General features: G+C 34.7%; 26 protein-coding genes, 1 tRNA gene and 1 rRNA gene. 3 read left to right on the top strand and 25 right to left on the bottom strand.

Annotation, left to right across the window (positions count from 1 at the left end):
• Positions 1–44 precede the first annotated feature (44 nt).
• Both rrf and AB674_RS20930 read left to right on the top strand, forming a co-directional pair.
• Positions 45–154, top strand: a 5S ribosomal RNA gene (gene rrf / locus AB674_RS20935).
• A gap of 61 nt (positions 155–215) precedes the next feature.
• Positions 216–301, top strand: a tRNA-Leu gene (locus AB674_RS20930).
• Between the two features lie 922 nt (positions 302–1,223).
• Here AB674_RS20930 and AB674_RS20925 read toward each other — a convergent pair.
• From AB674_RS20925 to AB674_RS23180, 22 genes are all read right to left on the bottom strand, one after another.
• Complete coding sequence (locus AB674_RS20925) at positions 1,224–3,236, bottom strand: leucine-rich repeat domain-containing protein (protein WP_047779239.1); 2,013 nt, start codon at positions 3,234–3,236, stop codon at positions 1,224–1,226.
• Between the two features lie 267 nt (positions 3,237–3,503).
• On the bottom strand, positions 3,504–5,951 hold the full coding sequence (locus tag AB674_RS20920) for a leucine-rich repeat domain-containing protein (protein ID WP_047779238.1): 2,448 nt from the start codon (positions 5,949–5,951) through the stop codon (positions 3,504–3,506).
• 313 nt (positions 5,952–6,264) lie between these two features.
• Entirely contained in the window at positions 6,265–7,545 is a 1,281-nt protein-coding gene (locus AB674_RS20915; RefSeq protein WP_047779237.1) for a leucine-rich repeat protein, read from the bottom strand.
• A 2-nt stretch (positions 7,546–7,547) separates the two neighbouring features.
• Positions 7,548–8,147: a hypothetical protein gene (locus AB674_RS20910; protein WP_047779236.1), complete on the bottom strand. Its 600-nt coding sequence runs from the start codon at positions 8,145–8,147 to the stop codon at positions 7,548–7,550.
• A 340-nt stretch (positions 8,148–8,487) separates the two neighbouring features.
• Positions 8,488–10,185, bottom strand: coding sequence for a hypothetical protein (locus AB674_RS20905; protein ID WP_047779235.1), 1,698 nt, complete (start codon positions 10,183–10,185; stop codon positions 8,488–8,490).
• Positions 10,186–10,514: 329 nt separating this feature from the next.
• Entirely contained in the window at positions 10,515–10,874 is a 360-nt protein-coding gene (locus AB674_RS20900) for a DUF5977 domain-containing protein (protein WP_047779234.1), read from the bottom strand.
• Positions 10,875–10,883: 9 nt separating this feature from the next.
• Entirely contained in the window at positions 10,884–11,750 is an 867-nt protein-coding gene (locus AB674_RS20895) for a DUF5977 domain-containing protein (protein ID WP_047779233.1), read from the bottom strand.
• Positions 11,751–11,876: 126 nt separating this feature from the next.
• Positions 11,877–12,245 carry a tail fiber assembly protein gene (locus tag AB674_RS22460; protein ID WP_082210688.1) on the bottom strand — a complete coding sequence of 123 codons (369 nt, stop codon included), beginning with the start codon at positions 12,243–12,245 and terminating at the stop codon, positions 11,877–11,879.
• A gap of 26 nt (positions 12,246–12,271) precedes the next feature.
• Positions 12,272–13,417 (bottom strand): hypothetical protein, encoded by a 1,146-nt coding sequence (locus AB674_RS20885; RefSeq protein ID WP_047779232.1) that lies wholly within the window; start codon positions 13,415–13,417, stop codon positions 12,272–12,274.
• 92 nt (positions 13,418–13,509) lie between these two features.
• Positions 13,510–19,410 (bottom strand): vWA domain-containing protein, encoded by a 5,901-nt coding sequence (locus tag AB674_RS23120; RefSeq protein WP_047779231.1) that lies wholly within the window; start codon positions 19,408–19,410, stop codon positions 13,510–13,512.
• Between the two features lie 12 nt (positions 19,411–19,422).
• The gene (locus AB674_RS20875) at positions 19,423–26,850 is read right to left on the bottom strand and encodes a hypothetical protein (RefSeq protein ID WP_047779230.1); all 7,428 of its coding nucleotides are present in this window, start codon (positions 26,848–26,850) and stop codon (positions 19,423–19,425) included.
• A gap of 1,302 nt (positions 26,851–28,152) precedes the next feature.
• Positions 28,153–28,644, bottom strand: a complete 492-nt coding sequence (locus AB674_RS20870; protein ID WP_047779229.1) for a hypothetical protein — start codon at positions 28,642–28,644, stop codon at positions 28,153–28,155.
• Positions 28,645–28,648: 4 nt separating this feature from the next.
• Complete coding sequence (locus tag AB674_RS20865) at positions 28,649–32,044, bottom strand: hypothetical protein (protein ID WP_047779228.1); 3,396 nt, start codon at positions 32,042–32,044, stop codon at positions 28,649–28,651.
• Positions 32,044–34,233 (bottom strand): hypothetical protein, encoded by a 2,190-nt coding sequence (locus AB674_RS20860; protein ID WP_047779227.1) that lies wholly within the window; start codon positions 34,231–34,233, stop codon positions 32,044–32,046. The genes AB674_RS20865 and AB674_RS20860 overlap by 1 nt, the downstream gene beginning before the upstream one ends.
• A gap of 28 nt (positions 34,234–34,261) precedes the next feature.
• Positions 34,262–34,762: a hypothetical protein gene (locus tag AB674_RS20855; protein ID WP_047779226.1), complete on the bottom strand. Its 501-nt coding sequence runs from the start codon at positions 34,760–34,762 to the stop codon at positions 34,262–34,264.
• A 28-nt stretch (positions 34,763–34,790) separates the two neighbouring features.
• Positions 34,791–35,243: a CHAP domain-containing protein gene (locus tag AB674_RS20850; RefSeq protein WP_047779225.1), complete on the bottom strand. Its 453-nt coding sequence runs from the start codon at positions 35,241–35,243 to the stop codon at positions 34,791–34,793.
• The gene (locus AB674_RS20845) at positions 35,240–35,527 is read right to left on the bottom strand and encodes a methyl-accepting chemotaxis protein (RefSeq protein ID WP_047779224.1); all 288 of its coding nucleotides are present in this window, start codon (positions 35,525–35,527) and stop codon (positions 35,240–35,242) included. Before AB674_RS20845 ends, AB674_RS20850 begins: the two co-directional genes overlap by 4 nt.
• A gap of 664 nt (positions 35,528–36,191) precedes the next feature.
• Positions 36,192–36,437 carry a hypothetical protein gene (locus AB674_RS20840; RefSeq protein ID WP_047779223.1) on the bottom strand — a complete coding sequence of 82 codons (246 nt, stop codon included), beginning with the start codon at positions 36,435–36,437 and terminating at the stop codon, positions 36,192–36,194.
• Between the two features lie 398 nt (positions 36,438–36,835).
• A complete protein-coding gene (locus AB674_RS20835; RefSeq protein ID WP_047779222.1) occupies positions 36,836–37,036 on the bottom strand; it encodes a hypothetical protein in 201 nt (66 codons plus the stop codon).
• A gap of 122 nt (positions 37,037–37,158) precedes the next feature.
• Positions 37,159–37,872, bottom strand: coding sequence for a DUF3164 family protein (locus tag AB674_RS20830; protein WP_047779221.1), 714 nt, complete (start codon positions 37,870–37,872; stop codon positions 37,159–37,161).
• A 22-nt stretch (positions 37,873–37,894) separates the two neighbouring features.
• Complete coding sequence (locus AB674_RS20825) at positions 37,895–38,173, bottom strand: hypothetical protein (protein ID WP_047779220.1); 279 nt, start codon at positions 38,171–38,173, stop codon at positions 37,895–37,897.
• The gene (locus AB674_RS23180; RefSeq protein ID WP_262487216.1) at positions 38,170–38,304 is read right to left on the bottom strand and encodes a hypothetical protein; all 135 of its coding nucleotides are present in this window, start codon (positions 38,302–38,304) and stop codon (positions 38,170–38,172) included. The genes AB674_RS20825 and AB674_RS23180 overlap by 4 nt, the downstream gene beginning before the upstream one ends.
• 258 nt (positions 38,305–38,562) lie before the next feature.
• Here AB674_RS23180 and AB674_RS20820 point away from each other — a divergent pair, with 258 nt between their 5' ends.
• Positions 38,563–39,228, top strand: coding sequence for a helix-turn-helix transcriptional regulator (locus tag AB674_RS20820; protein WP_053004348.1), 666 nt, complete (start codon positions 38,563–38,565; stop codon positions 39,226–39,228).
• A 945-nt stretch (positions 39,229–40,173) separates the two neighbouring features.
• Here the strand turns inward: AB674_RS20820 and AB674_RS20815 are convergent.
• The 3 genes from AB674_RS20815 to AB674_RS20805 all read right to left on the bottom strand — a co-directional run.
• Complete coding sequence (locus AB674_RS20815) at positions 40,174–41,193, bottom strand: proline-specific peptidase family protein (protein WP_047779218.1); 1,020 nt, start codon at positions 41,191–41,193, stop codon at positions 40,174–40,176.
• 116 nt (positions 41,194–41,309) lie between these two features.
• On the bottom strand, positions 41,310–41,729 hold the full coding sequence (locus AB674_RS20810; RefSeq protein ID WP_047779217.1) for an acyl-CoA thioesterase: 420 nt from the start codon (positions 41,727–41,729) through the stop codon (positions 41,310–41,312).
• 509 nt (positions 41,730–42,238) lie between these two features.
• Positions 42,239–43,468: PIG-L family deacetylase (locus tag AB674_RS20805; protein ID WP_047778814.1), on the bottom strand; the 1,230-nt coding region annotated here is incomplete at its 5' end.

Genomic DNA, 43,468 nt, shown 5'->3' with positions numbered 1-43,468 from the left:
TAAATTTTTAATTAATTGTACGTTACCTCAAGTAACAACGACCTTAAGGTGGTTATTGCGGCGGGGCTCACCTCTTCCCATCCCGAACAGAGTAGTTAAGCCCGCCTGCGCAGATGGTACTGCAGTTATGTGGGAGAGTATGTCGTCGCCTTTCTTTTGAAAAACCCTGTTCTGAAAAACAGGGTTTTTTATTCTTTTCAGAAAATATTATTAATGCTCGGATGGTGAAATTGGTAGACACGCTGGACTTAAAATCCAGTGAACAGCAATGTTCGTGCGGGTTCAAGTCCCGCTCTGAGTACTAAAACTTCAATTGGCTTTTGCTAATTGAAGTTTTTTTTTGGAAAAAATATAATTGATTTTACTTTTTATTAATATTCGTTAACCTAAAAAGGAAAAATAAAGGTGTTAGCTTTATATTTGGCCTTCTCAAAAAAGGATAATTTTGTAATAAGCTCCTTCTGGTTATACTTTCAACAGTAAAATACTGTTTGTAGTTTCTCTTTTTGTAAAAATAAAGATTTGTTTTTCGCAGTTGCTGAAGGAATCACAAACAAAATCTCGCAGAGTCGCAAAATCGCAAATTTTTGAGAAAAAAGAAGAAAAAAAACTTTGAGACTCCGTGACATTTCGTGAAACCCAAAGTGAGATAGGGGAAAATAGAGAAGTAAAGCTTGAAAATAAGAAGAATAAACTTAGGAGCTTGGCGTCTTTGCGAGATTGTAAAAGCGAGAAGTTGGGACTTAAAAAAACTGTGATGAAAAAGTATAAGACCTGCTAATTCTAACAAAAGGGAATTTCTAAAAATTGCTCAACAACTTTTGGAATTGATTCCAGTTTTCCCTAACCAAGAAGAAGGAATATTTTGGTCTGTACGCACTTAGATTTGATTTACGATATCCTATTTCCTGGCTCAGTTCTAAACGTGCTTTAGTTCCTTAATAGTTTAATGATTTCGGCAGCTATTGTTAAAAAATCACCGGTTATTTTTCTACTTTGTCAGTAATTAGAGAGCCAATTAGTTCTTTTTAGAATCTTACCTTGTACAGCGGTTAAGGCTTTTGGGATTCCGTTAGTAATTAGGTCTTAATCAATATTGCGTTAATACCACTAAATTTTAATTCTCCTGTAGTATTTGTAGTTAAAATTTTGTTTGGTCCATTTGTTTCTAAATTGGCTACTTTTATTCGGTTATGGTTTGTGTTCAATTTTTTATAGATTTTTTAAACATAAATTATATTAGCCCCTCTTGTGTTGGCAGCATAGATTAAATCTCCATCAGGTTCACCATTATTTGCTGTTTGGAGCGATGCAGCAACCGTTATAGTACAACCCATTTTTATATTATTAAAAATGCCATTGAGTAGAACAGAATTTCCTAATGTATTTAGTAATGGGGCGTGAAAGCTGATAATGGATGAGTTATTACTAAAGGTATTATTAAAAGTATTATTTCCTTTAAGAGAAGTTAGACTATTAAAGTTATAACCTGTTATTCCTGTGCAGCTATAAAAGGCATTATCTCCTATCGACTTTATTAAATTAGCAGTTATAGTATTTTTTAATCCAGAACATTGGGAAAATGCTGAACTACCAATAGAGGTGGCTGAATTCATATTTGTAATGTTAACTAATGATATACAATTGTGAAATGCAGCATAATCGATAGAAATTACAGAATTTATGTCTATGATATTGATTAATGATTCACATCCTTGGAAAGCGGTACGACCAATTGTGGTTGTTTCAGATAAATCAATAGATGTTATTTTGGTACAATTAAAAAATGTATTATCTCCTATACCCGCTGGTCTGTCTATTGTAAGAGTAGTTAGTTTATTGCAATTTGCAAAAACGTTTTTATTTAATGCGGTTAGTTTTAGCAATGGAGCATTAAAATTCACAAGAGATGTATTATTAACAAAAACATTATTTCCCGTAATAGAAGTTAGTGTATCAAAATAGTAACCCGTTACTCCTGTACAGCCATGAAAAGCACTATCATCGATAGACTTTATTATATTAGCTGTTATGGTGTTTTTTAATCCGTAGCATTGGTAAAATGCTAAACCACCAATAGAAGTCACCGAATTCATATTTGTAATGTCTGCTAATGATGTACAATTGTGAAATGCGGCGAAATCAATTGAAATTACAGAATTTATGTCTACAATATTAATTAATGATTCACATCCTTGGAAAGCGGTACGACCAATTGAGGTTGTTTCTGATAAATCAATCGAAGTTATTTTGGGACAATTGTTAAAAGCTCGCGCGCCTATACCTGTTGGTTTCCCTATTGTAAGGGTGGTTAATTTAATGCAATTTGCAAAAATACTTGCATTTAACGCGGTTAGTTTTAGTAATGGGGCATGAAAGTTTATGAGAGATGTATTATTGAGAAAAGTAGTATTTTCCATAATAGAAGTTAGCGTATCAAAATAATAACCTGTTATTCCTGTACAGGCATTAAAAGCATTACCACCAATCGATTTTACTAAATTAGCTGTTATGGTGTTTTTTAATCCGTAACATTGAGAAAATGCTGAACTACCAATAGAAATTGCGGAATTCATACTTGTAATGTTAGCCAATGATATGCAATTGTTAAATGCTGCATAATCAATTGAAATTACGGAATTTATGTCTACAATATTAACTAATGATTCACATCCCTGGAATGCGGTATTACCAATTGAGGTTGCTTCAGATAAATCAATTGAAGTTATTTTAGGACAATTGGCAAAAGCTTTGATGCCTATACCTGTTGGCTTTCCTATTGTAAGAGTAGTTAGTTTAATACAATTTTCAAAAACACTACTATTTGATGCAGTTAGTTTTAGTAGTGGTGCGTTAAAGTGCAAGAGAGATGAATTATTAGTAAAAACATTGTTTACTCTAATGGAGGTAAGATTACTGAAATTATATTCTGTACTTTCTGTACAGCCACTAAATGCACCATCTGCTATTGATATAACGAGTCCTGACAGATCATTGTAATAAGTCAACGAAGTATTGTTATAAAAAGCTCCCCATGGGATACTATAAGCGCCTCCCAATATTAAACACTCAATATTATTGTCTATAACCCGAAAAAATTTGATCCGATTAACATTGATTTCAAGTTTAGTAGCTAGTAGCGCAGGTGTGTTAATGATAGCCCCAACGCCCCCAATATAGGTGTTTGCGTTGTATTTTAATTTTCCGAAGATGGTGTTTAGTAGTAGACTTCCCATGATTGATTTTTAAATTAAAGATATTTCGTATTTATGCGTATGTATTGTGTTGATTGTTAAAAGTGAGCAGTTATACCCGTAATTGGATTTTATTTAAACATAACATTTAATTTAGTAGGAGTAGTAGCGATTGTATCGTTTGTAATGAATGAAGTAGTTCTTCATGTTAGTAATTTGAAGAAAAGTGATCTAGTGTTGTTTCAATTTCAAGAATAATATTTTGGTAGATAAGTGTTTTTAAATTAGTACAATGATTTTCTACTATCTTTATACGTAATTAACTATTGCACCTCTTGTGCCAGTTGCATAAACTAAGTCTCCATCAGGTTCACCATCATTTGCTGTACGTAAGGCTAACGGAACAGTAATTGTAATCCCTTCTTTTACAAATGCGAAGACCGAATTATTTGTTTTTGTCAAACCTAAAGTCAGTAAGTTAGGAGTGTTGAAAGAAGTCAAAGAAGCACAGTTTTGTAAACCATTATTAGAAATTGTAGTTAAACTAGGGAAATTTAAAGCTGTAAGGCTTTTGCAATTAATGAATGCTCCCGCGGCAATTGTTGATAATGAATTTGCCGAAAAATTTAATAATGAAATGCAATTATTAAAGGCACTTGCTCCTATTGAAGTAACCTGATCCATATTTGTAACATCGGAGAGTAAAGCGCAGTCCTGAAATGCACTTGTATCAATAGTTGTACAATTAGACAGATCTATAGACGTAATTTTTGTTCCTGTTAAAACATTTCTAGCTAAACCAGTAGGTTTTCCAAGGATTAAAGAAAGGTTTGTGCATCCAAAGAAGACTGATAGATTTGAAGATGTTAAAACTAAATTTGGGGCTGCAAATGAAATCAGAGAAGGTAATATGTAAAACTGTGAACTTCCGGTCATTGTTGTTAAACTAGGGAAACTACATGTGGTTAATGAAGTACAACCTTGAAATGCGCCATTATTAAAAATAGTAGTTAGACTAGGAAAACTTAAAGTACTAAGACTTTTACAATTCTGGAATGTTTCTGCAGCAATTGTTAATAATGAATTTGCAGAAAAATTCAATAATGAACTACAATTACTAAAAGCATTTGCTCCTATTGAAGTAACCTGATTCATGTTTACAACATTGGACAATAAGGTACAGTTTTGAAACGCGCTAGCCTCTATTATTGTACAATCAGATAAGTCTATTGATGTAATTTTAGTTCCTGTGAATGTACGATCTCCCAGACTGGTTGGTTTTCCAATTGTCAAAGAGGATAAATTATTGGAATTTAAAAAAGTACATTTATTAGAAGACGTCAAAATTAAATTAGGCGCATTAAATGAAGCTAAGGAAGTATTATTGTAAAATGTGTAATTGTTATTAAGATTTGTAAGATTTGGAAAATGATATGACACTATTGAGGAACACTCTTGAAATGTAAAATTGCCGGAAATAGTAGTCAAATTGGGAAAATTTAAAGCTGTGAGGCTTTTGCAATTTTGGAATGCTCCGGAAGCAATTGTTAGTAATGAATTTGCAGAGAAATTCAATAATGAAATGCAATTACTAAAAGTACCTTCACCTATTGAAATAGTTTTATTTATGTTTACAACATTGGACAATAAGGTACAGTTTTGAAATACATCTGCCTCTATTGTCGTACAATCAGATAAATCGATAGATATAATTTTAGTTCCTGTGAATGTACGATCACCCAGACTGGTTGGTTTTCCAATTGTCAAAGAGGATAAATTATTGGAGTTTAAAAAAGTACATTTATTAGAAGACGTCAAAATTAAATTAGGAGCACTAAATGAAGTTAAGGAGGTATTATTGTAGAATGTGTAATTGTTATTAAGAGTTGTAAGACTTGGAAAATGATATGAGACTATTGAGGTACATCCTTGAAATGTGTAATTACCTGAAATAGTAGTCAGATTAGGAAAACTTAATGCTGTAAAGCTTTTACAATTCTGGAATGCTCCGGTAGCAATTGTTAGTAATGAATTTGCTGAGAAACTCAATAGTGAACTACAAGTACTAAAAGCTCCTGCACCTATTGAAGTAACTTTATCCATGTTTACAACATTGGACAATAAGGTACAGTTTTGAAAGACATTTACCTCTATTGTCTCGCAATCAGATAAATCTATAGATGTAATTTTGGTTCCTAAAAATGTACTGTCTCCCAGACTGGTTGGTTTTCCAATTGTCAAAGAGGATAAATTATTGGAATTTAAAAAAGTACATTTATTAGAAGACGTCAAAATTAAATTAGGAGCGCTAAATGAAGTTAAGGAGGTATTCGTGTCAAATGTGTAACTGTTAGTAAGACTTGTAAGATTTGGAAAATTATATGTTGTTATTGATGTACATCCTTGAAATGTGAAAAAACCGGAAATCGTCGTTAAGTTCGGGAGATTAATGAAGGTAAGATTTGTGCAACCTTGAAATGAATTTCCTAAAATCGAAAGGATTAAACCGGAACGATCATCGTAATATGTCAAAGTAGAGTTAACAAAAGCTGATGCAGGGATTTCATAATTACCTCCTGTAATTAATAGTTGAATATCATTTCCAACAATGGAAAATAATTCAATCCTGTTTATATTTATTTTTAGTTTCGAGGCAATTAAAGCGGGTGTGTTAAGTGTAGCAGAAACCCCACCAATAAAAGTGTTAGCCTTATTTTTGGCACTTCCAAAAATAGTATTTTGAAGTAAATGTCCCATAGTAGTATTTGGTGATAAAATATTATTTATTCTCTCTTTTTTGTAATAGAAGTATTTACTGAGAGCATTTAGAGTATTGATATGAGTTATAATTGTCCGTTAAAAAAGGATACCACTCTATATCAATTAAAATATTCTTGATTAGAGTGGTATGACTTTTAGGGACTAAATTGATAATATGTTAAGAAAGAGTAATTTAATTTTTAGAATTTAAATTAATGATGTCTTATAAAAGATATACCTCTCAAAGACATTCACGAAATTAATAGTCAGGCGAAATGAATTCAAGTTGCAGAGTCAGTACTAAAAAGGATTAGGTATAATTAATTATCGCTCCTCTAACATTACCAGCATAAACTAAATCTCCATCCGGTGCTCCTGAATTTACGGTTTTAAGATAGGAAGAAACCGTGAGTGTAGAACCTGTTGCTATACCTGTTAGCACTCCGTCTTCTCCTGTAGTAGTACCAATTTGTGTACATACGGGTAAATTTAAGTTTGTGAGGGACGTATTAATAAGAGAAATGTTATTCGTTACTTTTTCGCACTTAGGATATGAAGCTATTTTAAATTTGGGGCAAGATCTCCCAAACCAATCGGCTGCCATTGTAGTCATATTGGGTAATTCGACATTATTAAGATTAGTGCAATTACTAATAGCCCTAAAACCTCCAAGTGTAATTATACCAAATAATTTAATCCATACTATATTCGTACATCCTTCAAAAGACAATACCCCTGTATTTATGGCTAAGCCGGCCATTGAATCATCAAAATAACTTATGCTCGTGTTTCCTCGAAATCCAAAATCACCGAGTACGTAGTTATTTAGAACCTTGACTCTTAGGTTGCCTCCGACATTCTGAACATTAACTAATCCGCCACTTCCAATACCTAAAGCTTTAGCTAATAGTCCTTTATTGGCGTAATAAGCTCCTAATCCTCCTAACTCCGTATTGTAAGAGGTATCGTCTATTCTACCAATATAATTAATAATAGAAGACCCAACTCCTGATGTGAGGTTAGCATCAGGCTTCCCTGAATTACTAGTCATAAGAGCTAAAGGAACATTGATTGTCACATTATTTGAATTTGCAAAACCAAAAACGTTGATACCAGTTAGAGTAGATAGCGAAGGAAAAGTAAAAGTAGTAGCTATATTTGTGGTTCCACCAACAAATGCAGCGTTACCAATGCTAGTTACAGAAGAAAAATCGCTATTGGTTCCTCTAATACCTGAATTCTGAAAACAAGATGGGCCAATAGTAGTATTGTTTTTCATCCTTACATACTCTAAATTAGAGGTATCCTTAAACGTATAAATAGATGTGATAGTAACTAATCCATCGGCATCATCATAATAAGTTATAGCAGTATTACCACCAAAATTATTTGACAATGTATAAGTACCACCTATTACAGCAAATTGAATATCATTTTCTACTATTCTAAAAGCTTTAATCCGGCTTACATTAATACCTAATTTACTTGCTATCAAAGCAGGAGTATTTATAGTAGCTGCAACCCCACCGATGAAGGTATTAGCCTTATACTTGGCTCTTCCAAAAACGGTATTTTGAGATAAGCTTCCCATGGTTATACGCCTAACAATAAAATACTGTTTGTAGTTCCTCTTTTTGTAAAAGTGAAGATTTGTTTTTCTGCAGTTGCGGAAGGAGTTCCAAACAACCAGGTATGTGGTGCCGTAATTACCCAGGTTACCGTTACTCCTGGTAGCGTAATTCCGTTAAAAATAAAACTTTCCGTTAGAGAAGCGGGAACTGTGATGGTACAACTAGTATTAAATACAACCGTTTTTCCTAACCAGGAAGAAGGAATAGTTTGGTTTGTATCTACTTCAATTTGATTAACGATATCCTGTTTTCCGCTAATGTCCTGATTCACTTCTGCACCAGATTGAATTCCTGATAGTTTAGTGATTTCGGCGGCAGTTATTAAACGATCACCGGCTATTTTATCTACTTTGTCAGTAACTAAAGAGTCAATTAGGTTTTTTAGAACTTTACCTTGCTCAGCTGTTAAGGCTTTTGAGATTCCGCCTGTAATTAGGTCATTAACCAATATCGAGTGAAGGTCACTAAATTTTAATTCTCCGGTAGTATTTGTAGTTAAAATTTTGTCCGGTCCATTTGTTTCTAAATCGGCTACTTTTATTCTGTTGTGGTTTGTGTTCATGTTAGTTTGTATTAATGATTTGAATGTTAGAGATCAGGGTTTATAATTTGTAATAGAAGTGTGAGATTTTAGGAATGATGCTAAGAAGAATGAAGTGACAGCAGAAAGAACAATTGAAAAATCAATACCGAGTTTAATAAGTGGCAGTTTGCGGATTTAACATTGTAATATTTCTTGCGTTTTCTTCGATTTCGATCAGGATGGCAAGCAATACTATTCATTCTGATTTTTGCTGCTCCATAAGTTTCAGTGTAGATTCCAATTGGTTTCGGAGCGTTGTTTGTATTTACTATTCCCTCACTAAAAATAGTTAGTGAAGGGAATAGGTTTTTGAATTTTACTAGTAGACTATTTTACGGTCTCCAGTTGCCGTTTTGTATTCACAACCAAGAGGAAGCCCGCCTGCAATGGCAGCAACGTTATCTGCATAAGTGGGCATATTAGCCCAAATCATGTAGCCATTCTCATCTATGTGAGCTCTAAGTGTTTCTGTTTGCATATCTGCGCCTGAAACTGTTTTTTGCCCTGTAAAAAATTGAACTTCAGAAGTTCCTGATCCTTTGCCAGTTCCCCCAATGAGTTTCAATGCGCCTCCATTTAAGTTTGGAGCCCCTGTTTGTGATAAATTCAGATGAAATATACCCTCAAAAGTAGCGGCGTAAATATCACCTAAAGAATTACAGGCGAGTGATCTCCACGATCTAGTTGTCTGGCCTAATGGTATAAAGTCGTTAGTTCCTGCTGTTTTTTTGTATACGTCGCCTTTACCGCCGCCAAAATTTCCATCCAAAGAAACACCGGCATAAACATCGCCATTTGGAGCACATTTTACCGAGAACCAATTTTTGGCTCCCTGATTTGTAGCGCCGAAAGAAGAAGCTCCGTAAGCCTTCTTGTATATATCGGTACCAAGGCCAGTAAGATACCCGTCGCCATTGCTAGCAAAATCAAGACTAATAATTATAAAACCGAAACCTTGTAGTAGAACAAAATTACCAATACCGGCAGTTTGTTTGTATATTGCGTTTGGAATAGCTGCACATACAGCATAAATATCTCCGTTAAGGTCTTGCGAAATAGAAGTCCAATTTCTAAATGATTGACCCAAAGGCATAAAATCTCCTGTGCCCGCTGTTTGTTTATAAATATCACCGTAACTAACGCAAGCATACACATCGCCGTTTTGCATGCATTTTATAGAAAACCATGTTCTGGCTACTTGACCCAATGGTATAAAATTGCTGCTTCCAGCTGTTTTTTTATAGATATCACCATTATAAACACAAGCATATATATCGCCATTTTTATGGATATCCATACAGGACCAAGCGAGTGTAGGATCGGATGTTTTTACAAAATTGGTTGAAGAAAAACTAGCATTAGAAGCTTTTCCTGCTGCTAGAATGAGCGATCTGCCCTCTATTAGGCTTTCTGAATTTTCAATATCTATTCGTCTGTTTTTTAACGCCCCAAAAGAAAAATCTGAAAGTATAGGCCATTGATTATCTATTCCTAGATTAGTTCCATCATCGGTGATTCTGCTATTTCCAATTGTCGATGTGGTTGAAAATTTCGGAATTTTATTTATAGCTCCTGATGGAACATTCATTTTTCCTGCCAGATCAGTTAAGTCGGCTACTGTTCCGCTTTTGTCTTGAAATGCGTAAGTTCTGGATGCTGTATTAGTATTTGAAAAAAAAGAGGTGAAAGTATTTGCCGTATTTCTTAAACCTAGTTTACCGGCAAGAAACGTCTTAATTCCGGATACATTTTGATTGTTTGAAATATCTAAGTAAAGCGTGTCAAAATAAGTTTTAAGCGTATCCTTACTATTGTCAATTAAATCTTTTAAAACTTTGCCTTGTCTGGCGTCCAGTACTTTGCCTTCCTGATTGTAATCTAATGCATTGTAACCATCAACTTTAATAGTATTGATGTTTGTAAACTCTAATTCGCCATTGGTGTTTGTTGTTAAGATCTTGCCGGACTCATTTTTTTCTAAGTCGGAGACTTTTATTCTGTTGTGGTTCGTGTCCATAATGTTGATTTATTAAAAATTGCATTCCAAATACACTTCTTCAGGTGTAGGAATCATAGATAGTACTGGTATGCTGTTTGTTGTAGAGGCGGAATTATTCCCATCACCATTAGATATAAGAAAAAAACATAGGGTTTATAAGAGTGTAATGAATCTATTTGATTAGTTGTTAATGGTATTTCATCATAGGAAGTCGAATCTATTAAAATGCCATTTTTGTATATCTCATGACCAACAATTCCAGCATTACCTGTAGATGAAGTCTATGATAATGTCAATGTATAAAGAGTATTCAAAGACGTGTTTAAAGATGGACTTGTTGGTTAGACTTATTGAGGTCTACAGACTCCTGAATTATTTGCATAAATTTGAGCATTATTTTCCAACCAGGTGGCGGCTTGATTATCTGCATCAGCTTGACTTATGTTTGAAACGAATTGGTTTGCGTAAACAATAAGTTCAACTCCTTCAGTAATTTCTCCTGGATTACAATTATCTTTAAAAACAGTCTTGGTTAATTGCGTGTTGTAATATCTTGCTCCCGAAGGACAGTTTGTTTGGTCTAAAACGGGTGCAATATAATCTGGATCTGTTGCCAAATTTGGTTTTAGAGCTTGTCCGGTTTTACTGAGATCATCTTGATAGTACTCTTCTAACCAAGCGAAAGATTTATATCCTGTATTTGCCATGTTTATAATTTAATAAGTTATTGCAATTTGTGCTTTTTTAGTATGTGTGGTGTAGGTAATGTATCCAATATGTGGTACGTTTTCGATATTATTTGACCATGTTGGTGGGCTTGGAATGTTTTTAGAAAAATTTAATTTTTGTACAATTGCACCTCCTGTATTAATAAAATCATTTCCGGAAGCGCTAATTTCTCCACCTGAATAAATAGCTATTTCGATATCAATATTTCCTGTTCCAATCTGTTTGTACCATGCAGCAGCCATTCTAATTTGTATCGTATTTAGGGATGCGTGGTCGCTAGCCATTTTAGTAAAATTGACAAAACAACTTTCAACCCCCACAGTTTCTTGATTATCTCCTGCCCACATTATATAGGAATCTTTAGCTTCAATAGTGGTAGAAGGCAGTTTGGTACGACCTTGGCCATGACCCAACCATTGTTTGTCATATTGTGTACCGGTATTTACAAATCCGGTAAATGTATCCAAATCCTGACCAGCTCCTAATACCCATTTATACCTGATAATCATATAATCAAAAGGCAATAGTAATCTTGATGGCTCAATAACACATGAATGATCCACTCCTCTCCAAGCAGTTTGCCTGATAAGGCAGGATCCTGAATTATTCGCATAGGCCTGAGCATTTGCCTTAAGCCATGATTCGGCTTGTTCATTTGCATCAGCAATACTTATTGTCGATACAAATTTATTTGCTTCAGCAGTTAATTCAACTGAATTCCCTGTTGTTCCTCCAATGTGACAGTCATTTTTTTGGGTTGCTAAAGTTTTTTTGGTATTATAATAAACTGTAGTTCCTTCAACAGGAGTATATTGCTCTATAAAAGCAAAAGGTTTATATGCTGTGTTTTCCATATATTGTGTTTTAGTCAGTACTACTGATTTACTCGATTAAAGTTGTTTTAAAAAGCAGAAATCAACTTATCGGGATTGCTTTCTGCTTTTTAAAACTGTTAAAGAGATTACATTGAATAATTGTTTTTATAATGGCTTTGTAGGCCAAATAACAGTTGCCAGGTTATCGAGAGTGGTTAAGTCTCTTAGTTCTTGTCTGTACTTTTGCCATTCTGCTTTTTTCTCTTCAGAAAGAGGAGAGTCGGGCACTTGTGACCAATCACTATCAGTCAATAATGTGTTTCTGGTTAATTTTACATTTTCGAGAATAGCATCATTACTTTTAATGAAAGCTGAGTAAGTGTGGACCCCGTCAACTACCTTATAATCTTTTGATAAAGCCTGTTGCCATTCTTCTTTAGTCAGTTCAATATTTGGTTTTGGAATATTTTCATGTACTCCTTCAACATAAAAACCAGTGTACTCTCCTTTTTTGTTGTATGTTCCTTTATACATTATTTTTTATTTTTAAATTTTTAGTATTAATATCCGATTGCAAACATGAACCCAAAATCTGAATCAATAATTGCGTTATATCCTGTTTTTGAAAGTCCATAAACGTGATTATAACCTTTATTTCCTGAGGATTCCCTATGAGTAGACACCACGATACTGCCTATTTTGGTCGGAAAACTGATAGGAAAGTTGTAATAAGTAGAGCCATAAGATAGAAATGCCCATTGTAATATTAAGCCATTGCTAAGTTTTTGATAACCACTTTCTGTCTCCAGAGTAAAAGGAGAATGCCCGGCATCATAATCAGAAGAAGTAGAGGAAGATACGGATCCGTCTGCCATAAGATATTGGTTGGCTGTTCCTCCGGTTTTAATAAAACTCTTACTTTCTGTAGCTGCGTCAAAAACTTTATTTCCTTTGATAGTTTGATTGGTCGTTAAATCAACATATTTGGTATTAAATTCGGGTTCTGCTATTGCAATTGAGCTTTTAAACCAATAATCTACCTCAATATTGCGACCACTTATCGGGGCAGAAAAGGTAAGTACAGAAGTATCATAATCTTGTACATAATCTTTACCTTCTCGGAGTAATTGACCATTTTTGTATACGATAACGCTTAGTTTAAGAGGAGGGTATTTTAGCGTGATGGTAGAATTGTTAAAGGTTTCTGCGCTAAAAGTCTCCTTGTAAGGGACTGATGAATTCCCAAAGATAGAATCAGAATTAGTTGCGGTAGGATCAAGATTTTGAAACCAATAGTTTATTTCAATATTTCGGTCCGTAATGGCTCCTCTAAAACTAATTAAAGCCGTTTTATAATTTAAATCATAATCTTGTTTTTCTTCTAATAATTGTCCGTTTTTAAAAACTTTGACACTGTTTTCAACAGGAGGAAACTCTAATTCTATAGTTGATCCGCTAAAGTTATCCTGATATTCTTTGTAAGGTGAATAACAATTACCGGAAATGATTCCTGAATTTTGAAACACTGTTCTTAAAAGTGCCGGAGTAATATAACTGTCATGATCTGTACCGGTTTCGACCATTTTAAAGTCGGCCTTGTCTTCGTCTTTATGAACGAAACTATTAAAGATTTCTGCGAAGTCTTTTTCTGACGGAACTTCTCCGTTTAGAAATTTGCTGCCAATGTCAATTCTGCTTGTTGCCATGTTGTTTGATTTTATTTCTTGCTATAACTATTTATTTGATAGGCCTGGTTTTAAATACCAATGACCTAAATCATTGGTATTTGTTGGATTTTTTAAAGGGTTAGGATTTTCTCTTCATAACTGTACATACCGGATGAGTTTTCAGAAAGCATTTTGAAATGATGGTAGATTCTTTCTCCATTTTCATTTTTAATACGTAACTCGTCCGTTGCCTGTTTGGTTTTCAGAGGCAGTGTAACAGTGGTATCGTTGGCTGCTTTCTCCTGAATTTTTTCCCAATTTCCCTGATTGTTCATTTTGTAGAGATGGTATTTCCCGTTATGAACGGTTTTCTCCCAGTTAAAAACAACAGATTTTAAGATTTCTCCATTTGCTCCTGTTGTATTTGCAGTGGCTTTTAATACCGGTGATTGAGGAGAAACATTGTCCGTAACCACTGTAGCCGTAATTTTTGATGGCTGAGATGGTGTATAATCAATGGTAATGATAGGACTTTCAATAGTTGAATTAGGCGCTTCGTAATCGATTTCTCGTGAAACCGTAATCCTGTAAAAAAGCCCGTCACCAAACGGAACAAATTCCAGATCTTCAAATTCATCATACACGGTCCAAACATTATCAAACGCATTAGATAAGGTGTTTTCATTAATTAAAACCTCTTTAGCAAGCTTCATTGTTCGTATCGATTGTGCTTCTTGCATTGAAGTTGCACGGTAGATATTAATTTTTCTGATCTTGTATTCCGGTTGGTATGCATTTAGTTCAATCTGAATGGCTGGTTTGATTCCTAAAATCGGATTCTCGAGAACCGGCATAATTCGCTTAATTTCTGGAGTTTGTGGAGGGTTTGAAGCAACTAATTTTACCGGACCAACAATATCACTAAATTTACTGAAGTTCATTTTAATGTCCATTTCACGAACCGCATAGAAATAAATATTTTGCGAATTTCCGTCCAGATTAAAGTCCGTAAACTGTGTTATATTATTAACCGGATCTACGATTTTCATCATTGGTGCAATGTCAAAAGCGGTATCAGTTGCTTTTAACGCATGACCGTTGTTGTCTTTAATCTTTTGCTTTTTGTTGGTTGGGACATAACTATTATCTTTAATATGTTCGTAAACAACAGGAACTTCAGTTAAAGGCACAAAAGTGGATTGAATAGCTTCTTCTATAAAATGAATCGCCAGCAAATCGTCTTTAAGTACTTGGTCTTTAGGAATTAGTATTTTGTTCAATGCTGTTAAACTCTCGATTGTTTCAGCTTTAATTACCGGCTTTTTTGTTTCATTATGCCATTTGATAAAATCGTTTATTAATTTTATAAATTCTTTATTGTCCGGTAGTGGGAATCGGTAGCTTATTTCAGATTCATTTTCCGCAGGGAATGATTCATAATTAGCTGCTAAAGCAAGAGCATTAAAATCTAAAAAGTTCTTCCATCTTTTATTAAAATTAATTTCTTCATTTCCGCCAAGTTTTTTTAATTCTTCACGGATCGTATCTATGGTTGTTCTTTCATACAAAACATCAAAAATGGCTTCTTCATTGGTTCTATAATGTAAGGCTGCATAAGGTTTACGGTCTTTAGTGTATTGTGTTGTAAAAGTAAAAGTCGAACGATTGTAAAAATCGGGTCTTGTCGCATACAAACTACCAGCTGTTACTTTTTCGGGTTTTATAGGTTCTTCAATTTTAACGGCATACATCGGACTAGGAATACTAATCTTTGATTTGTACTCAAAAGTAGGTCGAACGGCATGTGTACTAATTCCGAAAATAGAGTAACGTGTACTTTCGTCTTTTCTGGGCTGAATATTTGCTTTCGTAACACCATCTGAAGGACTGGCATAGAGATACACTTTATAACTTGGATAGTAGTTTACAAGCTGTGAAACGGGAGTTTTAAGACATTTTGCTTTACGATGTTCATCAGCCGTTACATTAGGATCTTTATTGATAATTTCATCTATTGCGCCAATAATTTCATCATATTTAGGATGCATATTTTGCGTAACATAATTTTCAAGTTTAAAATCAGTATCATTGATATAAAGAATTAAATCTCCGGTTGTACCAATATTTTCTGTTCGTACGACTTTAAATTCTTTTCTGGTTTTTACACGTACAGGATTTCCTTCTTCGATAGCATTTTTCGTAAATAAACGAACAATACCATTAGTCCATTCCACTGAGTTTTCGCCTTCGGTTTTAAATTGGGGGTGCTGAGGTAAATTAAAGTTACAGAAAGTAATTTTATATAATCCTAAGTGTTTTTTCTCCGACAATTTTTTTGGATTTTTGTTTTCATCCAATATATATATTCCTTTTTCATCCTTCTCATAGGCGTCTTCCACAAGTCGTTCTATTATTGCATTTTCCCAGATTCCCCTCGTTTTTTCTACTTGTAAATCCGTTGTTTTTTGGTTCTTTTGCTCAATAACTTCTCTGTGAATAAAATTAAAACGGGCCGGAATTTCAACTTTAAAATTAAGCGGATCGGGTTTATACCAGTTTGAAGCTGTCTGCATGTTTTGTACCAGGGCGCATAGTCTGTTCTCGGGCATTTTTATCGCTTTAATTTGTTCAGAATCTATAGTTGCCTCTCCACTAGCGTGAACACTTTCGCTGACTTCTTTTTTTAGCACTGTTATAGTAGCATGATCAAATTCGTCCGGATCCCCGGATACTTTTTTCGATTTATTAACAACAGTAATATTATTAACGATGTAGTTTTGATCTGCAATTGTTAGAATTCCTCCGATAAATCGGTTTTTGTTCCCTTCGGTCAGTGTAATTTTAATTTCTTCGCCGCTACTAAGAATTTTGTACTCTTTTATTTTAATAATTGAGGTAAGGTTATCCATTGGGCTATCCTCAATACTATCAATTTTTCCATACTCAGCTTCAGGTAGTCCGTCTTTGTAGTACAGTCTAAAATGATCGGCAAATACTTCATCACTATCAGGATAGATGGTTTCAGGATCTTTTGCTTCTTCAACAGACATTCCTTGAGGAGCGGTATAATTTACCAGTTCCTGAGAGGAATAATAATCAAACATAATTCGGACTAATGTATTATCAGAATCAGGAGTGCTTGGGAGTTTACCCAAACGTTCTTGTTCAGATTGTGATGTAAACATCAAAGGGCTTTCTTTTGTAATCAAAAGTGAATTAATACCCGTTGGAGGCATTAAGTTATTTGCCGCTTTAATGTGTGATCTAATATTTATTTCCCTTCCTGCTGAAGCTCTCGAAAAAATGTTAATACCATATCCCTGATAGATATATTTTTTGTCACCTACCATTTCCTGACGAATATTCAAAACAGATTTTCCGGATTCGGGGATAATAATCGGAACGGGTTCGAAAGAAGGTTCTTCCCGAATGGTATTGATATTGTAATATTCCAAGTCTGAAGATAATTCGGGTTTTATCCAAATCTTGTCTGACTCTGCCGCCTTTTTCGGGTCTACAATTTTATGATTAACTCCTAAATAAATAGGGAATGTAAAAGAACTTCCGTCGTATTCTAAAGAAGATTTAAAGAATTCAGTCTTAGTTTCATCAGTAGTATCAATAACAGCATCATAATCCGAAACATCATCCATAAAGATGCTGATGAATCTTTTCTTACCATCAAAGCTGTATCCCTCAGAGTCTGTAATTTTTGCAGTCTGTTTTTCATCGGAGCTTACATTTAAACCGGGTACAATTTTACTTAACTGAACCGGCAGAGGAAGACGTTCTGTAGTTACAGCTGTAGGAAGACTCATAGAAAGATGCTCAACTTCTCTTGCTCCTTTGCCGTCCTCCAGATCACCAAAAGTGGTGTATGCTGTAAGATAGACAAAGTCTCCCGAAAGAACTTCGTCATCAATATCGATACAACCTAAACCTAACATACGCGCAACGTGATAATCATTTGCAGCAATGTTTAATAAATCCAAATGGTGAACGTCAGTTAAATTTTCAGCATAGAGTTGTTCCTCGCCCTCTTTTGGGTCGTTTATCGGAACCTTATCTCCAAAAGGAATCGTTTCTTTTGCAGTTGGATTCTTTGGGTCCATACTTTTTAAAATATACGATTCGACAATTTGCAGGATGTTTCTGTCCTCTTTGTTAGCCGTTGGTTTATTCCATTTGTCTTTATAATTCGCAATATTTACACATTCACCATTATTGTATTTTAACCATTTTCCGTGTACAGCATTCAATTTTGGCTCTAATTGCTCAAAAACCTGCGTATCATTTTTACTTAATCCATATTTTCCTTTTAAGTACCATTTTCCGTTGTTATTGACGTGTGAGATGAAATCGGAATAAAATTCAAAAGTAACTTTACCCAAAAGACAATTATTCGCCTTAAATTGAATACTTCTTCCGTTTTCGGCAAGTAATCGAATTGGATTTAATTGTGCCGAAGAATACGTTTGACGATTGGAAACTCTCTTAGCAGCGGTAAAGGTATTTTCGGCAACAGATAAAGTCTCTAATCGCACTATACTTGAAGTAGTTACGGATGTAAAGTCTAATTCAGCAGCAAAAAACAATTCGGTTTTGTTTTCAATTTTAATCAGATTGTTTCCATAGGCCTTTATAAATGCTGCAGGATCTGTCAACGGATCTGCTGTACGTTTTACTAACGCATACTTTTCTATATTTTGAAAAGAAACATAAATGGATCTTGTAGCATTGTTTGTTTTATAAATCCATAATCCCTTCAGATTATCGACAACGCTTGGCGGTTCGTGTAAATTTAGTGTATGACTTACTTTGGTGTAAGGGGCTCTGTACACTTTTACGTAGTCATCCGGTTTATTATGACCCAATTTTTCACCGGTATATAAATCTCCTTTCGGAAGGTGTTTATCACCTAATTTACCGGCAAGCATCCAACGCAGGTGAATTCCTTTTGTACTGTCAACACCTCTTGAACCAGCGGCTGCAATTTGTAAATAAGTAGACTGAAGACTGGTTTTTTCAGGAGAAATATCAACTACAGCTGTCCCATTACCAATACTAAAATTAATGCTTAAGTCTAAAGGATTTTTAACACTGTTTAAAGCAATCGGAGCAGAAAAGCGCCCAATATTTACTGGTTTTCCTTCTACGCGAATGGCGGCTTCACTTACAGATGAACCGGGAATCGTAATGGTGTCTTGAATTGTAAAAATCAATCCGTTTAGATCGCTTTTACTATGAATTTTTGTCCCGGCGTTTAGCGTAAGAGCAACGCGGCTTTTGTTTCTAAAAACTAAAGTTCCGGCTGATTTTCTTATTCTTACCCCTTTTTTTAAAGCAGGGTAAACTAATTTATTTTCAATAATACGCACATTAGGAATACAACCGGTCTGAGCAGTAGATAAAGCGATAGTAAGTTGATTTAATTCATCTCTCAGAGTGCTAAAATCAGGAACTCTGATATAATCAGCATCTAATGCCGAAAGACTGCCGTTTTTTACTACCGGTGTGTTACCCAGAAAAGTAGTTAGTGGTGTGGTTAACTCGCTGACATTGTCTGCTTTACTGGTGACACCGTAAACAAAAACTCTTGACCTCTGATTTAAATCAGTGAATAAACCTTTTAATAATTCAGAGTTGTTTACCTGAATACCATCTGTTACAAGAAAAACAATATCTGGCGCTATTGCCAAAGCACTGGCAACATTTAAACCGGACGCCCAATAATCGGATTGGGTACTGACTCTGTTTGCACCAAATGAATTAATCCAATCGGAAAATTCTTGGTGATTGCCTGATACTTTTTTTTGAATAACATTATCGGTTCTAACAGCGTTATCGCTGTTAGACATTCCGATTAATGAAAGTGTAATGTTGCTTTGAGATTGAGAATTGATAAATGAAGTCAGCCCTTCTCTGATTTGCTGCGCTTCATTGGCGTTAATTGAACCTGATTCGTCAACAACGATTGCTATATATTTTTCGCAGCCTGAGAGTTGGCTTTCCTGAAGATTTATAGAACTCATTTTTCTTATTTTTTAAAGATTTATATTTTCTGATTTTAATGCTGAGCCTAAGTTTAACTGTAGGTCTTGTTTATCAGCAGATTTAGTCAAGGGTGTTCCGTCGGTATTCCAGATTCTGTAATCAAATGCAATATCCAGTGGCGTTTTTGGAATAACCTTACTAGCATGCATGATCAGTACCTGTGAATAATCTTTGGAGTACAGTACATGGTAATCCTTCTTTTTAGTATATACTTTCCCGCTACTGTTCTGTGTAATATCTACAACTGCGATGGTGTCTTTGATTTCTTCCAATGGCATTTTTGGAATATTGAACGGCTCCGGATTACGAATTAAAAGGGCTACAATCGTATTGGTAGTGCTATCAATAATTTTATTTACCTCAGTACTTTGAGCCGGATCAAGAGGAGACATTTTCAAGATCCCCTGGATTGCACGATCAAACGAATGCTGGTATTTTAAGATAAGAGGGTCACTCAAAGTCTCAGGACTATTCGAGATTACACCATATAAAGCGTTAATTTGATCCGGAACTAAAGCAAGATTGATGTCATATAATGCCTGGTGCGATGGATCATCATTTAAATAATAACTTTTTATCTGTTCTTTAAAATCTTTGAAACGAGAGGTCTGGAACCCGAATTGATGTACCAATACATTTTTACTCTTGCTGACATTTTCTTTTTTCGTGTCATCAAAGAAGTTATTTACTAAAACCGTATAAAGCTTAGAAGGTTTTAAATTAGTTAAGACGGCATTATAACCATAAGACTTCGGTTTTATAGCTTCTCCAATTGTAATTTGACATTGCATTACAGGATTTCCGACGGTAGGGATTTCATTGGCAGGACTTCCTTTGATAAGATTTCTCAGTAATTGAATGCCCAGGGGAATTCTCGGATCATTATCATCAACCCATTCTGTTTTAGCTTCATCTGGCATTGGGTAGGTTGTGATTTCATCTTTAAACGGATATTCAATAAGAACATCTGTAAGAGGATCTTTGATAACAAGATTTATTGCTCCGGCAATTGCATTATCGTTACTGCCATATTGCTCCCAATTTTTAAACAAATGATAGACATAAGGATTTGAGAAAAATAGCGATATCTTACATTGTTCATTTCCGTAGAAAACAGGTTTAGATTGTAATAAACTTCCATCAGCATAAGGGTAAGAACGGTTATAATCGATGTACTGTCTTAACGAAGTCAGCGGTGATTTGGACAATTCGGTCAGCTCATTTTTTACCGGTGCTTTTTCACCCTCAGCAAGTATCGGATCCGGAACAGGGTAGTGTCCAACTGGACCTAAGGTTTTAAAACCATAATAATAGTTAAAGTCTGTTGTTTTATCATTATTTACTGTATCTGTTAAGACAAAGTTTAAGTAATACGTTGTATTAGGTCTCCAGATTGGCTGAACAGTTTCTTGTATCGCTTTTTCCATGGCTTTGTTATCCTTTCTAATCTCTTCGATCTGTGGAATAGTGGTGTTGTGGAAATAACTTTCTTTACTCAGCCATTTCACACTATGGAGATATGTGGCATAATCTAACTCAGGATCCTCTACACCATTTCCTCCATTATTACAAATGGTATCATTGACCGTAATTATTTTAGAATTCCTGACTCCTCTGTTATAATCCAGCTGTTGTGCAGCTGCCAGTACTGTTGAAAGTGTCGTTTCAGTTGTTAAAACAGAAGCAGAAATAGTTACATCAACAGTTTCTTCAGGATACAAAGCGCAATTCTCAAACTGATCGGTAAACAAGGAGACATAAGCCCCTTTTTCATTCGGTTTAGAAGAGAGCATTATAATTTCGTTCGCAGTAGACGCTTTTTGAATATCAATAATCGATGTGTTATCTTTCTCATCTGTTTTATCTCTTCTTGAAATTAATCGGGTAAGCTTTAATTCTGAGTTGAATACAAACAAATGTTTTTCGCTATAGGCAAAAACAGAATTATTGTTGATGGCCTTGTCAGTTAAATAAACGGCAGAATCAAAAACGGTATCGTGTTGCACAATAGTTACTGAATTTTCTGCAATTTGTGCTAAACCAAATTTTTCGTTGGAGAATTTAACCGTAACAAAAGTTTTCCCGTTTACAAGTGCCGCATCAATAATTTCAGAAATGCCAGTATCCGAAAGTACTTTTGTGTCGGTTACAACAATTGAATATGGAGTAGTATCCAGGCGGAAACGGATAATTTTTTTATCTTTTGTAACCAAACTAAATTCAGTAGCATTATGCTGAAGAAGTTTAATTGCGGCTGCATTAATTTTTACACGTTGCACCAAGGTACGATCGTTTCCTTTTACCCAATTGATCTGAGTTTCGTTTTCTACAGTGTTGATCCAAAGCAATTCATCGTTAGCCAACGGTACTACTTTATTAAAACCTAGAGAATAATTGTTCAGATATTGTACACCGGAATGTAAATTCAAGTCTTCATCAAATTCAGCAAGTGCCATTGCCGCAATTGGCGATTGACAGCCTACAACAAAATCAAGATCAATAATGGCTTCCCCGATTGTTTTGCATTGCGCAGCATTCAGAGCTAAGGTTACCAACAAATTGTCGTTTACCACCTGCATTGACGTAACAGCACCATTTACAAAACGTTCTCTGATTATAGTACCATCCGGATTGATCTGTAACAGAATAGTGGTGGCACTATTCGCTTTCGGATGGAACGATACAACATAGGCGTCCTTGTACTTAATCACTTTGTCAAATACATAAGCGTTTTTTCCGCTGTATCCGTAATATTGTGTGAAAGTAAGCGTACTTGGTGTTCCCGTTGCCAGATCATCATTTCCTGCATCAGCTTTTAAGGTTTTTAATTCAGCCAATAACGTATTGTAAAGCGGGATGTTACCCGGTAAATTGATTGAAACGTTACCTCCTTCGCTGTTATAGCTATCCGTAAATAATTTGGCGATCTCATTTCTGATTTCATAAATACGTTTTCCCTTAGCAGATAAAGGAACGATTACAATCTTATCTATTTTTGTTTTTGAAAGAGGGTTCTCTTCTTCGCTAAATAATTTTATCGGTTGTAGCAATTCAGCTTTAGTATAGATCAGACTATTTTCAATCGTTCCATCTTTAGCTTTTCTCAAATTAATAGGTTCGTAAACAGCTGATTTTGCACCTGCTACAAGAACAGTTGTAAAGGCTTTAATCATGACCTCTTTCGCTTGAGTGGTTATTTCTAAAGTTGGCTCGACAGCAGATTGTGGGAAAATAACTTCCAGCTGATTTTTATTTTGAAAGGATAAAGATCTTCGGTACCTGTGTGGATTTCTCTTTCCGGTGATGTGCATGAAATCACCATTTGCAACTTTATTTTTTTCTACAATTTCCGGAGTATCTCCAATCAATTTAAAAAATAATCCGTTGATCTTTTCTGCTTCGTACTGGGTAGGAACATAATAGCGCTGCCCAATTAGTTTGTTGCGGAAATCAGTAAACTCTTCTTCGATACTCTGCGATTGACAGAATAATTTAGAAGGTGTAATTCCGAATTGCTCAGGAATATGCCATCCAGGTTCTCCGCCACTTAAAAAAGAGAATGGATTGGTTGCTAAAACACGAATACTGTCATATTGGTCAATTGCTTTTTGCCATTGTGCCCAAGGTAAATCCTTAACAGAATTTCGGGCTTCTGTCGTATTTTTGACAACTGCTTCAAAAGGATGGTATTCTTCCCAGGCACCACCATTCCAAAATTTTATTCCAATAGATTCAATTGCATATTGATGTTTAACCTGACGTAACGGCCTGCCGGCTATCTTTTCGATTGGAGGCATCATATCGGTATAATTTTTAGCATCGCCTGTGTAACCTCCGATTTTTGTAGAAAGCTCTTTGTTAGGCAGCAAGCCTTTTGCCATTTTAATATCGATATAAGTATCTAACGGAATTATATTTTTAATGGAAGCTTCAGCAGGTTCACTATTGAAATAATGAAGTGGGAACGCCTGATTTGTTAACATATGAACTCCTTTCACATTTTCCAGTGTTCTATTGTCAGCTCCGTCTCCATGGGTTCCCATAGGAAGTGGACTATACGGCGTTGTATCAATAATTCGGTTAATATCCCATTGAAGTTCAACTGTGAACCTCTTACGAACTCTGAAAGGTCCAATCTTAACACGTACGCTTAGATCCAGTCTGGCATAAATTAAGAAGGGTTTAAAGGATTCAACCGAGAATATGGTATCTAAAACAATTTCTATGTTAATGATCCAAAGTTTGATTTGAATTCCTCCTCCGGCACTGATATAACCACCCATTTGAGGGCGTTTGAAAGAAATTTTTCCGCCTAATTTCAGATAAGCCCATAATCGGACTCTTGCCGGACCGAACCTTTGCTCTACGTTAAAATCCAATTGGGCACCCGCTTCAATTCCTTGGGCAGAAATCATAATAAAGGCCCTGGCAGTAAGCATCTTAAAAATTCTCGCTGTAATAGGGGCTTTTTCAGATCCGATATTGACATACCATGGTCTTTGATTTTTAAAGAAAAACCCTGCTTCTAATAAGGCTTGAAGCTGAAAAATTTCCCCACTGTCTTTAGGAATACTAAAATCGGCACCGGCAGCTAATTCTAAGGAATCGTCACCAAATGCTACCATAGCAAAGAAGGGTGGGTTGCTAGGATCATCTTCAATAAGTCCTAATCGTCCTGCGACCACATTTAATCCTGCTTCAATATAGAATAGAGTAGGCAGCGATAATAATAACATGGCTCTTAGTGATAATACATGTCCACCATCAGCAACGGTTCCAAATGTGGCTCCGGCACCAATAGAGAATGGTGAATTGTATTGCATAGAATCAGGTGGCCCGCTGAATTTTTCAACATTTATTCCCGGCTTAGGAGTTTTGTAAAACGAGTACCAGGAATCGTCTTTTGTTAACCCCGCTGCTTCTTTGGTGGCAACATATCGGAATCCTAATAAACCTCTGAAAGCAGAAATAGCAATAAATCCAAGCGGAATAGGAGTAGGCAGTTCAATGTGAGCGTCTATTAAAAATGCCGGATATTTAGGCATGAAACGCATATCTACGCCTCCCGAAATTTTTGCTTGTGGAAGTTTTAAAGATACCTTCCCTTTAAACTCTTGGTCCACACCAGGATCAGGAAGAGTCAACATTCCATTGATAATAGCGACCGCAGTTTCTTCTGTCGCTGTTCCCGGAATCATCAAATCCACCTCGATGGTTTGAATTCTTAAGAAACTGTCTTTGTGACCTTCTTCTGTACAGTAATAATATTTTACACCCTCACCACGAGCATCAACTCCAAGAGGATTGATACTGATGGCTCCGTCAAATCCCCAAAAGTTGTATTTACGACCATTAATTTGGGTAGCGCCAAAGTTAATGTTAGACACACTCATTTTTACAGGACCAAGATTTAAAGAAATATTCAGCGGAATCGGAATACTTCCACCTTCAAGTTCAATATTTCCATCACTGTAAATACGAAGTTTCTCCAGAATAATCTTCTGGTCTCCCATAAGACTTTTCATTGTTTTATTTAGGAAAGATACCTCACATCCCGTTCCGATGTAATAATCATCGTCTTCCTTTCCTAGTTCGAAACTGTTAAATTTAAAATTCACAAAATCAAACAAGGTAGCTTCCGGACCACCTGCTTTAGGGAATGATGCCGTAAGATTAAAGTCGCCATCATCGTACAAGTGACCTTCGACCCCTACTTGTATCGGTTGACCCGCTTTAGTAGGATGGTTGGATGGATATTTGAATTTATTAATTTCTAATGCACCTTTTATGTTGGAACCAATTACCTTGTTTTGTTTGAACGAAATATCAAATTTGTTGAAACCGACTTTGAAACCTTTGCTTTTAGATCCAATGGTTTTCCAAAGGGTATTGTCGTATAATTCCGAGAGGAAGTTTTGGTACTCTTTAGGACCGGTAAAAATATAGGTTGTTGAAGGTTCAACAGTACTTGAACCTATTGAAGGAAGTGTTGTTAACGATAAAGGATACTCAAAAGCATAAGGTACACCCTTACTGTTTAATTTTTGTAAAAAGACAAGCAGAGATTGATAATCAGCAATTTCTTTTTTGTTTACCACATCACTTTCATCGTTTTTTTCAAACATAGTGATCGGGTAATTGAAATTGAACTTGTCGTTAAAATAATTAAATGCACCCTTTGTACTTGGAACGGTCTCCAGATAAATGTTTCCGGAAAGACCACCTGAACCCACTAATAAATCAGAAGCACCAATTTTTAATGTTGGAGTTGTGTTTTCCGGATTTTCTTCCAGGTTATGAAACCATTTTGAAGGCAAAGTAACCGAAACCGCACGAGCATATACTCCGACAAAATCAGCAGGACGCCCATCAGCATCAGCCTCGGGGATATTTGTTTTTTTACTTAAATCAACTTTTAAACTATCCAATTGGAGTATTAAACCCGTGTTGGCAATCATGGCATAATTTGGCGCCTGTAACGAACCACCCAGTTCAAGTTGATAACCAATTCCGGCTTCAGTATCAGCATACAATTGTGCTTTACCAAATACAAACATTGACTTTTCGCTGCCATCGCCGTATGGAGAACCGTCTCCATAAACTGGTCTTAAAATGTTTCGGGGGAATTCAATACCGGCACTTAGGGCCAAAGTGGCTTTGGCTTTGGGTGTGATAATTTTTTTAATATAAGCTTCGATACCATCGGGAGCGATGATCGCATAGAACTCCTGTAGTTTTTGTTTCGTTTCGTTTAAATCGGATCTTAAAATGTAAACTGCAAACAATACTAATGAAGTCGATTCTGTAAGGGCTGTATTGTTTTCAATAAGTGTAATTACAGTAGAAATGGATGGTTCAACACCCTCAGGGAATTTTAATTTTTGTTCTCCGGAAAGATTCTGAAGTGTATTAATATCTTCTAAAAGTTGTTCGAATTTTGTTCTTCCCGTCTCAGCCTCGACGAAAATGTTCAGCATGTGGGCTACAACTTGCGCTTCACTAATGCGGAAAACTTGTAAACCTACAGTATAAAAATCCTGTACGGAGAAAGAGAAATTGCTTGAACTGAAGGTTTTCAGGAACGCTAAAATCTCCCATTGATACTCTAAAGTAATTGGAAAAGAGGAGATCGAAGTATCCTCGATAAGATTTGGATTTAGTACAAGGCCTAAATCAAATGGCAAAGGAAGAGCCAGTTTTTTGCTGGTTACAATATCAAGACTATAAAAAGCGGAGTCACCACGATATCCTTTTGAGTATTGCAGGTTTTTATAATGTATCTTATCAAAAATGGAATTTAGACCGTTTTCGACAAATGACAAAAACTCGGGTAAATCATCTACAGTGATTATCTCAGATAATCGCGGATAATACCTCGGCGTAGGAACCGGAACCGCTGGAATTGGATTAGTTGGCATATTCTAATTTGTTTTTGACTTTAATTTTGTTCGTATGTTGTAGGATTAAATTCGGGTTGTTGCAACCAAATAAAGCATTCAAAGAAGCAATCCATTATTTGGATTGCGATGGGTTTGCTACTTTTTTTGTTTTAAATAATAGCTCCAAAAAACAGTTGAATTTGATCAGTTGCGAAGTCTTTTTCCCTTTTGATAGTGTAAAGGTGAGCCTAAATTTAGACTTTAAAGAATTTGTGCTTAGCGCTCTGACATTGCTGTTCTGCGACTTTACAAGGTTGTAAAGCAAACGGATATTGTTGAGGTTGGGAGTATACTTTTTGAAGACTAATTAAAGAGAGAAGACCTCTGTAGTTTTAAGTTTTCGGGTGGTTTTTTCTCTATCTTTTTTAAGGAATTGGTTGAAAGGAAAAATGCACGAGAGAAGGTTGTACTTGAGGGAATAGTTGCTAGTATAAGACGATTTTTAAGAGTAATTTCGATACTGTTTATCGAAATACAATTGTTGACGCATCTTGCTGCATCAATTTAAAGTGTTTGTCTTTAATTTCTACTCTTGCAGTTATAGTTGTCTGTGGCAAGATACCCACAATTTCCCATCTTTAGGATGTAGTGAAAAGTCCAGTTATCGACTATTATTTTACTTTGTTTTTTCACCCATTCGTAACAATTGAAAAGTTCCAATCGGCCGATTATTTTTTGATGTGTTGTTACTTTAATTCGGTTGTGATTTTGGCTCATTTTTGAAGTAGTTTTTTTTGATTTTAAATATGTACAGGCGTTTAATGAGCTCATGAAAGGGATCGCCATCGCTATCCTAGCGGATCTTGGTGTTCAGAGAAGCAAGTTTTAGTAAATGCATTCCTAACCAAAATGAGTTGCTTAAAAATGGATTAGTGGCATGACAATAGGATTTCATTTTACAGTGTTGTAAAACGAACGTATATCAGATAAGTCTGACTTTAGAAAAAGTCAAATAGAGTAGGGGAATTTACGATTATGGGGTGCTAAAAAAGAGGTTTTATAAATCTAAATTTTTTCAAGTTTCTTAGATTGTCTTTTTTTGGGAGAGAAGAGTAAGGGCTAAAATACCTCTCAAAGATTTTTGTCTTTGAGAGGTGTTTAAGATTTTGTGCTCAATCTGGATACACGATTTAAGAGATGTAAATAAGTTGTGTATAATCAGAGATATTTGTAAACTTTTTAGAAGAATATTTTTGGAGCCATACAACAACCATGATAAAAGGGAACATTTTAGAGTGGTGTCATAAATTCTCTTTTTTGTTTTTAAATTTATATACCTCTTTATTTAACATAAACTATGTTAGGTTGATTGACATATATCGAATGTTGCAAAGCTGTTTTTAAAAGCCCCATATAATGAGCTAATGATTCTCCATCACTTTCAGAAAAATCGTTTTCAAATATTCCGTAAAATCTTAAAAATGTAGTGGTACTATCATGTAAATTGATAAAATTTGATATACCTCCATATTGATTTAATAGATCTTGCTTTTCATTATTCAGAGCGGGTATTAAATCATCTTTTATAAAAGCGATAGCTTCTTGTATTTCAGAAACTACAAAATGGGCTTCTTGGTTATCGGATGTCAAATTACCTTCGGGTAAATCATAATCTACTCTATACGTCCATTCTGACAGAGTAGCATCAAATAATTTTTTAGCCTTTACTATATCTAATTGTACAGCATAATACATACACAACGCAAAAGTGCCTAAATCAAAATGAATTTCTTCATCATTATATTCAAAAAATATTGCTCTTGATCTTACCATGGTTTTAAAATTTATTTTTTAGTGATTGATATGAACTTTCTATTAAAATATCTTTAGTAGTATTAAGCGTTTCCGGATGTATTTTTAGAAATTCATCGATATTATAATCAGGTTTTATTTTTAATCTAAATACTGAAGGCAATTCACTTTCTTTAATTCCGGTCCTTAAATTAGTGTAAGTTATTTCTGCTCTAAATGCATTATTTTTAATTTTAGATGGCAAGTTATTTAATGCAGGAGTATTTAAAATATAATTTTTAAGATCAATACCTTCGTCTGGCAAGTCTCTCATGTATTGCACTAATTTTATTTTATCTTTCCCAAACTTATGCTGATCTGAACCTAACTTCATACTAATTATTTTATCAATTTTACCAGTACTGGTATCAATTAATAGTCCATCTAATTCCTGCACAGTTTTGGGAGTAATTTTTACATTTTTAATATCGTAAAATGCAAGATCAACACCCAAATATACATTTTCAGTACTACTTACGGTTTTTTTTAGAAATGGTATTGCAGGTATTTCTACTAATTCGCCATTAGACCAGCGACCACCATTAGCCAAAAAACTGACTGCTTTCACTTTTTTTGTTGGATCTGTAATCAAACTTGCTCCGTCAGAACTGTTGATTATTTTAATTTTACCTGCTTCTAATGGGACTTGTAATTGTGTTATAGTTTTATTATCAAGGTTGTTTATTAACCAAAAGTCTTTGTTATTTTGTAACATTAATCTTTTGACTCCATCTACGTTTATTATTTCAATTATTTTTTCAGGATTTTCGACAAATCTATTAAAATAAATCCCTTCTTCATTTACAAATGTATCTAAAAACCAAGCTCTACTATTAATTTTTGCTCTTTCTAAAATTTCTCGTGCCGGAATTTCAGTGTAATACTTTTTATAAGCATTTGTTCTAGCAGTATTTGAAATAAAAGATATCTCATTTCGTTCTATTACGTTTAACTGTTTTAAGGTTTCCCAATTGTCAAGAGTACTTGTTTTGTTTAAAGAGTTCCAAAATTTAGTTTCAACATCTTTTATCTGACCAAAATCTCTATAGAAAGCTCTTTTTAGGTCATCATTATAGTTGGCATATCTAGTTGTTATTACATTTATGTTTTCAAGTTGAGGTAATGTCGATAATTTTGTTTCAAAAGAAACTACATCTTTAGCCTTTTCACCAAGAAGTGTTTGCATTACAGATTTTATTTCTGCAGGCATAGCAATTGTTCCGGCGGCATCGATCAAAGCATACTCAGCTGCAGACGCTGCTTTATATCTACAATAAATAGTTCCTCCGCCAAATGCTAAAGCAATATAGAGGAAGGCTTTATTTGTCTCTTCACGTGCTTTTCTTTGTTCTTCTGTGGGTAATAATGTAGCATTATATTGACCCAAAGCATATATTGTTGAGGCTGTAATTGACGTCGTAAATGAACCAGCTTCAAGGCCTGTCCAGACTAAAACCTCTTCTGATGCAATTAGTTCTCCACCTAAAGCAGCACGAATTTTTGTAAAATACTTTAAATGTTGTAAATGTTTTAGTTGCGTAATACCTCCAAAAGTAAAAAACAGGACAACTTCTATTCCAATGGTTACAGCTAATGCTATTTTAGTATCAATTTTTAATAGTCTTTTATAATCATCTGAATAGTAAAACAAAAATGCAGGAATTGGTTGGTTATTTGGCAATAATGTTCTATCGTCTGTTTGATGTCCAAGAAGCGTTATTGATTGATATAAATGATATTGAGTAGGAATTGATTCATTTTTATCTAAACTTGGAGCGTCTCCTAAATAATGGCCATCACTACCCAAGTATAAATTGGTAGTACTAACTTTTTTATTAATAGTTACTAGTTCTTTTTTTAGTGTTTTATCAGTTATGTAATTTATCCACGTATTAGTTTGTAATGGCATTGCTTCATCACCAGAGTTGACAGATGAAATTCTGCCACATTCTAGAACTATTGATTTTAAATGACCATCTTGATGTTTATAATAATTATTTCCATCTGTAAAAAAGAAAGATTCTGTATTTACATCATCAGATGCATTAAGCAAATTATATTTTGATACTTTCCATAATTCATAAATACCATAAATAAATGCCATTCTATTCGTCTTTTCATCTGCAATCCAACTCGCAATTGGTATTCTTTGGATTCTAGCATCATCTAACATGTGAAATAAACAATCAAAATTTGTATTTACACCATTCTCCATTTTTAGTAGAAAATCTAAAAAATCATTTGCTTGATTTTGTACTACAGATAAGATCAACCTTACAATAAACTGCTCTTCAGTTTCTGTAATATTTCTTATTTTTATAAAAAACAATAATGTTTTTTTTATAATCTGAATTGGCAATGCAGAAAGAGCATTAATAGGAAGTACTTCTAGTAAATATTCGTATTTTATTTCTTGGGGAAATGTTGATAATGTATGTGGTATTTTATAGGTTTTGTTGTAGAAACTTACTAGTGCAATGTAATAATATTCTAAATCTGAATAAGATGTTTGCTTGTTAAACATTGGAGATAAATTACTTCTATGTGGTAAAGTAGAAGTAGAATCATAATAATATCCCCAACTTTTTTTCAATAAAAACAACATTTGCTCAAGATCAGATAATTTGCTTAAATCGGGATCAATATCATTGGCGGTAGCTTCTAAAACTGCTTCAGAGGTACTATTTATCAATAAATTTGGAAATATATCTTTGACGATTTCTCTAATTTTAAAAATAATCAGTATGGTTATTTTTTTTAACTTTCGCTTGTCATAATTGCTAGAATGTTGATCAATAAAATCACCTAAGTTTTTAGCATAAAAATGATAACCTGGCGTATTTATTTGACTTGTGACATCAATAGTTGATGAAGTAAAGTTAAGAGGCAATCTTAATTTATAGTCAATTTTTTCAAAACCTTCTGTTGTTGATTCGGCATAACTTCTAATTCCTTTTTTATCTATAGTACTTTCAATAGTAAAATTGTATTTTTTTCGATCATAAAATAAATTGTAAGGTGCATCAAAATTGGTAACATTGACAGAAATGGAGTTTCCTGCTTTAGCAATAAATTTATCAAAATTGAACTTATGCTTATAAATCATATCGTTTCCAAGAGGAATATCTGGGCCAGTATTTTCAATATATTTTAAAAATTGTTTTTCGTCGTAAAAGCCGTCGATTAAATCGGATCTTTTTCTGTCAGCCGTTTTAAACTTTGACTTATTATAAAAAACATATTTTTTTGAAACAGTATTTTTTTGGTTATTAATTGTTTTATGTGTGAATTCAATTAAAAAACCTTCAATATCGAACCTGATATTATTGAAATCATCGGTAAGCATTACTGGTATGCCTGATTTGTATAAAAGTACTACCATTATTCTATTTCTTTATTTATAATTAAATATGTGCTTTCTAATTCTTGTTCTGGCATATACTCACTATACCCCTTGCTAAAATGATAGTATCGATCAAGTGAATACACAAAAACAGGACTTTCTGGTTCAGACAATTCATTTTTGCCTTCAGTGTTCTCCGCTACGATTGCGACTTTGTATTTCTGATATTTGATGTTCTCCGGAGAAACCAATTCATTTCCATCTGCAAAAAGATCAATTAAAAACAGACGGGGATTCTTTTTGTCGCCGGTGATTAATGTTTTGATGCTGTTGTTTTCATCCTGGGTTAATCCGAGAATAATTTTGTTTGGGGTAGAACCATCTAAGGTTTTTAGTTGCAGTCCTGTAATGGTTTGCGTACTGTCTGTAAACAATTTCAAATCATAGTAATAAGGCTCCGGTAGCTCATAAGTTTTAGTCTTTGTTACTGTGCCACTTGCAGAAGCTGTTGTTTTCGTATCCGGAGTTGTGCTTCCGGTGGCAGAGATGGCATTGTTCATCACATCGCCGGCTTCAGTAAGATAGGTTACACGCTCAACGACAGGCTTTTCGGTAATTCCGGTTTCAATCACATCATTTACAGTCAGCGTCTGTACTATCGAAATACCTTGTTGCTTTTTATCGTAAAAGGCATTGACAATGTTCAGTTTTTCAGAAGTCATTCTCGAATAACTTTTATCACCGCTTAGGGTTAATAAAGGTTCCGAATGGATCAAACTAAAGACATCATCAAAAAAGTTAGTCTGTCCGTATAAAATGACAGGATCTCCATTTTCATCTTGCGTTGTTCCGGCGGTGTACAGACTCACTTTTCCGTGATAAAGTAAGATGTTTAGTGCAGCAATATTTTTGCCTTGCACAGCAGGAGTAGTAAGCTGAATTGTTGAAGTCAGGTCACCATAATTCCCTTCTTCATCAGGTGGTAATCGCAGACCATCGACGTTAATAAAATTGTCTTTTTGAGCATTGGCAACTTTGGCGATCTGTCCGTAAAAAGTAGCATTGTTATTGTTATCGGTTGAAAGTTGGAAATAAAGGCTATTAGTTGCAACTGTGTTGGCTTGTGTTTGGTCGTTGATCAAAACAGGCCAGTCAAATGTACCGTAAGTACTTTCGGTCATCGGAACAATTTTTGTTGTCGGATCAGCTAATAATCCTGATTTAAGGTTTCCAGTTCCTTCTTTGATTTTGTAGTTTTCGTAGAAATCATAACTGCGCGTTCGATCGCTTTGGATATAAACGTACCAGTTGTTTTTGGTGTAAAAGTTACTGATGATACTATTGTAAATTTCAGTACCCTTTTTACTTGTTTGTGTTCCGGCTGAAACAATATTTACTGTATCTTCAGGGACAAATAAACCGTAGAAAGCAGCAATATCAATAAACTGTGTACTTTGTTCGCGCTCTAATTTTTGTTTGTAAGGAGTTGTTCCTGTAACGGTGATCGTAGCAAATGGTTTACGAGCATACCCTAAATCAAAAACAAATTCTCCATTATCAAAATTATGCTGATAATCTCCGTAATTTAAGACAACGTCAATTCCACATTCTCCGGATGCGAAATTCCCCAGTGATTTTCCGATATCAATTAGCGGTAATTCAAAGTTGTTTTTTTCGGTAAGATTACCATTGATATCTTTAAATTCAGATTCTTTAAAAAACAAACTGGAAAGCAAAGTACTGTCCGGAATTGCTGAGTCAAAACCGATATGTTTGGCAAGAAAGGCAGGAGGTGGAATTGGTGTGGTGGTGTCCCCGATTTTTTCCACACGACCTTCATGAAAAGCGATAAAGTCTTCGTTTATTTTAGTGATAAAATCAGAATTTACAGCTTTGTTGTGGGGAATAATTTTGGGTTCAGAATCTGTTGTAAAGAAATCAGCTCTTTGCAAACCTCTATAGACAAAATACTTTACATTCAATCCCGGAAATGGCTGTTTGTAAGGGCGAAGTACAAGGTTTACTTTGTCGGTAGCCGCTCCGGTTTCCGGATTGATTTGTGGCTGAATCAAAACAACTCCTTTACAAATGGAATATGCTTTTTTGGGAGCGTTTAAAGTAAATTGAGAAGTTAGGTTGAATTTGGAGCTTGAGAGCGGGCCAAAAGCTTGTTGCTGACTTTGCGTAAAGCCTCCTGACTCCACGAAAAAATGAGACTGTGCTGACATATTGTGAGGTGTTATTTTAAAAGTTTATCTATTGAAACCACAAAGGCTTGTAAATTTTGTAGACGAATCTTATGACTAGAAAGAGTACTACTATAAAGAGCAGTCTCCCGAGCCAGATTTGTAGTTTTTGCCAGGAAGTCAAATGATTGACAAATTTTGTCGTTTGGATTGTTTGTACCTCTGCTTCTTTTATTTGTTGTGATTTCCAGCGGGCGTAGAGTTCCTGCTCTTTCAGTTCACAGTCTATGGCGATTTTATTGTTATCGAGACGAACCTTTGGGCTTTTTAAAGTGCGCCCTGGTTCGGCCTGAGTAACATTCTTAAAAACGACTTTCCCGTTTTGGCATTCTAATAATGCTTTGAAGGAACTGCTGTCTTTTTGAATTTTAAAAACAGTATCGTGTACCGTTTCTTTAAGGGTTATGATTTTTGTTTTTTCTTCACTCAGAACTGGCTTCGGGCTCTTGCACGAAACCAGCACTAAGATTGAAAAAAACAAAAAAACAGTACGGTTTAGTTTTTGGGTCATGTTGTGGTTTGGGTTTGATTAGTGGTGTTTACAGTCTTAAAAAGCCTTTAATGCTTTTGATTTCTCTTTTTCTTTTAGAGACTTTGTAGCCTTCGCGTCCGCCAATATCGTTGGTGTTGCCTTCAATAGTAAAAATGGCAGAAGCCGTTACCCGGTCTACGATTCCGGTATGTCCCGTTCCGTTTTTAAAATCGATAATAAAAACATCACCGGGTTGAGGTTTTGTTTGTAGTAGTAGCGGTCTGGAATTGTATTGGTCTAATACGCCTGCTGTTTTTTTGAGCGGATTTTTCATTCCCAATTGCAAAGCTGCTTGTTGAGTGCTCCAGTAAACAAAAGCCATGCACCACGGATATCCTTTTCCGAGACCAACACTTCTGAGGTAAATTTCTACTTCCGGTCCGGAATTGCTGTTTCTTGGCATTTCTTCAACACCAACCTGAGCAAGAGCAATTTCTAAGGTTTTTTGAGCTAGTGTCATTGCTGTTTTCCGTTTAGTTGTTTAAATTTTTGTAATTCATCTACCAGCTGCTGATTGATCAGCATTAATTCTCTGTGCTGTGTTTCCATATTTTTTATTGTTTCGGTAGCAGCGGTCAGTCGGGCGGTAATGTCGTCAAGTAAGTCACGGTAATATTTTACGGCACTTACGGCGTTGTCAAGTTCGGCAGCTCGGTCTTGAGCTAATGATTTTCTCATCGAGAAAAACCAGGTAATAAATGCGGCAAAAAATGCGGTAAGAGTGGGGTATAAAAACGGCTCCATTAAATGTTTGTGTAAAATTTTGTACTAGGTTAGAAAGGTTTTTTGGGAAACAGCTGTAGTGTTTTTTAAAGAATATACAGCCTGAATTTTCCGATCTAATTTCGACAGCTGTTTCCTTTTGAGACTGCAAATATTGACTAAAAAAAGGCCTTAAAAAAACGCATGCCAGGCTGTCGGACATTTGTATTCTAGGACTTTACAGAGTTGTTTTGCAAATGAGGAATTGTCTTTGTTTAAAAACCTGAACTCGATTAAAATCCAAAATTTAAATTATTGTTTGTTGGTATTTAATATCCGTTGGATGCAATTAATTTTAACACATAGAGACATAGTTAACAAAGCTTAAAAAGACGTTTTACTTTAAATAAATCACATGAGACTATGTGAGAAAATTGTGATTTTCATAAAACTTTTCCAATTGTAACTTGCAAATCTATGTTTCTATGTGTTAAAAAATATTTAGGTAAAGTACCCCCAACGGATTATTTAATAGATCTATTTGTTTCCTTTAAGGTCTTTTTTGACCTTGTAGGAAAACGACAATACATAAATCAGTAACTTAATAATCGAACTCAGGTTAAAAGGAAAGGAGGTCGTTTTAGAAAGGAAAAAAAGCGGAACATTAGAAATTTAGAATCGGACGGATTCTGATTTCTATGATTTATTAAGAAGGCTTGATTTGGCTTTTCATGAGCTCTTCAATTTTCTTAAGTTCAACGGTTACCGAGGTACAAAGAACTTCATACAATGTGGTACGTGATATTGGATAAACTGGATAAACGTATTTACGCCAGACTACAGTTGTCGGAATATCTTCTGTTTTATGTTTTAAGTACAATTCTTTGATAAGCTTATAGCGTAGTAATTTATTTTTTTGAATGCCGAGACTTCTGTTGCTTGATATAGACATGATAATAGGATGTGGTATTAGTGAAAGAATAAGAGAAAAGAAATATTTTTAGACAGAAACAATTCTGCCTTGTCATTTGAAGGAGAATAGTTTACTAAATGTGTACTGATTTTATTGAGATCAGAAACCATTTGATTCTTCTTTTAAAATCAAATGGTTTCTGCTTTTTCTGATGGCGAAACAAATAGCCCACGTTTGTAAATAATTTGAGGCCATAGTTCAGACATGACAATCCTGTTCTGTAGCCCGTTAAGACATAGAGCAGTCTGAAAATAATAGTTTTGTATGTGTTGTTTTTAAACAGCGAAACACTGTTTTTTTATAGCACCAATTCGTAGTTTAGAGGCAAAGTGGCGGTGCGTTTTTACAGAATTTTGAATTCCGGAAAGAGCTCATTGTTAACCTTTATAGGTCGCTTTAATGTGTTTTTTAAATCTTGGATTTTTAATAACACTAGTTTCATACTGATAAAAAGCCTCACGCTCCTTGAGGGACAAAGCATTTTTAGAATTCCAGTTTCCAAAGCTGTCCTTAAATACGGTATGAGTATTTACCTCATAGCTTTCATGATCCGTTATTGGTTTTATTTTTACGCTCATTTCTGTATTGTTTAAAAGTGGTGTTTATTTTAAAATGAAACCAGTCACGAAATATAAGGATTGGTTTTAAATTGGTTACAATTAGTAAAAAAGCTAAAAGCAACGATGCATAAATGTCATTATTAGGCAGCATTTGTTTGTTCGTTTTGTTGGTTAAAGAAATTAAAAGCGTATCCGTGTAAAAAATCGACAGCAGACATAGAGAGTGGAATAGTAGTTCTTGTACCGTTTTCGTTAATGGTATTTGCCTCAATGAACCAGCTTGAACGCACAGGTTTAAAGGACGATGCAATGATTTCTACACCGTCTGTAAATTCTTCATTATTAAATTCTTTGGTAAGTTTCTGAAGTTCGAGAACTCTGGAACCTTTTAAATTTCCCTTTGCATCTTTTTTAAGCAGATTGAAAACAATTTTGACAAGAGAAGCGGTTTCTTTGCTTGTAGAAAGGGACGAAATGTAATTTTGAACTTTTTCGATTCCAATTGTTGCAGTATCGTCCCAGCCTTCATTAATGCGATATCCAATTGTAATTTCTTCTTTATCATTAGAAAAAGTATGTGACATTTGTTTTTCCTTAAAACCGTAAACCTGATTTTTTAAATCCAGAATGGTTTCAAAAAGCTGAAACGTTTCTGTTTTTACTTTGCTGATCATTTCTGAGGTTTTGTACAATTTTAAAAGTGCTTTTGGAATTGTTTCAGCCACTAGTTTTTTGTACGCTTCTCTTTCTTCATTCTTCTTATTTTCGATTTTTATTAGGGCTTCTTTTAATTGTTGAGCAGAAAATTGAGCTAAATCGATGGTTTTATTGGTCGTAATAGTTGAGGTGTTCATAGTTTCTTTAGGTTTTAAAATTTTAGGATGCGATTTCAGTTTCTTCTTTAAACGGATCTTCGTAATACGGTTTGAAATGGTACAGTAGTGTCTGTTGTGAAATGTATTTTATTTTGCTTTCAATTTCCTTTGAAACCGGTCGGGGAGTTGCCCTTTCATTTTCCAGAATGTGCATCAATTGAAAACGTTCTTGATTAATGCAGATTCTTTCTCCCGATGTAAATGTTTTTTTTCTTTCTGAACAGAACTGAAGAGCCAGATATAACAGGGCAATACGTTCTTCGATTTGTTTTTTACTCATGATTTTTTCTCTAAAATGGTTTTTAATTTTTTTATATCAGATTCTATTAAATTTCTTTCAGCACTGTTTGGATTTTGAATTAGCCAATTTTCCAGTTCGTGGATTTTTTCTTCAATTTGATTAGTATTCATTGTATAGGATTAAGAATTAAGTTGCTTTTTTTGTTTTTGAATGTTCTTAAAAGTTTTACTTTATTAAAATCGGTTCTCATTTATGGTCACTTTTATGCTACTTTTATTTTAATGTTTTTTGAAGACTATTATTTTTTTGCTGAAATATTTTATTTTCATTCTTTTATTTCTTTACTTTGCAAATGTAGTGTAAAATAATACATCAAAACAAATAATTAACGTAAAATAATACATCTTTTTATGGGCTCTACTGAAAGAATGAAAGAATATCTTGATTATAAAGGGGTTACGCGCTATAAGTTTTGCAATGATTTGGGCTTTTCTAATAAGTTTTTAGACAATAGTAGTAATATGGGAACAGATAAAGCGTGTAAAATATTACAGCATTATCCGGAGATAAATTCAGAGTGGCTGCTTACGGGAAACGGACCAATGTTAAAAGAAAGTAACACAGATATCGTTATTATGAACAATAGCCGAAAAACCATTGATTCCTTGCATTTGAGTCAGGAAATACCATTGTATGATCTTGAAGCTGTTGCCGGCTTAAAGGAGTTGTTTAAGAGTGGAAAACCACAAAGAATTCTGGATACAATTAAGATTCCGAATCTTCCAAAATGTGACGGAGCTATTTCGGTGACCGGAGACAGTATGTATCCGTTACTGAAATCGGGGGACATTGTATTGTATAAAGAAACTGAATTTGAGAATATCTTTTTTGGAGAAATGTATCTTTTAAGTGTGAAGTTAAATGACTGGGAAGAATACATTACCGTAAAGTATGTTCAAAAATCAGAAAATGGACAGGATTTTGTAAAACTTGTAAGTCAGAATTCACATCATCAGTCTAAAGATATTCATATTTCAAAAATTTCAGCTTTGGCACTTATTAAAGCAAGTATTCGTATCAATACGATGATGTAACGCAACTTTGTTTTCTCAATTGAGTATAAAAAAATCGCAATTTCATTTATTTGAGATTGCGATTTTTTTATGCGAATTCACTTTTTAGGAGTACAAATAAAGCAAGTTTAAAAGTTGTAGTGAAATTTGTAAAACTGCTATTCAGCAAAATTAACAGATCTTGTGTTTTGTTTTATTATCGGTTTTCAAGTCTCTATTTTTCGCCTTTTCTCTTTGTACCTCTGTCTCTTTGAACCTTTGAACCTGATCCATAAAATCTGGAATAAAAAAACACAAAAAAAAGATTGTGAATGACTGTCGGACATCAGTATTCTATGACTTTGCATAAGTGCAAGGACAGTGAACAGTTGTCTTTTTTTTAATGATAATTGACTCATCTTTGCTGTGAAACTAGGGCTACATCCGGATCATTTGTTTTGTGAGATAAAAAACGATTGTGATTTACAACAAAGAAGTAGTGCTTTGTAATTCATTTTTTATCAATGGCTTTTAGTTCTTTTAAGTCTTATTTATTTCTATACTTCTTTCTGAAGTTTTGGGTCGGCAATCTTCGCGCGACGGTTTTATTTCATAGTCTTCATTGACTTGGAGTTAAAGTGGAATTACGTTCGTATTTACTTCTTTTTTACGGATAATGTCCCCGTTTCAGGCTGCTATTTTCTTAAGGTAAGAAAGTAGCAGCTTTTTGTTATTTTTTCTGTTGTGTTTTGCATGCTGTATAAAACGAATTTTGATCAAGTCCTAAAGTTTTAGATTAGTAAAAATCTCGCAAAGCCACAAAGTTTAAAAAGGTTATGTATTCCGTTTATTCTTTCGTCTAAAAAAAACTCCATTATTTCTAATGAAGTTCTTTTACAATTAATGAGTATAATTTTTTGTCGTGTAATTTAAGGAACAGTATCTGAGAAACATTGTTCCTTATATTGTTTGGATTAGTGTTTAATGCTAAAATTTATTGGTGTCAACATCAGTAATGAATTGTGTTACTCCTTTCATAAATACTTGCTGATCATCCCACATGGCAAGATGACTTCCGTTTGGGCAATATAAGTATCGTCCTTTTTGAACTAGTTTACTTTGTTCTTCCATTGCTTTTGGATCCATTGTATCGTATTTTGCTCCAATCATTAGGGTTGGAATTGTAAGTTCATGCAAACGATTTTTAATATCCCATTTTGCCAGGCGACCACTTATTCCAAATTCGCTTGGACCTTGCATTATCGTGTATATTGCTCCATTGGTGTGTTTGATGGCACGGTTTAATCCGTCTGGCCATTCTTTTAATCTGCACAAATGTTCTTGGTAAAAATTAGGGATAAGAAGTTCCATATATCTTGGGTTGCCAAAGTCTTTTTTTGCTTCTAATGCTCTTACTTCTGCCAGAACTTCAGGTTTCATTTGCTTTGCCAGAACTTCATCTGCGTATTTACCATATTCCGGGGCGCTGGCCATCATATTAGAAATAAGGAGACCTTTTAGGTTTTTCTGATACTTTAATGCATATTCCATCGCCAGAATTCCGCCCCAGGAGTTTCCTAAGACATAAAAGTTAGTATGGTCTGCATTAATAGCTTTGCGAACTTGTTCTACTTCTTCTACAAATCTTTCTGTTGTCCAAAGAGTGCTGTCTTTAGGTTGATCACTGTAGTAAGAACCTAGTTGGTCGTATTCATAAAATTCGAAACCTTCGCGTTGAAAAAATGTCTCAAAGCACTCCATGTACTCATGTGTCATGGCTGGTCCTCCATGTAGTAGCAATACTTTTATTTTTGGATTATTGCCAAAACGTTTTGTCCAGACTTTAAATTCTCCAACCGGTGTTTTTATCGGAATCATTTTTACACCTGCAGTTTCTATTGATTCGTTTGGTTTGTAGGTAAAATAATTGGCGAGAGCATCTGATTTGCTTTCGTTTTTACAGGAAACGAAAAGGATAATCGTCAGTAAGAAAAGGATTGAGCGCATAGTTCTAGAGTTAAAAGGTTATGGTAGCGGATAAGTTTCTTTACGCTAAAATACGAATTAAATTTAGATGTAGAATTTGTAGTATGGGGGAGTGGAATTAATATTGTTGGGAAGAATTATTTAATTTCCAATACCGGCGCATCAGTAAAATTAGCTTTGAGTTCTTCCGGTAAATAGGGTCTGCCTCCAGTAGCTGGAATACAGGTTCCGGTGAATAATGCGGAAGCCATTATTTTTCCATTTTTTAGGATTGATTGTTTAAAATGCAATTTTGGTAGTCCACTAGGATCTGTAAAAACAGCACAAGTCACGTCAAAATTATCGTCTTTTTTAAGTGAACGAATAAACTTAATGCTGTATTCGGATAAAACCATAAATACGCCGTTTTCTGCTTGTTGTACGAAATCAAAACCTAATACCTCTTTGATGTAAGCGTGACGACATTCTTCCATATAAAAGGGATAGTACAGGCCATCCATAATTCCTTGAACATCTATGTGTTCGCCTGCAGCAGTGTAATTCTTTGAATATTCCATTTTTTGTAAAGTTAAATTTAGTTTGAAACGTATTTTTGAAGCGTTTATTGTAGAATAATACTACTAAAAAACGCGTTGTTTAGTTTGTAAAACGGGTATGTTTCAGCGCTAATTTAAAAATTAAAACGCTTTAAATGCAATTATTCTTAGTTTTTTGCCACAGATTAAAAGGATTAGAATGATTTTTTCGCCACTAATTACTAGGATTTTCGCTAATTTTTTTGTGTGCCGGAAAATTAAATCATCTTACCTCCTTAATTTTTTATCCAACTTTTTTTAAGTCATAGTAAAAAAGTAATTTTTGCCTCGTATTTTTTTAGTTAGCCACAGATTAAAAGGATTAAAATGATTTTTTTAATCTGTGAGAATCCTTTTAATCTGTGGCAAAAAAAAAGCCACGAATCACACCAAGTATCCCGAAAATAAATTCGCGAAAATTCGTATAATCCGTGGCTAAAAATTTTCCTAAACTCAGAACCTTAGGAGCTCAGAATCTTAGCACCTTCTACCTAGTAATGCCATCTCACAAAAGCTTCCATCGCTGCATAAGTCGCTAGACCTAATTGCTGATACAAAGCTGCTGTTTCGTGGTTTCGGTCTTCGGCTCTTTGCCAAAATTCTCTGGCATCGGTTCCCTGAAAAACAACACCGTCTTTTTGTGATTGGTGTTTGAAGATTCCATGACGTTTTGCCAAAACCTGATCCGGACTCATAGGTACCGCCATTTCTACTTCGTCAATACCCCATTCCTGCCATGCACCACGGTACAACCATAACCAACAGTCGTCCATAAATGATTTTGGTTTTAAGGCTTTAACGGCTTCAAAAATAGCATCTAAACATACTTTATGTGTTCCGTGCGGATCTGCTAAATCTCCTGCAGCATAGATTTGATGTGGTTTAATTTTTTCAATTAAATCCATCGTCAATTGAATGTCTTCTTGTCCGATTGGTTTTTTCTCGATGGTACCTGTTTCATAAAATGGAAGCTCCATAAAATGAATCTGATCGTCTGTTAAACCAACAAAATGACTTGTTGCTCTTGCTTCTCCTTTTCTGATTAGTCCTTTGATATAACGTACTTCAGGGATGTCAATTTCGCTGTTCTTTTTATTTTTTAAGAAGTTAACTGCTTTTTCATAAATCGCATCGGCTTCCGGGCTTTTGATTCCGAATTTCTCATTGTAATCAATTACGAAACTTGCAAAACGCAAGGCTTCATCATCGGCAACGGCAATATTTCCCGAAGTCTGGTAGGCTACGTGCACTTCATGCCCTTGCTCTTGCAAACGCATAAACGTTCCTCCCATACTGATAATATCATCATCAGGGTGTGGACTAAAAAGCAATACACGTTTTCTGGCTGGCTCCGCTCTTTCAGGACGGTTGGCATCGTCTGCATTTGGTTTTCCACCTGGCCAACCTGTAATTGTGTTTTGTAATTTATTGAATATCTTAATATTAATATCATAAGCAGGACCTGAATCGGCCAATAAATCACTCATACCGTTTTCGATATAATCGGCATCGGTAAGCATTAAAATTGGTTTTTTAAGATCAAGCGCTAATCCTAAAACAGCTTTACGGATTAATTTATCACTCCAGGTTACTTTTTCTACCAACCAAGGTCTGTTGATTCGCGTTAGTTTTGAAGACGCTTCTTTGTCTAAAACAAAAACAGCATTATTGTGTTCCTGTAAAAACGAAGCCGGAATCTGATTGGTCACCTCATCTTCAAC

The organism is Flavobacterium sp. ABG (assembly GCF_001027725.1).
GTDB lineage: Bacteria > Bacteroidota > Bacteroidia > Flavobacteriales > Flavobacteriaceae > Flavobacterium > Flavobacterium cupriresistens.
Note: the sequence above shows the minus strand (reverse complement) of the source record. Positions and strands in the feature narration are given on the sequence as shown.

What these genes read in the sequence shown, in the direction of transcription:
- AB674_RS20860 (WP_047779227.1), bottom strand. Translation starts at nt 34,233, where the DNA reads ATGTCAGCACAGTCTCATTTTTTCGTGGAGTCAGGAGGCTTTACGCAA.
- AB674_RS20815 (WP_047779218.1), bottom strand. Translation starts at nt 41,193, where the DNA reads ATGCGCTCAATCCTTTTCTTACTGACGATTATCCTTTTCGTTTCCTGT.
- AB674_RS20840 (WP_047779223.1), bottom strand. Translation starts at nt 36,437, where the DNA reads ATGTCTATATCAAGCAACAGAAGTCTCGGCATTCAAAAAAATAAATTA.
- AB674_RS20915 (WP_047779237.1), bottom strand. Translation starts at nt 7,545, where the DNA reads ATGGGAAGCTTATCTCAAAATACCGTTTTTGGAAGAGCCAAGTATAAG.
- AB674_RS20895 (WP_047779233.1), bottom strand. Translation starts at nt 11,750, where the DNA reads ATGGAAAACACAGCATATAAACCTTTTGCTTTTATAGAGCAATATACT.
- AB674_RS20850 (WP_047779225.1), bottom strand. Translation starts at nt 35,243, where the DNA reads ATGACACTAGCTCAAAAAACCTTAGAAATTGCTCTTGCTCAGGTTGGT.
- AB674_RS20885 (WP_047779232.1), bottom strand. Translation starts at nt 13,417, where the DNA reads ATGGCAACAAGCAGAATTGACATTGGCAGCAAATTTCTAAACGGAGAA.
- AB674_RS20910 (WP_047779236.1), bottom strand. Translation starts at nt 8,147, where the DNA reads ATGAACACAAACCACAACAGAATAAAAGTAGCCGATTTAGAAACAAAT.
- AB674_RS20920 (WP_047779238.1), bottom strand. Translation starts at nt 5,951, where the DNA reads ATGGGACATTTACTTCAAAATACTATTTTTGGAAGTGCCAAAAATAAG.
- AB674_RS20925 (WP_047779239.1), bottom strand. Translation starts at nt 3,236, where the DNA reads ATGGGAAGTCTACTACTAAACACCATCTTCGGAAAATTAAAATACAAC.
- AB674_RS23180 (WP_262487216.1), bottom strand. Translation starts at nt 38,304, where the DNA reads ATGAATACTAATCAAATTGAAGAAAAAATCCACGAACTGGAAAATTGG.
- AB674_RS20865 (WP_047779228.1), bottom strand. Translation starts at nt 32,044, where the DNA reads ATGGTAGTACTTTTATACAAATCAGGCATACCAGTAATGCTTACCGAT.
- AB674_RS20810 (WP_047779217.1), bottom strand. Translation starts at nt 41,729, where the DNA reads ATGGAATATTCAAAGAATTACACTGCTGCAGGCGAACACATAGATGTT.
- AB674_RS23120 (WP_047779231.1), bottom strand. Translation starts at nt 19,410, where the DNA reads ATGAGTTCTATAAATCTTCAGGAAAGCCAACTCTCAGGCTGCGAAAAA.
- AB674_RS20855 (WP_047779226.1), bottom strand. Translation starts at nt 34,762, where the DNA reads ATGACCCAAAAACTAAACCGTACTGTTTTTTTGTTTTTTTCAATCTTA.
- AB674_RS20900 (WP_047779234.1), bottom strand. Translation starts at nt 10,874, where the DNA reads ATGGCAAATACAGGATATAAATCTTTCGCTTGGTTAGAAGAGTACTAT.
- AB674_RS20870 (WP_047779229.1), bottom strand. Translation starts at nt 28,644, where the DNA reads ATGGTAAGATCAAGAGCAATATTTTTTGAATATAATGATGAAGAAATT.
- AB674_RS20825 (WP_047779220.1), bottom strand. Translation starts at nt 38,173, where the DNA reads ATGAGTAAAAAACAAATCGAAGAACGTATTGCCCTGTTATATCTGGCT.
- AB674_RS20835 (WP_047779222.1), bottom strand. Translation starts at nt 37,036, where the DNA reads ATGAGCGTAAAAATAAAACCAATAACGGATCATGAAAGCTATGAGGTA.
- AB674_RS20875 (WP_047779230.1), bottom strand. Translation starts at nt 26,850, where the DNA reads ATGCCAACTAATCCAATTCCAGCGGTTCCGGTTCCTACGCCGAGGTAT.
- AB674_RS20845 (WP_047779224.1), bottom strand. Translation starts at nt 35,527, where the DNA reads ATGGAGCCGTTTTTATACCCCACTCTTACCGCATTTTTTGCCGCATTT.
- AB674_RS20820 (WP_053004348.1), top strand. Translation starts at nt 38,563, where the DNA reads ATGAAAGAATATCTTGATTATAAAGGGGTTACGCGCTATAAGTTTTGC.
- AB674_RS22460 (WP_082210688.1), bottom strand. Translation starts at nt 12,245, where the DNA reads ATGTATAAAGGAACATACAACAAAAAAGGAGAGTACACTGGTTTTTAT.
- AB674_RS20830 (WP_047779221.1), bottom strand. Translation starts at nt 37,872, where the DNA reads ATGAACACCTCAACTATTACGACCAATAAAACCATCGATTTAGCTCAA.
- AB674_RS20905 (WP_047779235.1), bottom strand. Translation starts at nt 10,185, where the DNA reads ATGGACACGAACCACAACAGAATAAAAGTCTCCGACTTAGAAAAAAAT.